Here is a 57,671-nt window from a genome sequence, read left to right as displayed (position 1 = left end):
TCTCGTAATTGATTCTCAAAATATCATGGATTCGTTGATATGCCACAATATATCGGCGGCGGTCTTCGTAGGCCTTGTTCCAGTTTCCGTCAAATTCATAACCGATTCTGAGGTAAAACTTTACTTTTGGATAACTTTTCAAAAAATCAGCCAACTCATTGATTTTTGCATCGTAAGCACCACTCACAAGACTCTGAAGGTTTGTGGCATCATTCATCCAAATGCCCAAAGCCATATCAAACGGAATGTTTTTGGCGTATCGTTTCAGACAAACATCATCTAATACGTTTTTTACACAATTATTGCCTGCACCTTTATTGGTTTGTGATTTAAGGCCGTCTAAGGTAAAAATATCAATATACTGAGTAAGACCAACGGGTAACGGAAAACTACGATAGGTAAGACACTCATCGTTTTTTTCGATATGAAAATAATCGTAAATCGCTTCCTCATCTTGCCCAATAAAAAGGCTTTGAGCCTTTAGATTGAGATGAAAAAATAAGGCAAAAGCAATAAATAATATTTTTTTCTTGTGGGACATTTTTGGGTTTGTTGGCAATTGTAATATTTGTAAGTATAAACCAGTGAGGTAGCATTTTGATAACCTCACTGGTTTGGAAATGTTTTACTATTTGATATAACGAAAATCTTGTCCAGCTTCTAAGCTCAATAAAATCTCGTAATACATATCAATACACGCCTGAATATCATCTTTGTGGCACATTTCAACTGTGGTGTGCATATATTTTTGTGGCAAAGAAATTAGGGCTGATGCTACACCTTCGGCCGAATAAGCAAAAGAATCGGTATCGGTACCCGTCGAGCGACTGGCAGCTGCACGTTGGAATGGAATATTTTTCTCGGTACAAACATCAATCATAAAATTCAATAGATTGTTTTGTACGGCTGGGCCATAAGTAAGCACAGGGCCACGTCCGCAAGCTAAATCTCCGTCAGTTTTTTTGTTGTACATCGGCGATTGAGTATCGTGAATCACATCGCAGCAGATAGCTACATCTGGTTTCAATCTGCGAGAAATCATTTCTGCTCCACGTAAACCAATTTCTTCTTGTACTGCATTGACTACATAAAGCGTGAAAGGCAACGAAATGTTATTTCCTTTGAGTTTACGAGCAACCTCTGCAATGATAAAGCCACCGATGCGGTTATCCAAAGCACGACCCACGTAAAATTTATTGTTTAGCTCCATCAAAGTATCTTCAAATGTAATCACACAACCTACATGGATTCCCATCTCTTCAACTTCGGCTTTTTTTGCAGCACCTACATCAATGAAGATATTTTTTAACGTTGGTTTTTCCTCGGTGGCAGCTTCACGCACGTGGATGGCTGGCCAGCCAAAAACACCTTTAACGATGCCTTTGCGGGTGTGAATATTAACTCGTTTCGAAGGAGCGATTTGGTGGTCAGAACCGCCATTGCGGCGTACATAGATGTAACCGTCTTCGGTAATGTAATTGACAAACCAAGAAATCTCATCAGAGTGAGCTTCGATAACTACTTTGTAAGGTTGACCTGGGTTTATAACACCAACGGCAGTTCCGTAAACATCAATGATTTGCTCGTCGATGTAAGGTTTTAGGTAGTCTAACCAAATTTGTTGACCTGACGACTCAAAGCCTGTCGGTGAGGCATTATTTAGATATTCGTAAAGAAATTCAATGTTTTTTTCTGCCATTTTTCGCTGTATTATGTTTTTCTCAATTTTAACTCAAAAGTAAGGCGATAACACGAAAAAACCTTGTTTTTTCTGAAAAACTGAACTTAATATTGGTCTAAAAACCAAAAAAGCATCGCTCAAAATGGCGATGCTTTTCTCGAATAATAAACCCTAACCCTAAACTATGAAAAAAACTCGGCGGCGAACCGCCTACTACTCTAATTTTATCTTTAACTGAGCTTTGTATGCTCATACGTTTTCTATTGACTGGTGGTCTATCGACCATTGACTTAATTTCAATTCATTCCAACTGCTGAAATATCAAGAATCTTAAACTCTGTACGGCGATTGGCTTGGTGTTGGTCTTCTTTACATTCGGCTTCATCATCACAATTATTGAGCAATTCAGTCTCGCCATAACCTTTGGCTACTACTCGTTTGGTATTGATTCCACGAGCGGCCAGATAATCCAATACGGCTCTGGCTCTGTTGGCCGATAACTTTAAATTGTAAGCATCGCTGGCACGGCTATCGGTATGCGAACGCACCTCGATTCTCATGTTTGGATACTTTTTTAGCATCGGCACAAGTTTTGTTTCCAACTCTTTGGCAGCATCTGGTCTGATGAAATACTGACCAAAATCGTAATAAATGTTTTCGAGTCTGAAAATATCGCCCTGACCAACCAAACCTAAGTTTTGTTCAACTGTTTTTGGACCTTTACGAGTTTGTTTCACTTTTCCCAAACTTTCGGTATTTTCAGCGTAGCGGTCTTTGGCGGCTGTTACCGAATATTCACCCTCTTTCTTAGGTTGGAATTCGTAGCGTCCATCGGCTCCCGTTACAATTTGTTCTTTCGAACCATCTTTGCCATTTTTAAGCGTTACGACTGCCCCTTGAATCGGACGTTGATTTACTTCCGAAACAATTGTTCCTTTGATAATCGGTGCTTTAGATTTCTCTAAATAAATCGTTATCGAAGTCTGATTTTTGAGCGAAGAAGCAAATGTTCCGTAAGAAACACCGTTCGACTCATAGCCTTCTTTCATGGCTTTGAATTCAAAATCAGTACCTGTTTCTAAGCAAACGGTCACTTTTCCGTCAGAACCCGTTACAAAAAGTTCTTTATTTTCGCCATTTTTCGACATTCTTACATCAACTGCCTCCAATGGTTTTTTGCTTCCTGCATCATAAACCAAGATATTCAACTGACGACATCCATGACGGAACGAATACAGATTATCATCGCCATAACCACGCTTGCGGTTTGAACTAAAATATCCGCTCGAACGATTGCCATTGGTAATCAAACCAAAATCATCTTTTTCAGAATTGATTGGTGTGCCGAGGTTTTTTATATCACTTACAGGAATTCCCTCCTTCATTTCCACATAAAATACATCTAAACCACCCAAGCCTTCATGACCATCTGATGAAAAGTATAGATTGCCGTTTTCGTCCATGAAAGGAAACATTTCATTTCCTTCGGTATTGATTTCACGACCTAAATTTACTGGTGAACCCCAATTTCCATCACGGTAATCGACTACATAAATATCTGTTCCACCAAAGCCACCTGGCATATCCGACACAAAATATAATTTGGTATCATCGGGCGATAGGGCAGGGTGTCCGCACGAATAATCATCGCTATTGAAAGGTAATTCTTTTACGCCTCCCCAATGTTTACCGTTTTCGGTAGCCATGTAGAGCTTTAATTTATTTACACCGTCCGAACTCGTGCGACTGCGACCTTTATTGTAATTATTTCTGGTGAAAATTAGTTTTTTGTAATCTTTGAAAAACGTAACTGGTCCTTCGTGATATTTACTATTAAGCGTTTTGCTGAATTGTTCGATTTTAGAAAGCGGCTTCTCTTTTTCTTCGGTTGCCATTGCTTCTAATTTTTCAGAAGCACTAAACGACGAACCCCCACCAACTCCACTGGCTTGTTTCATGGCCACGATATTATCTTTGCGAAGTTCGGCAGTATCGGGAAACATGAATAAATCAAGAAAAGGCGTTTGGTTTTGCATGAAAACCCGCTTAATTGCTCCACCTTCTTCTCTTGCCGAAACAAACACCAAACCATTCTTATAATACATCGGACTGAAATCTGATTGACGAGAGTTCAGTGCGTAGAGATAATCAATCTTATAAGTAGCCGAATCTTGGTAGAAATGACTATTGTCCATGTATGCTACCGTAAAACGACGTCCACGCATATCAGTAGTTTGCTCCTGACCGTAGCGGCTATACATTTTTTGAGATTCTTTATATTTGCCATTATTGGCCAAAGCTTGAGCAAAATACAAATAAATTTCGCTTTCAAGTTCTTTGCTGTATCGGTCAATTAATTCGGCATAAATACGCTCGGCATTGCGAGAATCTTGCACCTTTCGGTAGCTGTATCCGAGTTTCGTGAGAGCCTCTTTCATTTCGGGCGAACCTACTTTGGCTGTACGAAGATAATCTTCGTAATTACGAATGGCTTCGATGTAACTCATGTTCTCAAAACTGCGGTTTGCAGCTTTCAAACGGCCACTTTGAGCGTATGTTTGTTGAGCTATTAGGAAAATGAAAGCCAACAACCAGATATTGTATTTTTTCATGGGTGAAGCACTTTTAAAACTGTCAATTAAATGAGTATAATTCACTGCACGTATGGGTTTTGTATAAGTTTTCTCAAAACTCGTGCCAAATGATAAAGTGTGCCTCTAAAATGATTCAGTGGTGGTGTTTTATTGGGAAGTATAATTTGCTTTGAAATTAAAGAAGGCGGTTTGTAAGTAGTTGATATACAGGAGTATGTGTAAGTATTTTTTGTAGAGTAAGTTTGTGTTTAGAATAAAAAAGGTAAGTGTAGAGGCTAATAAATAGCTACATTATTTCAACCTTTAGTATCTTCTTTGTGGTATCTGTAAGTTTAAATCTATCATCAGCACGTTGGCCAGCTACCCATATAACGGCATCTTGCGAAGTAAGTAGAAATATGTTTTTTTTGAGATTGAGCGAAATCTTTTTATCAATCAAAAAGTCTGAAATTTTCTTTTTTCCTTTCATTCCGAGTGGAATAAACCAATCGCCTTCTTGCCATGTGCGGAATGTAATTGGGAACATTATTTTATCGAAATCAGCAAAAAGAATGGTATTGTTTCTTTCAAATTTTGAATCAATTTCTTCGATATTCAAGACTGTAAATCTTAATTTTTTATCTAAAAACTCGAAAGATTGTTCAGTATTTAATGAGTCATTATTTATCTGTAAACAAAGCCCCTCCTTATCGGGGAGGGGTTGTGGCGGCAGCCATTGCTGAGGGGCTGTAATCACCAACTCTTCTCTATCTTTCAAAAGTGTAAAATTTTCAGCATGAAATACTTTTCCTGAAAGCCCATCAAGTGAATTAAAAATCTCTTTCGATTGAAAATAATTAAAACCAAATTCTTTTAATAACTCTTCCAGATAATAATTGGCTGATTGCCAGTATCTTATATTCGCAATTTTCAAGAAAAAAACACCGTTTTCTTCACGCATGACCGTTGCCTTGAAATGACTGAGATTCTTACGAAAATCAGCTTCGAGCGATTGAAAGCGTTCGAGGTTTCGGGCAAAAGTTTCGTCAAGATTTGGATTGATTTTTTTCAATAAAGGCACAACCTGATTCCGAATCAAATTTCGCTGATAATCATTTGAGGCATTGCTGCTATCTTCTCGCCAAGATAATTTTTTTTTAGCTACATAAGCATCAATTTCTTGTCGAGAAGCAAATAACATCGGACGAATGATATGCCCTTTTTTTGCCGAAATTCCCTTCAAACCCGAAATTCCAGTGCCTTTTGTAAGATTAAGCAATACAGTTTCGATGCTATCGTTGAGATGATGAGCCGTTGCGATATAATCAAAGTTCAATTCTTTTCGTAAGCTTTCAAACCATTCATAGCGAAGCGTACGAGCCGCCATTTCAATCGAGATTTTGTTTTTCTTGGCGTAAGCTTTTGTATCGAAGGTTTTTGTGTGAAAAACTACGTTGTTTTCTTTGCAAAGATTTTCTACGAAAAGTTGGTCTTCGTCTGAGTCTCTTCCTCTTAGTTGGAAGTTGCAATGGGCAACGGCGAACAGGATGTTCGCCCCACAGAAGAGGTCAAGCATTGCTACCGAATCTTTGCCTCCACTGACCGTAAGCAAGACTTTTTCCGAAGGCTCGAATAATTTTTGCTCGTTAATATATGTTAAGAAGGCATGAAGCATGAAAGCAATTACGTAATTTTGTGAACAAAATTAGAAGTTTCAATCGAAGATGATTAAAAATATTATAAAAAAGTGCCATTTCAGCTTAACATCTACCAACTTTTACACGAAGTTGGGGCTTATTGTATTTGGACTTTTGATGATAGAGAGTGCTACTTACGCCCAAAAACCACTTAATCCGCCACCACCACCGCCTTCGGGTTCACGAATTAATTTGCTAAGTGCAGATAGTTTGGTGGGGGTCAATCAGTTGCCTTATTATACTCGACAGTTTTTGGGAAATGTATCTTTTCAGCATCGAGGGGCAATTTTGTATTGCCAAAGTGCCACGCAGAATGAAACGACAAATACGCTGGAGGCTTATGGTAAAATCAGAATCGTGCAGGGTGATACGCTCACCATTACGGGTGATACGCTTTATTATGATGGTAATACTCGTTTCGCTCGTGTGTTGGGAAAGAAAGTAGTTTTGACCGATAAAAAAGTAAGTCTAACGACTCGTGTGGTAGAATATGATATTCAGAAAAATCGTGCATATTACCCAGTTCGAGGCGTAATTGTGCAAGATTCAAGTGTTTTGAAAAGTGAAAAGGGTTTTTATAATACTCGAAGTAAGATTTTTAATTATAAAGAAAACGTCGAAATCACCAATCCGAAATACACCATCACGTCGGATAGTTTGCAGTATAATGCCCGAACAAAAATGGCACTTTTCAAAGCTCCGACGCTTATCAAAAGTAAGGATGGCGATATTGTAGCCAATGCTGGAAGTACCTACAATACTCAAACCCAACAGTCGAATTTTAAAGGCCGCTCGAAAATTGTTAATGAAGATTATACGCTCACGGGTGATACGCTGAGTTTCGACCAAAAGACCGAATCTGGTTTTGCGAGAGGGAACGTAGAATTAGTCTCTAAAAAAGACAAAGTTATTTTGAATGGAAAAGTTGGCGTGCGTGATGGCAAAACGGGCTTCACAAAAATCATGGGAAATGCCCTCATGCGTAATACTGCCGAGCGAGATACGCTCTATTTGAGTGCTGACACACTTTATGCTTACGAGCGAAAAGATAGTTTAGTAGCCAAAACCGATACCGTAAAGCAAGCCCAAAAAGAAGAGAAAAGCACCGCCGCCAAAATGGAAAAATTGTTGGCGTTTGGACACGTAAAAGTTTATCGCTCAGACATCCAAAGTCGCTGTGATTCACTGCTTTATGATTTAAAAGACTCGGTGATTCATTTTTTCTCGAAACCAATTATTTGGAGCGACAAAAATCAATCCGAAGCCGATACAATTCACGTATATATGAAAAATAACAAAGTCAGCCGAATGTACATGATTAACAATGGCTTTGTGATTGCAAAAGACACGGCACTAAATTTTAATCAGATTAAGGGTCGGAAGATTACCGCATCGTTCAATGCTCAGACACGTATAGATAATGTCGTGGTTGAAGGTAACGGCGAAAGTATTTATTACGCACTTGATGACAAAAATAAACTAATTGGAGTCAATCGAGTCGAGTGTAGTAAGATGAATATGAAGTTTAAGGAAAACCAAGTAAACCGAATTTCATTCTTAGGGCGTCCTGATGCCAAGCTCGTTCCTCCTGCCGAATTAACCAACGATGGCAACCGTTTAGATGGTTTTAATTGGCGAGAAGAGGAAAGACCAACTAAAGCTGAGATACTTGGCGTGAAATTTGTAGATAAAAAAGTAGATGTAAAACCTGTTTTAGAAGCCAAAAAGTAGTCGAACGAAAAAAAGTTTAGTTTTATTGCAACCTTTCGGCCTAAAAATGAGTCTTATACATAAAATAAAGTTTTGATTTTAATATCATTCTCGTATATTTGTAGTATCCCTAATAATATACGTGCTAAAATAAAAAAATTACAGTAGAGTTTCTATGGTTAAAAATTTACAAAAATATTTATCAGTACTGATTGGAGTTGTTATCTTATCCAACGCTGCCCTTGCTCAAGTTGAGAAAGGAAAGTCTCGTTTGGATATAGGTAAGAAGCCAACAACCACTGCTAAATCGGCTCTTCCAAAAACGGCGTTTGTGAGCAAACCAATGCCTTCGGAAGTAAGATTAAATAAGCCGTCAGTGGTAAATCAGTACTTCCGTGATGCCTTGTTGAACGGTTCGTCGAAACCGGTGATTACCAAAACTTCAAACTCTGAAATTCCTGCAACTAACGATAGAAGTATTGGTGGTAATGAAAATAACGACAAATTGTATGTAAGCGATAAATTGACGGTATCGAATATTTATCCAAATCCTGCTAACGATTATGCAACGGTTGATTATGTGATTACAGGCAGCGTAAACGAGGCAAGTATGTCGTTTTATAATTTGCTCGGACACGAAGTTGCGAATTATGAATTAGATAAATTTGACCGTAAGTTGAAAGTGCAAACAACAAACTGGGATTCAGGTATTTACTTGTATCAGTTAGTAGTAGATGGTAAAAAAGTAGTGACAAAAAAGCTTTTGGTTAGACATAACTGAGAACTTAAATAATATTCTAAAAATCGAGTAATTGCTTGTTTATCAAGTATATGCTCGATTTTTTGTTTTAAATGGGTTAATGTTTTATACAAAGTTATTGATGAAAACGAAAGTTTGTGAGTTGTGTAAAATGGAAGAAACCACGCTTTACCGAGTTCAAATAAAGAAAGGTAAAATATGGATTTTTGTCTGTGAATCATGTTGCAATAAGTCAAAAAACTTACCCGATTACCGTTATGGCGGTACGTGGAAAGGATACCGACATTAGTTTAAATTTGACCTTGGATAATTCTGTGATTTTATTTTCAGATAAAACAGCTAATATTTACAGCATCGTACACCTATAAACACAAAATAGAAAATGGCATTACCTAACATCTTTACAAAATCAGTTTCAGAAGAAATCATTGGGCGAATCAATGCACTTACACCAAGCACACAAGGCAAGTGGGGAAAAATGAGTGTGTCTCAGATGCTGGCTCATTGCAGTGTATCGTATGAGTTGATTTATGAGAATAGACACCCCAAACCGAATGCCTTTATGAAATTCATCTTAAAATTATTGGTGAAAAATAAAGTGGTAAGTGAGGAGCCATATCCACAAAATGGGCAAACTGCTCCACAATTTGTGGTGAAGGAAGATAAAGATTTTGAGATTGAAAAGAACCGTTTAATAAATTATATTAGAAAAACTCAAGAGTTAGGCGAAAACTATTTCGACGGTAAAGAATCGCATTCATTTGGAGCGTTGAACATTACCGAATGGAATAATATGTTTTATAAACACCTTAATCATCATCTGACTCAGTTTGGAGTTTAAACTAAAACGACATTTTTCTGAGAAAGCGTATTGATATGTTCAGTACGCTTTCTTGCTCAATTGTTAGTCAAACGTTGGCGTTCTCGGCGATAATTCATGGGAGTTGTGTGCATAATCTCTTTGAAAACTCTATTGAAAAATGATTGATTTCCATAGCCTGATTCGTAGGCGATGAGTTCGATACTTTTATCTGAAAAAGACAGAGCTTTGCAGGCTTGCGTAATGCGGTATTCGTTCAGCACTTGTTTGAAGGTCTTTTGGGTGTGTTTTTGAAAAAAACGACAAAATGAAGAATCGGTTAGATGCAGTAAATCGGCTAAGGTTTGGCTACTGATATTTTCAGAGTAATGATTGGTAATATATTCAAAAACTTTGTCTATTCGTTCGGCTTGCTGAGAATTGATATGTCCCGATACAACGCCTAATACTTCATAATTTGCTCTCGAAAGCTCGTCGAGAACTTCTATGAACGTCAACCATTGTTTCAACGAGTGGCTTTGTGGTAATGTCTGAAATTTATTCCTAAAAACATTTTCAGCGGTCGAAAGTGGCAACACAATGCCTTCTTGGGAGACTTTTATGAGTTGACCTACTTTTTCAAATTCTGGAAATTGCGTCAATAAAATATTCAATTGTTCGGGCGTAATTTGTAGAACATATTCTTCGTAATGCTCGCTTTCAAAGCCCAAATCAAAGCTTTTGTGCGGAATATTTGAATTAAGTAAAATCACTACGCCATCCTCGTAGGCATATTCTTTATTTCCGATATAAAGCTGACCTTTTCCGTGCGGCACACAAACCAATTCTATTTCGGGATGAAAGTGCCATGATTTCATCGAACAAGTTCGGGTTTGAATATTATGATACACCCGCAGCGATAAACCCTGTGAGGGCTGAACCACTTCTAAAAAAGGTTTTTTAGACTTCATTTGCTTATTGATACTAATATATGATAAAGATAAGACAAATTGGTGTTAGAAATGGAAAAAGCAAGTAAAATTTATTATTGATGCTTAGTTTAATTTTGTATCAAATATTTTATGCTTATGCCAAATAAAACCTTAATCATCAATCGAATAGCAGTTTCGACTTTCTTTTTTGTCAATGGATTTTTATATGCCAATTGGACTGCCCGTTTACCCGAATTACAGCGATTTTTCGGCCTAAACAATGCTCAGTTAGGTTCTGTATTGTTTTGTATTGCTCTTGGTTCAATAGCTTCGATGCCATTAGCAGGCTGGCTGGGTAGTAAATTCGGTTCTGATGCGATTGTAAAAGTGACCGCTCTATTGTTTTGTGTGGCTATTCCCTTAGTAGCAATTTCGCAGAATGAATGGATAATTCGCCTTTGTTTTTTCTTCCTCGGAGCAGCCTCTGGCTCGATGGATGTAACGATGAACGGACAAGCTGTTTTAGTAGAAAGGTTGTGGGGAAAAGTAATTTTTTCATCTTTTCATGCGGTTTTTAGTATTGGTATGGCCATCGGAGCGGCTGTGGGAGGGGTTTTCTCCAGTTATCAAGTGCCGCTGCAATCGCATTTATTTGTAATAAGCATTTCGGGCGTTTTACTTTCTATTTTGGCTTCTACAAAGTTGTTAAAAGATACTCCAACTGCTAACGAAACAGTAGTCTCTGAAAGCAAAACTGATAAATTTTTAGCCTTAAAAACAATTTTACCTTTCGGAATTATTGCTTTTTGTTGCATGACTGGCGAGGGCTCAATGGTGGATTGGTCAGCTATTTTTATGAATAAAGTTGTTGGGCAAAGCGAAGTTTTAAGTGCCTGGGCGTTTGGCACTTTTGGTATAGCCATGACTATCGGACGAATATTTGGCGATTACTTTACGCTTAAACTCGGCAAACAAAAACTGATGTTGATTGACGCTTTGCTGTCGATTGCGGGTTTAGGAATTGCCCTTGCTTTTGTCTCGGTTTGGAGTACTTTCTTGGGCTTCTTCTTAGTTGGTCTTGGGCTTTCTACAATTGTGCCAATTGTATTTTCTTCGGCAGGAAATCTTAAAAATATCAGTCCATCGGCAGGAATTTCGATGGCTACTTCGATTGGTTATAGTGGTTTTTTCATAGGGCCACCAACGATTGGCTATTTGGCTGAGGCTTTTGATTTGCGAGTAGGACTTGGTTTTGTCTTGTTTTTATTTGTGTTGATGGCTGGAATTATTACTTTTATTTCCTCAAATAAAGATAAATCGAACTAAAACCAAATGAATATTAAAGTAATTGCTTTCGATGCCGATGACACCCTGTGGGTAAATGAGCCTTATTTTTTAGAAGCTGAAAATAAATTCTGTGCTTTATTAGAAGATTATTTGCCCCACCACACAATCTCGCAGGAACTCTTTAAAACACAGATGGATAACCTGCCGCTTTATGGCTACGGAGTGAAAAATTTTACGCTTTGTATGGTCGAAACGGCTCTCCGAATCTCTGATAATACATTGAATGTGAGTATCTTAGAGAAAATCATAAAAAATGGTAAAGAAATGTTGCAGAAGCCAATCGAGCTGCTGGACGGAGTAGAGGAGACGCTACAAGCTTTATCTGAAAAATACCGACTTGTGGTGGCTACGAAAGGTGATTTACTCGACCAAGAACGGAAATTAAAGAAATCTGGAATTGAGCATTATTTTCATCATATCGAAATCATGAGCGAAAAGAAAACACCTGATTATGAGAAACTTATCAAGCATCTCGACATCAAGCCCGAAGAGTTTTTAATGATTGGAAATTCGATAAAATCTGATGTATTACCAGTTTTAGAAATCGGTGGATATGGTGTGCATGTGCCGTATCATACAACGTGGGCCTACGAAAAAGTTGACCATAATATTGATAGCCCAAATTTCAGAAAAGTTGATTCGATTAAGGAGATTTTGCCGTTTTTGTTGGGGTAGAATTTATATATTTCTCAGAAAATCATCAAACATCATTACCCTGCGAAAGCCTTTTTTCCTCAGACCAGTTGCGAGAGGTTTGTCTCTTGTGAGGAACGGTAAATCCAATTGAATCGACAAGGCTAAATAGGCTGTATCTTTTATATCAATGTCGTTGAGTAAAAGATTTGACTTTTCGAGAGATTCTGGACTTAGAATGTAGTTTGGCAAGACAGTGATTTTAGAGAAAACTAAGATTGACCATTTGAAAAACTCATCCTCATTCATTTTAGTACGAAGTAGAAGTTGAGATTTGTATTTCTCAACTTCTACTAAAACAAATTCAGGTAAATAAAAGTCGTAGAACTCTAAAATAGGCTTATAACTTGCATTGCCGCTTATAAGCATACTCATCAGAATATTGGCATCTATCACATAGTTTGTCATCAGAAAAGAAACTTACTTTTTTCTTGTTCCCAAGCCATGTTTCGTGATAGTTGCCATTGCTCGTCATTTATAAGGTCAGACTCTTCTAAATCTGCCAAAATATCTTTTGCAGAAGCCTTTAGTTGAAGTTTCCGTAAATGTTCTTTCAAATAATTTTCTATCTGATTATAACCAAGCGTTTGTACAAATGCTTCGTCAAGTTGTAGCTTAAATTCAACCATAATGATTTGATTATAAAGCTAATTTAAGAACATTTTATAAAAGAACCAAGTTTTGAACTAATCTCACAAATTCCCGCTTGCTTTTTTATATCTTACGCTTGCTACCAAGAAATTATAAATGCTACTTAGGTATTGATTTTCAGCGTTTTGCAGCGAATATTCAGAGTTTTTTAGGTCTGAAATTACAATTACGCCTTTCTCAAATCTGAATTTATCGGTATCTAAAATCTGTTGGGCGAGCGTGATGTTTTTCTTGGCTTCTTCCAAATTGAGTTTTGATTGTTGTAAAGTATTCCAAGTGCTTTTTGATTCGTAGTTGAAATCATTTCTCAAACGCTCCATATTTTGCTGATTGATTTTTTGACGAACCAAAAAATCTTGACTTGAAAGTTTGGCTTGTTTTCCATCGAAAATTGGAATATTAGCACGAATACCTACATAATTGGACGTAAACCAAGTTCCACTCGCAAACGGATTGAAAGTATCTGCAATCTGAAATGCCGAATAATTTCCGTAAGCTGAAACCGTTGGCAAATTTCTTGTTTTTTGTTTTTGTAGGTTCAGTTCGTTCAATCGAAGGTTAATTTCTTCAGCTTTTACTTCGGTGCGTTTGTCGGTGTTGGCTTGATTATCAACGATTTGAGAGTAATTTAGAATAGAAGTTAAGTCTTCGGCTGGCTCGGCTTTGTCGTTGGTATTCAACTGATATTGAAGCGTGACCAAACTTAATTCATAATCTTGTACATTTTTAGTTTGGGCGAGTTTCGCATTACTTACATCAAGCGAAAACTTATCTAAATCATTTTTTAGAATAGTTCCCTGCTCAAATTTTACCTGAGCGGCTTCCAAATAGGCATTGGCTCTTTGCAAAGCAATTTCCGATAAACGTAATTTTTCTTTATTAAAAACTGCCGAAAAATAAGCCTCCGTAATGCTTTGTTTGAGATTAATTTTTTGTTGCTCAAGCGTGTTTTTCTGAGCTTCGGTTTGGGTATCATTCACCAAACGGTCGATTTTTTTGTTGGCATCATACACTTTCTGCTCAGCTTGTAAAGCAAAAGTATTATTGAACGGACGCCCCAAACGCACAATCGTTTGTGATTCGCTCGAACCTGGCAAAGCAAAAGGTAAAACCGTAGTTTGGAGTTGGGTATTCCATCTTACATCGCCGTTGGCACTAACTTGCGGTAGCCATTTAGCTTTGATTTTATCGTTTTCGCTATTGGCAATTTGAATGTTCAGGGCTTGAGTTTTCAGCTCAATCCGATTTTCGATGCCTTTCTGAATCGCTTCATTGAGCGTGATTTTCTGAGCAAAAGATGAAAATCCCTGCATCAAGACTGTCAAATATGTGATAAATCTAACAATTACTTTTTTCATATCTTTTTGTATTTTCTCAAATCTAAAAACCTTATTTAGATGAATATTTTTTTTCTGCCTAAAACGGAAAAAAACAACTATAAAACTGTGAAGTTTTGGTGCTAAAAAACTTTTGCTTACGACCTAAAAACAGCAGCAGGTTCGAGTTTGGTGATTTTCCGCATGGCCAAAAGGCTTCCCAAAACAGCAATAAATAGCGTAATGATTACCAAGAAAGCAGTAAGTTCGGGCGTGATTTGAATATCAAGATTCTTTTTTGTTGCTTGCACAAAACCAAACAGTAAAAAATACGCCACCGCAAACCCCACAATCGAATAAATTGTTGCTTGCCAAAGAATCAAGTTTCTGATAACTCCGTTTGTTCCGCCGATAGCCTTGATTGTGCCGTAATCTTTGATGCGGTCGTTGACGGCCGAAAACATCGTTAGTCCAACGATTGCAAAACCAGTTATGATGGCAAAGACAACCAGAAGCCCAAAAGAGGCTACAATTCCACTATTGAGAGCAAAATATTTGAGACTTTCGTCGGTAAATGTTTTTCCATCACGGGCTTTTACACCTGGAATTTCTTTATTAATAGCTCGAATTACCTGCTCGACTGAAGCTCCGTTTTCCCATTCTACCAAAAAAGCCGATGCTTTTGTGGTCGGAATTTTACAGAGTTTTCTGGCACGGTCAACGGTCGTAAATCCGTAAGCTACGCCCAAGCCTTTTGCTCCTTTGGTTTGTCCGACTAACACCACACGATTACCATTGTATTCAAAATGGTCGCCAAGTTTGATGTTTTTTCCTTGAATCGGGTCATAAGAGTCGCCAATGACAGCCCCTTCTTGTTGGAGGTCTTGGAGATTGCCAAAGGCAAATTTCCACGGTCCACCCGCATACGATGGAGCTTGCGTACCAATCATGGTGATACTGGTTTTTGTGCCGTTGCTAAACTTTGCACTTCCACCACCCACAATCAACTGATTGACTTTTTTTACGCCATTGATACTCATGAGTTCTCGATAAATACGCATATCGAGTAGGGGTAAATCGCTGACTTGTTGGCTTTTATCGCTGACTACCCAAATGTAGTTTTGGTTAAATTTTGCCAACGAAATAGTGCTATTGAGCAGCGAAAAACAAATTCCGATTTGCTGTCCAATCAGAAAGACCGACAGGATGATACCAAACAAGATTCCAAACATTTTGGTCTTGTCGTACCACATAAATTTGAATGCTTCTTTTAACATATTCTGTGGGGCGATTCTCCCGAATCGCTCATTAATATTGTGGAAAATGAAAGGTCGGATAGTAAGAAATAATTATTTCAATAAAATCACACAATCAACTCGACTACCGATGAGTGGCATTTTGCCCGATTCCAAACGAATCGAAACATCACGCACACGGCGGTCTTCTTGCTCAGTTGATTGGTCTTTGAAAAGCGATTTTTGTTTCAAATAATCGGCGGCGTAGCTTACCGAACCGTTGGCAAGGGTATCGCCCGTTGTTTGCGAAATGATAAATGCTTTTTGTCCGAGTTGAATTTTTTCAGCATATAATTCATCCACTTCCGTTTTGGCAATTAATGAGCCAGTTGGAGCAAATTCGGCAATTTGGGTAGTATTTGTTACATAATCGCCCGTTTTTACGGCCACTTTTAGCACTTTTCCCGAAACCAAGGCATTTACTTTTTTCTGATTTACAGCGGTTCGGAAATAATTAATATCGGCCTGTAATTCACTGATTCTGCTTTTCGATTGCTCAATGTTGGCGGCTGCTGTTTCTACATCTTTCATCAATCTATCAACTGTTGCTTTGCTATCGTCAACTGCCTGTTTGGTTTGTGCATTTCCTTCAAACAAGCGGAGGTTTCGCTCGTAGGTGTCACGAGCATTTTTTAGACTAACTTTGGCTGCTTCCAGATTGGCTTGATTGACTGCAATGGCTGCTTTTTGCGTAGCTATTTTGCTTTCTGACTGAGCCAGTTGGGCATTTTCGAGGCTATTTTCAATCGTAATTAAACTTTGTCCTTTCTGTACGATTTGGTTTTCTTTGATTAAAACCGCCAAAACTTTCCCGCTTGTTCCTGCCGTAAAATTCAAGATACCATCTTCTGGCTCGATGCGAGCAACGCCCAAAATGCGGTTATTGGTAGTAGGAACTTTTGCGAGCGAATCGGCTTTGGCTTTTTCGGCTGCTTCTTTGTCTTCTTTGTTGCCGCAAGACGCCAACACTGCCATTGTAAGAATAGAAATGATGTAATTTTTCATGCTTTTAAATGCTATTTTCTGATTTTTGACGAATCTGATTTTAATACGTGTATGTAATAGTAAAAATTAAATTGATAGTATTTTCTTTTACCACAGAGTTACCCAGAGTTAAAAAAGCACAGAGTTTCTCAGAGTTTCTTTATTTTTTCTTTGTGTAACTCCGTGTTATACTTCGTGTATCTCTGTGGTAAAATATTGTCAATTAAATAGGTCTTTATAATTATGTTTTATTAATGAATTATTTGAAAATTTCTGTGGCGATTCCGTTTTTTACTTCAACTATACGGTCGGCGTACTCTTGTAGGCGTGGGTCGTGCGTTACGACTGCCACCGATTTGCCTTGTCGAGCCAAGTTTCTGAGTTCATTCATCACAACTGATAGCGAATCTTTGTCGAGCGAAGCAGTTGGTTCGTCGCAAAGAATCAATTTAGGGTTTGTCACCAAAGCCCTTGCGATGGCAATTCGTTGTTGTTGCCCGCCCGAAAGTTCTTTCGGTAGGTTTTTTCGGCGGTTGGTCATTCCTACAATTTCTAAGGCTTTTTCTACTTTTTTCTTAATTTCTCCGCCCGAAACTCCCTGTAATTTCAATGGAAAAGCCACGTTGTCTTCGGCATTGAGTGGAGCAAGTAGGTTGAAACTTTGAAACACAAAACCGATAGTATCAAGGCGAAGTTTGGCTAACTCATTGGTTTTGAGGTCGTTAATGTATTTTCCATCTACCCACAAATTGCCAAAAGAAGGGTAAATCACACAACCCAACAACGATAATAAGGTGGTTTTTCCCGAACCCGATGGCCCGATAATGAGCATCAATTCACCTTCGTTGAGTTTGAGCGAGGTGGGTTGAAGAGCAACAATCGTTTGGTCGCCTACTTTATATTGTTTCCCAACTTCTTTTAATTCCGCAATCATTTTGTTGATTTATTTTATGTTTCTGTAATAAAAACATTGATTATTATGCAAATATATTATGTTTTCAAAGTAATAAACAAGAAAAGATGGGAATTTATTTTGAAAACATATTTTGTTGTATAATTTTGTTTAGTATTTATTATGAAAACAAAGTAAGTTTAATTTTGTTTAGTAGTATATAAAAGATTTTGTGATGAGTAAGAAAATAGTAGAATTAGTAAACACGTGGCACAAGTACGAAACCGAAAATCCGGATATAAGTATCGCTGATTTTTGTGTCAAGTATTTGGCCGAGCATAATACGCAATCTTTGGAAGAATGGCATAGCGTGCCTGTCAATGGACAATTGGCCGGTTTGTTGGGTAGATTAGTGAAGTATTCAAATCTTTATTCAAAAAAAGCACTCAATCATTTTCCGTTGAATAATATCGAAGATTGGATATATCTGATTTCGTTGATGGATTTGAAGACTCCAAAAAAGAGTGAGTTGATTTATGAAATGTTGTCGGAGTTTCCGTCGGGAATTGATATTATTAAAAGATTAATTGCTGCCGATTTGGTAGAGGAGTTTCCTGATGAAAATGATAAACGCTCGAAAAGAGTAAAAATTACCGAAAAAGGATTGCAAGTATTGGCAGAAAGTATGCCTTATATGGATAAAGTTGGAAAAATGGCTTTTGATACGCTAACGCCCAGCGAAAAAACGATGATTGTAAATATCTTGAAAAGGCTGGATAGTTTTCATAACGAACATTTTAAGAATATACGCAATATTGAATTTGAACAGGCTTTTGAGGTGCTAACGAGCGGTGAATAAATCTCTAAAATTGCATTAACAATCATTAACAAAAAGCTGAGTAAACCCTTCGAGTAGGTTTTGCATCTAAGTATTAAATTCCAATAATTAAGGAAGTTTAATAACAAACAGTAAAACCAAAAACGAAAAGACTATGAGAAAGCTAATGATTGTGGCAATGTTGGTAGCAAGTGCTGCCGTGGCCAATGCACAAAGAGGATATGACCGCAATGATGATGCCTACGGACGACGTGGCAATGATAATGGACGCTACGATAGAAACGATAATTATGGTAGAGGTGGCTATGATAAAATTGATAGTTATCAACGTGAGGCTCGCCGTCAAATTGCTTGGGGAATTGAAAGTGGACGTATCACATCTCGTGAGTCAAAACGCTTATTGCGTGAGGTAGAGTCTATCGAATACAAAGAAAATCGTTATAAACGTGATGGTGTGCTTGACCCACGTGAACGCCGTGATTTGATAGAAGATTTGACAGTCTTGAACCGTTGGATAAATCGTGAAAAACGTGATGGCGACCGTGTAACTTACGAAGACTTCAGCCGAGGTAATCGTGACCATGGCGACGGCCGCCGTTATGACGACCGATATAATAGACGTTATTGATTATTCTTGACTAAGTTTAAGGAAGTCTTCGCTTCGAGCGAAGACTTCCTCTTTTTATACCACAATCTAAACTTCCTCAGTTTGCAACTGCTTTTCGTAAAGCTCACGATATGCTCCGCCTTTTTCGTAAAGTTCGTCGTGCGTGCCTTGTTCTACAACTTCTCCATTGTCCAAAACCAAGATTTTGTCTGCCAGTTTAGCCGACGAAACTCGGTGAGAGATAATCACCGAAGTACGGTTTTGCATAATGCGTTGGAGATTATTCAAGATAATATTTTCGGTATTTGTGTCAACAGCTGAAAGACAATCGTCGAGAATCAAAATCTTTGGTTCACGGGCAATCGCACGAGTAATGGAAAGTCTTTGTTTTTGTCCACCCGAAAGCGTAATGCCTCTTTCTCCGAGTTTTGTATCAAATTTTTCCGGAAAATCCATAATGTTTTGATACAAATCGGCATCTTTTGTAGCTTGAATTACTTGTTCGTCAGTGATGTTTGGCGAGCCAAATTTGGCGTTATTCATTATCGTATCCGAAAATAAAAATACTTCTTGCGGCACATACCCCATTTGGCTACGTAAATATTGTACGTTATATTCTTTTATCGAAATACCATCGAAAAGAATGTCTCCGCTCGTGGTATCATACATTCGTACAATCAGATTCGCAATTGTACTTTTTCCAGAACCCGTCGTTCCGAGAATAGCTACTGATTCTCCCGATTTTATATCCAAATTAAAGTTCTTGAGTGCTTGAATGCCCGAGTCAGGATATACAAAATCAATGTTTCTGAAACTGATATTTCCTTCGATTGGAGTAGTAAGATTTTTTGTAGAAATGATTTCGGATTTTACTTGCAAAAACTCATTGATACGTTTTTGAGAGGCGGCTGCACGCTGAATTTGGCTCGATGTCCAGCCTAAAGCAATGAGTGGCCAAGTGAGCATGAATACGTACATGATAAATTCCGTTACGTTTCCTGGCGTTAATCTTCCTGCAATGATTTCTTGTCCACCCACATACACGCACAGTACCGTACTTAAACCAATCAATAATGCCGTTGTTGGCGAAAACAGAGCATCGACACGAGTCAAAGCCAATGATTTTGACTTATAAACATCGCTTTCGGCTGTAAATCGTTTGGCCGAATCATCTTCACGAGCAAATGCTTTTAACACTCTGATTCCAGAAAATGCTTCTTGCACAAACGTTGAAAGTTTAGAAAGACTTTTCTGAATCTCTTCCGAACGCTTATTCATGGTGCTACTGACCATAAAAATACTGGCCGAAAGCACTGGCATTGGCAGCAAAACCCACCATGTAAGGCGAGTATTGACCGAAAACATATAGCTCAGAACCAACACAACCAGCACAAACATATTCATCAAATACATGAGTGATGGCCCGACGTACATCCTTACTTTACTGACATCTTCCGAGATACGAGCCATTAAATCGCCTGTGTTGTTTTGGCGGTAAAAACTCAAAGGAAGGCTTTGATAGTGAGCGTAAATTTCATTTTTCAAATCAAACTCAATATGGCGAGACATCACGATGATGGTCTGACGAACGGCAAATAGAAATATACCTTTCGAGATAGCCATCGCCAAAATCAACAAACCATAAATACCGATGCTGGTTGTGAAGACATCGTACATTGATTTTTGGGTCTGCGAATTATCGTAGAGAAAATAAATATCAATCGTTTCCTTCACCAAATCGAGTGCATGACGCACAATTTGGGCTGGAATAATGCCAAAAAGATTGGAAACGATGGTAAAAATGATACCAAGAATCAAGTACCATTTGTATTTCAGAAAGTATTTATTGAGGTAAGCGAGATGTTTCAAAAGAGTGCTGAGTTATAAGTGCTGAGTTCTGAGTTCGTTGACTCATAGTTTTTCAACAACGATTTTTTGAAAATTGTTGCAAAGAGAACCTTTTTACTCAAAATTTTATCTCGCCGCAATTATCATTCCTAAACCAATCACATAGCACAAAAGCATAATGTTGAGTATGGTTGAAGTGCCTTTTGGGGCGTTTTTAAATTCTTTCCAGATATAAATTCCCCAAATTGCGGCCACGATGGTTGCTCCTTGTCCTAATCCGTAAGAAATGGCGGGGCCAGCTTTTCCAGAAGCAATGATATTAAAAGACATTCCCTTGCACCAAATCATTCCGCCCAAAACTCCCATCAAGTGGTTTTTGAATGAACCATTGAAATAATCAGCATAACTAACAGGTTTTCCCTCGAATGGGCGTTTCATTAGTAAAGTATTGAACAAAAAATTACTCAATAAAACGCCAATCGCAAAGAAGAAAACGGCAGTATATGGACTTAATTTTCCTGCTTCGGGAGCATTGAAATCAGGAAACATAGAAGCGGCCACATATTTATAGAAATAACCCATCAGAATACCCGCCACGACTGATAAAACTAAACCTTTAGTCGAAACACTGCCTTGTCCGCTTTGCATTTTTCGGTAAGCATTGGCGTTTAGTAAAATCGCTAAAACAATTAAAGCCATTCCTCCAAAAAGCAAGGTTTTATCACCCACTGGATTGTCTAAGTAATTGACAATCACGCCAATAACCAAAGCCAAGCCAATACCGACTGGAAATGCTACCGACATTCCTGCAATCGTGATGGCTGCTACCAACAATATATTTGCAGCATTAAATACAACGCCACCAATAATGGCTGACTGAATGCTTTGATTATCAGCTTGCTTAATGTCAGCTAAGAAACTTCGGCCTCCATCGCCAATGCTTCCAAAAGTAAAGGCAAAGATGATAGACATCAATAGAATACCAAGCACATAGTCCCAATAAAAGGCTTCAAAACGCCAGTCTTTAGAGGTTAGTTTTTGAGTATTTGCCCACGAACCCCAGCAGAGCATCGTGACCAATGTAAAAATAACAGCGAGGGTATAATCTTGAATGATGAACATAGTTTTATTGAATTTAGGTTAGGGGAATTACATTAATGATGGCTTCACTTTTGGTGGCTTCGACTACGCTCAGCCACCAAAAGTAAAAACTATGTGGTGGCGGAGCGAAGCCGAGGCCAAGTTGCTGAAGCTGAATCGGTGGCTGAGCGGAGCGGCTGGCGTTCCAGTCGAAGCCACGAAATCATTTCTTCTTATAAGGTCCAAAAGTGCCGATGGTCATTTTTTGTTGTGGTTTGCTCGAATACCATATTAATTCTGATAAATAGCAAATCATTTCAGGGTCGGGGTTGAGTAATTTTAGTTTTACTTTATGAGGTGCATCGCTTAGTTCGTATTTCCAGCAAATTTCGTGGCGACGAGTAGTGAATTTTACAGGAAGTTTGGCTGTTTCATGCAATTTTCCATCTACATACACTTCAATTTGGGCAAATTTATCACTTTTTGAGTCCCATGAACTACCTTCTTTTGGTTTGGCTTCTCCTTTCACTACAAAGCCATTTCCTTCAAAATCTAACTCGATTTCGTTTTCTAAATTTTTACCAATCCATTTTTTATCAAGTGGGTAATGCCCTTTGAAACTCTCCTCAAATCTAACTGCTGTTGGTATTTGGCTTTTAATAGTAATCATATCGCCCGAAACTTTTCCACCGTTGCGTTCGATATTTTGTAGAGCGTGTTTTGTGCCAATTTCATATACATCATTGAGTGAAGTAGAAGTATATTTAAAATCCATGTCTTCTATTGCCTTTAAACCCAATTTCCAGTATTCAGGAATTGCTTTATAACCCAACATCGCCCCCAAAATTCCACCTGCTGATGATGGATTGCAGTCTGCATCTTGTCCACAACGAGTTGTGATTTCCATTGTTTGAGTAAAATCTCCTTTGCCGTAGAGTAAGCCCAACACAACATAAGCTGAGTTGATAGTCGCATCAATGTTGAAAGGAGCAAAAACACCGTCTGGACAGCCAATATCGTTTGTCCATTTTTGTTGAAGCTCAAACCAAGTTTTTTTCCAATTGTCAGGATACATTTTGTGCCATTTTATCACATCGGCAATACATTTATAATACTGTGATTCCTTCGGAATTGTCTTTAAGGCTTCGTTTACCACATAATTGATGTCATTTGAAGTCAAAGCCAACGAATACATTGCTCCGATATAAACGCCACCGTACCAGCCATCGCCGTAGTTCATGATATGTCCAATTTTATCCGAAATCTTCGAGGCTGTATTGGGCATTCCAGGCGACATTAGTCCAGCAAAATCTGCTTCTATCTGATAATCAATGCAATCGGCGTGTGGATTATTGAGCCAATGCCCCGAAGCAGGTGGCATGATGCCTTGCAAAATATTGTATCGAGCCGCTTGATTGGCGTGCCAAAGCATATAACCCGCATTCGCATAAGATTTTGCGTGCGATTCTACGGGAGCATCAAGTCCTTCACGCTCGAAAACCTCTACGAATGTCAAATCCATGTAGAGGTCGTCGTAAACTCCTGGGTTATTGGTCATTGTTTTTTGTAGTAAACCATCATACCAAGGAATTTTCTGATAATCGTTAATCATTGTGCCGTTGAATTTGAATTCAACTGGGGCTCCGAAAGTAACGCCGATGGTCTGACCTGCCCAACCACCCATGATTTTATCTTTGAGCTTTTCTTTGCTCATAGTTATCATTTTTTGAGCGTAAGTAAGTGTAGATAAAAGGCAGAAAATAATTAGTAAAAGTTTGTTTTTCATGTTAAGGTTGAGTTTTTGTATTTGAGGCATTTAAACTATTACGGACTTATTTATTATTTCTTTTTCTCAGCCTTACTTTTTGTCTTGACACAAAAAGTAACAAAAAAGTCAAGAAAATTTAAACTCGCTGTCGCTCGAACAGTAAATTTTCGGGCAGGGCTTCTTAAAAAAAGAAATGTTTTAAAAGTTAATGTACAAAAATAAATTGTTAAAATACTAAATTCATCACAAATTTTGAGGGTTTCAGAACATTCTTTTATTCTTCCTTTATTGAGAGATTAATTTTGGCCAAATAACTCGAAATATTTACTCACAAAACAATGACGAAGCGATTTCTATCAATATCTGTTTTCATAATCTATTGTGCAATCCTAATCAAGGTTATGGTCTTTAAGGATATGCCAACTATTAGAATAGGCCAACTCATGTTGAATTTTTCGGGAACAAACGCAGGTCATGGACCAAATTTTGTGCCTTTCAAGACCATTTTGCCTTATCTTTTGGGGCATAAAGGATTAATTATTGCGGGTGTTAATCTAATCGGAAACATCGCCTTACTTGTGCCAATTGGTTTTCTTGTGCCTTGCATTTACCAAAATTTGAAGTGGAAAAGCTTACTTCTTATTGCCATTATCGCTGGTTTTAGCATCGAAATACCACAGGTAGCATTAGGAGTAGGTATTTTTGATATTGACGATATATTACTAAATGCACTTGGTGTGATGATTGGCTATTGGGCTTTTTTGATTGTTGCTCGGTGGGTACGTTTAAAAAATTACAAAGCCATAATTGCTGCCACAACTCTTATTATTGTGCTTAGTGCTACTATTTTATACGCCATTTATCCGAAGGAACAGCCAGTAAATTTTAGAAAAAATGCTACAAATATGCGTACGGATAATAAAGATGTTATGATACAAGGTGATGACCCCTGTAACGGCACTGGTGGCACAGGACAGATAATAGAAGTTGGCAATAACTCAATAAATATCAGAAGAAATGATGGCGTTGTTCAGACTATTAAGTTTACCAATAATACTACAATTAAAAATTCAATGGGGCCTGTTTCTAAAGCTGATTTGAAGATAGGAAATAGAGTAACACTCGTGATTGACGAGACTGAAACGGCATCGCTTATTTTGGTTTGTAACTCAAGATAGTTTCGTTGCAGTTATGCTGTGCGAAGTACAAGTGTAAATTATATTTTAATCTTAGAAATCAACTCCTTAATTATCTCAGTATATTGTTTTTGATTATCAACATCAGTGTTAGGTTCCTTTTTATCATCTTTAACTACTTTATTTGAATTCAACAAAGTATTCGTAATTTCCTTTATGTTATCATCATTATTAGATAAAATTGAAAGCTTCAATAATATTATCTGCATTTCAATTTCGGTTCTTTTATCCTGTCGATTCTTTATATCACTAATACTATTTTTATAAAGTCTTAAAAAGAAAAATGCAATAACCTCTATTAAAACGATAATTGAAAGTTTTGGAAAATAATATTCGAAATAGCTAAAAATATTAATATTGTTTGAGAATGAATTTCTAACAACTTCTGAAGCTCTATAATCATAAATTAAAAAAACAATAGCGGCAATAGATATCAATGTACCCAAAAGAAGGTTTTGACGAGAAAAGTTAATTAGCCTTTCAATTTCTAAGTCATTTCGAGTATCAATATCAATAAAATGATTATAAACCAAATGAAATTTATCTGGAATGTTTTTATAACGATTCACTTGAATCTTGGCCATATCTTTGACAAAGTTGTTATCTATGTCATCAATATTGAGGTAATTTGTATTTATATGGTCATGTAAACTAGTTTCCAAGATATTTTTTTTATCATGCTCTTCTTCTGATATTTCGTTTGTTTTTGAAATATTTTCATTAGTAATTAAAAATATTGAAGCTAAAAAATGTTTGGAAGCATTAATAAAAAAAATAAGATATTGGGAAATGTTAGATGATAAAGTAGTAAGAAATAGGATTGATATTGCCTCAAAAAAAAGTGTTATGTAAAAATCATTCAAATTATTTTGGGCAAGCCTGTTATAATTGTCATATAAATTAGAAGCATAATAAACGGAAAACAAGAATATAAATATATTATCAGAAATTTTTAACACTTGACTTACTTTTGGTTCAATAGTAAGTCGAGTTTTAAGAAATGATATGACTATATTTTTACCAATATTTATTGCTACTACAAAATAGAAAAGATTTTCGAATCGCTGCATTTTAAATTTAATTGTTGAGTTTTTAACTATATGATATCTGAAATTAATGTTTTTTTTGATTTTTAACTAAAAAAATCTTTCACACCACCTCACTCCGCAAAGGAGCAGACGCTTGAGCACCCATACGAGTAACTGAAATGGCTGCTGCTTTACAGGCAAAATCAATGGCTTGCTCTAAATCATTTCCCTCAGAAAGTGCGACTGCCAAAGCACCGTTGAAGACATCGCCAGCAGCGGTGGTGTCAACAGCTTGAACGACAGGAGCGGCAATTAAACGATTAGTGGTTGAATTGTGCAAATATGCTCCTTTTGAACCAAGTGTAATAATGACATTTTTTATACCTTTTTCGTGGAATTTTAGAGCTGCTTGTTCGGCAGTTTTGAGGTCTGTAACTTTTATTCCTGTTAGTAATTCTGCTTCGGTTTCGTTGGGAGTGATGATGTCGAGATACTGGAAAACAGTTTCGTCGAGCTTTTGTGCTGGAGCAGGATTTAAAATAACTTTTGCTTCACTTTCATAGCATTTTTTGATGGCAAATTCTACGGTCGGAATCGGAATTTCGAGTTGAAGCAGAACCGTATCATTCGTCGAAATTTGTTCAATTGCTTTTGCTACTTCTGATATTTGTAAATTTCCATTTGCACCCGAAGCTACTGCAATGCTGTTTTCTCCTTTGGCATCAACCAAAATTAAAGCAACGCCCGAAGGATTTTCTACATCAGTAAAAACGAAATCAGTATTAATACCTTCTTTCTGAAACCCTTGAATGGCTTGTTTGCCGAAAATATCATCTCCAACTTTACTAACGAAAGTTACATCTGCCCCCAGTTTTGCCGCAGCTACGGCCTGATTTGCTCCTTTTCCACCTGCATTCATCAAAAATGTACCTCCAAGAATGGTTTCGCCTGCAGCTGGTAACTTCTCAGATTTTACAACCATATCGGTATTTGAACTCCCGATAACGAATATTTTTGGTTTCATCTTCCTAAATTCTGCTTTAAATAAATATCCATGATTCGCTTCAAAAACTCATCGGTGTTGATACTCACACCAATTTCTGCATTGGGTGTTTTGGTTTTATCAATGCGAGTATAGCCTTTATCGTCAACTTCAATAAAAACTTTTTCAGTTTTGAATAAATCGGGGTAAAGAGCCATTCCGATGGCTACGGCATCGAAAAGGGTAGGAGTAGCGGTATTCGACCAGAGAGTTTTGAGTCCACAAAGTGCATTGGTAAGTGGACTTTGGCGGTAAAGTAATCTTTCTTGCATCATTTTATCCCATTTCACAAAAGCGGTTATATCAAGCCCAGCATAAACGATGTTCGCTCCTGAATTGACAAATTTTTTGGAAGCTTCAATATCTACTTTAACATTCCATTCGGGGTTGATGGTTGGGCTACCGTTATACCCAATATAAAACGAACCAAACATAGCGATTACTTTCTTGGCCAATTTCAATACTTGTGGGTCTTTTTCGATAATATCTTTCATGTTGGTGACTGGCCCAACCGAAAAAAGAATCACTTCATTGGGATACTTGCGTAATTGTTCGATAATAAAATCTGCCCCTGATTGCTTAATCGGTTTGACCTTATTGAACCCTTTTGACCAATAATATTGCTCGGCGTACCAATTTGCACGTTCGTCTATGTTTGAAGTATTTCGACCCATAGCAACTGGAATCTGCTCCAAACCAGTTTCATAAAGTATTTTACAGGCCAATTCTGCACGGTCGTTGGTGCGTCCGTAGCAGGTTGTTATGCCCAAAATTTCAAATTTATCGGTGCTGGCCAACATTAAAGCTACTGCGTAGGCATCGTCAATGTCATCGCCTAAATCGCAATCAAGGATTACTTTTTGTTTTTGAGCTTGTACTGAAATAATTATCAAGCAAAGAATGCCAAGCAGAAGGAGTTTTTTCATGAGGTTTTGGTCAAAAATTATACTCAAATTAAATATAATTTTTTCATTGTTTAGTAATATTATTAACTCCATTTATGAATCCGATGAGAGATTACAAAAAACCTTTAATCTGAGATGAGCAAAGTTTCGTGTTTATCTCTATTTTTACCGCATAATTCATTCTAATCACTAAGAATATGTTCCCTTTTCTAAAAAGATTTGTTAACCTATTTGCTTTGCTAATACTGTGCAATGCTTTGTTTGCTCAAAATGCTCCGTTGGCAAGCGTTCCATACGTTGTCATGGTTTCATTCGATGGTTTTCGACACGATTATGTAGAAAAATACAATACGCCTAATATCAAAGAATTTATCAAGCAAGGTGCGGCTGCCGAAGTCATGCGTCCGTCGTTTCCAAGTAAGACTTTCCCGAACCATTATACGCTTGTTACGGGACTTTACCCCGGCAATCATGGATTGGTTGACAATACATTTTATGATAAAGGCCGAGATACCTTTTACTCAATTCGCCAACGTGCCAAAGTCGAAGACCCTTATTATTATGGTGGTTTGCCACTTTGGCAACTCGTGCAGCAAAATGGCATGAAATCGGCTTCGTATTTTTGGGTAGGCTCGGAAGCTCCGATTGGTGGGGTTTATCCAAGTTATTATCATCGTTTTGATGATACCGTACCGCACAAAAATCGTATCAACGCAGTTTTCGATTGGTTAAAATTGCCAGAAGCCGAGCGTCCACACTTGATGACGATTTACTTTTCGATGGTCGATACGCAAGGCCACGATTTTGGCCCTAACGGACAGAAGACCAAAGAGGCCGTTATGGAAGCTGATAGTTTGGTAGGGATGTTGGTTGATGGTTTGAAAAAAATAGATTTGCCCGTAAACGTAATCTTAGTGGCCGACCACGGAATGTACGAAATGCAAAACAAGCCTGAGTATTTTATTTATCAAGATGATATTCTGGCAGGCTTACCGAAAGACGATTTCATTTTTGTGAATAATAGTACGCACGCTAATATTTTCATGAAAAACAAAGCCAAAGAAGATTCAATATACAACGTAATTAAGGCAAGAGAATCGCACTTTAAAGTGTATAAAAAGGCCGAAATTCCTGTAAAACTACATTTTAATACCCACCCTCGCATTGGTGATTTATTTTTTGTGGTTGAGCCAGCATATAGTATTTATTCAAAAGAAGCATTGGCTAAAAAGCCCGAAACTCGTGCGGTTTGGGGCGTTCATGGATTCGACCCTTCTATAACACCCGAAATGGGAGCAATTTTCTACGCCAAAGGCCCAAATATCAAAGCGGGTGTAAAGATTCCTGCTTTTGATAACATTCATGTATATCCATTTGTGGCTGCAATTTTGGGTATCACTCCACCGAAAGTCGATGGTGATATTAAGGTTTTGGAAGGAATCTTGAAAAAATAAGCGTCAATCAATTTTATTTTCTCAGAAAAGGCTTAGGATATTAAAAATTCTAAGCCTTTTCTAATATTAAACTAAGATGGCTTTAATCTTGGGGTTGTACCTTTGTATCATCATAATAGGAGAAAGTCTTTAGGAAAAGTTCAGTTTTTAGTTTAGAGTAGGTGAAAAAGCAGTTGATTTTCGACTGCTTTTTTAATTACACATCATACCCAAAATCAAATGTTAGAAGTTATTATACCTTTATTATCATTAATTGCCTTAGAAGTTATTCTGGGAATTGATAATATAATTTTTATTTCAATTTTAGCAGATAAGTTGCCTGAGAACCAACGAAATAAACTACGTTATTGGGGAATTGGTCTGGCAATGGTGATGCGACTTCTGCTGTTAGGAATAATTTCGTGGATTCTTAAACTCGACCAAACACTTTTGTCAATTGTAGGAAAAGATATTTCTGGGAAAGGCCTAATTTTAATCGCTGGAGGACTTTTCTTGGTCTATAAAAGTACAAAAGAGATTTATCATAAAACCGAGATAAATGCTGATACCCCAGTCGAGCCTACCGCAAAAAGTAGTTTCGCTAAGTTGTTATCAGAAGTTATTATTTTAGATTTAGTATTCTCGATTGATTCTATCATTACAGCTGTGGGTATGGTTCAACAACTTTGGGTTATGTACACCGCAGTTGTTGTTACGGTGGGCATTATGCTGATAGCGTCGAGGCCAATTAGTGAATTTATTAGGCTTCATCCATCTTTTAAAATACTTGCTTTGTGTTTTCTGATGATGATTGGTGTATCTTTATTGGCCGAAGGGCTTCATTTTGAAATTCCGAAAGGTTATATTTATTTTTCGATGGCATTTGCCTTTTTGGTTGATATTATTCAGATGAAAACAGTTAAGAAAGCCTAACACAACGCACAAAGTCATGATAGAAAATAAGAAAATACTCATCGTCGAAGATGAAGCAAAAGTAGCAACTTTTATTAAGAAAGGATTGCAAACCCAAAATTTCGAGGCGGAAGTGGCCGAAACAGGGGGAGAGGCGAAACTGCTTTTTGAAGAAAACAGCTTCGACCTCATCATTTTAGATATTGGTTTACCCGATATGAGTGGTTTGGAGTTTTGTGAATATATACGTACAAAAAATACAAAAATCCCGATTCTGATGCTCACTGCATTGGGTACGGTGGCTGATAAACTATCGGGTTTTGAAGTAGGTACGGATGATTATATGGTAAAGCCATTTGATTTTATGGAGCTTTTGGTGAGAGTAAAAGCTTTGCTGAAAAGAACTGCCGAAATCGAACAGCCTTCCGAACGCCTTCAAGAAGCCGATTTGGAGCTTGATTTGAAAGAAAAAGTGGCCCGCCGAGATGGGCAAGTTATCGAACTTACGGCCAAAGAGTTTAGTTTACTCGAATACCTGATGATTAATAAAGGCCGAGTTGTATCAAAGGTTGATATTGCCGAAAAAGTTTGGGATATAAATTTCGATACGGGCACAAACTTTATCGAGGTTTATGTCAATTATTTGCGTAATAAAATAGATAAAGGTTTTTCTAATAAACTCATCCATACGATTGTTGGTATGGGCTATATGCTAAAAAATAAATGACGATTCGTACACGCATGGCGGTGCTTTTCTTGAGCATCTTTTCTATTTTATTGCTTATCTTTTCGGCCGTAATTTATTTTGAAAGCGAAAATTACCGACAAAAAGAATACAAAACCCGCCTGCGTCAGGAAGCCCTAACGGCTGCTACTATTATTTTTAATAAAAACGAAATCAGCCCCGACCTGCTCAAACTTCTCGATAAAAATAATGTAACAGCCCTCAATCAAGAAGAAATCATTATTTATGATGTAGATGATAAAGTGATTTACGAGAGTGGTTCCGATTCGCCTAATTTGAAAGCCGAAATTTTAGGTCAGATAAGAGAAGAAAGAGAACTTTTTTGGGAAGAAAACGGCCTCGAAATGTACGGAATCGTTATCCGAAATCGAAATAAAGATTATATAGTGCTTACTTCGTCAGTTGATAAATATGGCTTAGAAAAACAACGTAATTTGGCTTTGACTTTAGGCTTTTCGGCTTTTTTGTTGGTTTGTATTAGTGCCGTTACAGGATGGGTATTTGCTCGCCGAATGTTACTCCCGATTCAGCGAATGATTCAAAAAATTGATAAAATTCGTGCTTCTCAACTCAATCTCAGACTCGATGAAGGAAACAAAGCCGACGAACTGGAGCAACTTTCTATTCGCTTCAATCAGATGCTCGACCGACTCGAACACGCTTTTCAAACCCAACGCTCGTTTGTTTCGCACGCTTCGCATGAATTACGTACGCCCCTTACGGCTATCACGGGCCAAATCCAAGTATCGTTACTGGCCAACGATAATCCTGCCGATTTGAAACTCATGATTCAGTCGGTTTTAGATGATGTACAGCAACTCAATAAGCTTACTAACAATCTTTTAGACCTAACAAGTATTGATGCCGACGATACAAAATTCAAATATACACTTGTGAATATCTTGGAAGTAATTTGGCAAATTCGTACTGAATTACTCAAGAAAAATCCTGATTATAAAATACTTATCAGTTTAGACGATAATGCGGAATTAACGCCCGAAGTAAAAGGTAATGAAGGCTTACTTTACACGGCATTAATCAATTTGATTGAAAATGGAGCAAAATTTTCGCCCCAACATACGGTTGAGGTTAAGATTGAAATGGATGACGAAATTCTAAAACTCAGTTTTCATAATGAAGGCTCGATGATTCCCGAAAACGAATTATCGCAGATTTTCGAGCCTTTCAAACGAGGCTCAAATTCTCGTAATACCAAAGGACATGGCGTTGGGCTTTCGTTAACTCGCCGTATTGTGCAACTTCACAAAGGACAAATCAGCGTTGTTTCTTCCGAAAATGAAGGTACAATCTTCTCACTTTTATTACCCAAATAAATTCTAACACTTTTCTAATCTTAACTTAATTCTTCCCTAATATTGCTTGTCTACCTTTGCACTGTCATTCAAGAACGACATTTTTCATGAAGATAGTCGTTCGACATGAACAAGATATTATTCGAAAAAATAATTAAAAGTGAAGTTTTATGAAATGTACATTTGTCGATATGGCAAGTGATAATTTGAATCAAACTACGATAACTTTAAACAAGAAAAATTATATAAATATTCATTTCCACTAAGCACTCAACTTTAACCTTTCCCGAGCGAGCAGTGTTCGCTCGGGAAACTAAATCCGATACCTATGACAATGCTTGAATATAGCAAGATGATACTCGAAAAGGTGAGTTTTGAGCCTCGAATTTTCAAAAAAGAATTGCGAAAAGCGTTAAGACAATCGACTCAAGAAGAAATCAAGCATCTGATGAGTTGGTGTAGAGAGAAGTTTGGTAAAAGAACAACAAGTTTGAATGACAATAGCGTGGTGTTAGTAAATAAGTTAAATAAATAGTTTATTTTTTATTCAATTTAGTTGTAAATATAGGGGGACTTTGTCCCCTATATTTGTTTATTATCCTCCATTTGTGCAATGATTCTAAATAATCCGATGCTATACCCTATAATCGGAGAGACCCCGTAGCCCATAATCATTACAGGAAAATTACCAAAAATTGTAGCTATCAATAAAAAAGCATAGTAAGTTCCTAATGCTACTGCTAAAGTTTCTTTGTGGTAAAAAAAGAAAGGAAATAATAATAATACAAGCGATAAAACAGCAAGCAATTGATAGGTAAAACTTATTTTATTTGCCAGTTGCACTATTCCCTCTACATAATCTATCGGTAGAAGTTTATCAAGATTATACCAAGCCATCAATACAAATGTTATCGTAAATATTGTCATAATTATCTTATGGCTGGTACTTTTCAACTTTCTCCCAATAATCAATACTGCGGGTATCGAAAACGCCATGACAAGAGAAGCATCAGGTTGTAGAAAGAATATTATTGTTGTCAGGAGGCCAATGATTGAAGCATTTTTTACACTATCTAACTTATAAATTTGAATCAGTAATAATGGGCTTACTATCAAACCTGTATTTAGCCTCATACCTCCAATATTCACCCATCTATGCACATCGAGTACTGGTTTGCTCAGAAAAGTAGCAAGCAATAACAAAATCGCCCCAGCAATTAGCAAATATGTATTTACGGCACTAAAATTTTGTCTGAATCTTAGAAATAACAGCCCCAAAAATATAGAGACAAATACAAAAGCAATATTCAAAACCCATATATTTTGCGGAACTTGATGCCATTTCATGGTATAAACGCCTAAGAAAAGAGCTGGGAATATAACAAGTGTCAATAGCAGGGGCGTATGTTTAATCAACTTCATGGCTTTTGCTCAATGATTTTGTTTCTTAACTTTAAAAATGGTTTTTCAATGATTAGGTTCAGTATATATGCTGCCCAAAAACAAGTAAATATGCTGATAACAAGCATTAAATTGTGATTTATCGGATAATCAGCAAACGCTAAAAGTGTTAGGTGAATGATGCCTTTGTGAGTTAAATAGATTCCGTAAGAAAGGGTAGCTATAAGAGTTGTAAATTTTGAATGCCATTTGTATAGAAAACTCGTTGGACTAATTGCTCCCATTACCATAAAACCATAGCCCAAAGCAATCAACGGAAACCCAAATACCGAAGCATTAAAAGTTTGTTGGTCGATGCACAAAAAATAAGCTCCGATTAGTATAAGAATGCTTAGTGCGATTAATAAATTACCAAATTTCGATATTTTAAGCCAAAAATTTGGCAAGTAGCAATAAACGGCGGCAATAGCGATACCCACTAAAAGTCCATCTAAACGATTGTAGGTTGGGTAGTAAATATATTTATACCAATACATCCAACTAAACTCATCGGCCATTTTGGGTAAATATAATGAATCATAGCTATAAATTCGTACTGAAAAACCAAGTAAGAAAAATATTATCAACAGCCAATAAGCCCACTTGAATAATTGAGTTTTCTGTAGAAAAAACAATACAAAGGGCAATAATAAATAGAAATGCTCTTCTACACAAAGCGACCATGCGTGTGAAAAAGTACCATTATCTTTCAGATTTAAGTCGAAGTTTTGCGTAAATGTCAAGAATTTCCAAAGTGCTGGTAAAGCTTCTTTCTCTCGAAAAGCAGGTATTGAAAAATACAACCCAACGGTTACCAAAAACGCAGGAATAATTCTGAAGAATCGTTTGATAAAAAACTCTTTCAAAGAAACATTTTTGCCCTTTTTGATTTCAGAAAATAGCTGATAAGAAATCAGAAAACCACTCAAGACGAAGAATAAATCAACGCCCGTCCAGCCAAATTGTGCAAAATCTGGGAGCCATTCGGGCTGCCCTTTACTTATTATAAAATAGTGAAAAAGAAAAACATAAATAATAGCCAATGACCGAAGATGGTCGAGTCCATAAAATTTTTGTGGAATAGTAGAATTTAAATTATTGGTCATTTAAAATGCTGAGGTTACTGTTCATTTACGCTTGTTATGAGCTTTTATTTTAATGATTCACAACTTTATTTTCTTGCATATACTTGAAAGAATAGTGTCTTGATTTACAGTTAATTAGTATTGAAGATATTAATTGTAATATTCAATAATTGTTTGAAATGCAACTTGCATTTCAAACAATTAAGGTATAAAAATTATTTAGTTTTTTGCTTAATCCATTGTGTGAAATCTTCCATTACGAGTGGTGAAAAAGTTTGTTGAATTGTTGGATATTCGGCTGGACTTCCAGTCTTACACTCTTGAAATAAATGATTGAGTCCAGCGTATATCTTGGTTGTAACATCCTTATTACCTGCGTTTTTTGCTATCCTTTCTATGGCCGTTAAGTTTTCTTTAGCAGGAACTTGTAAATCCTTTTCACCATTAAGAGCAAGAATCGGACACTTCACTTTTGTCAAACTACTGGCAGGGTCATATTTTAAAAAATATTGCATCCATGGCCCTACTATACTTTTTACCTGTTCTGCCACAAAATCTTCATCGCTTATATTTTTAGGTTTTATTTCTGGATTTTCTTTAAGAACCTGACTCATATAAGTAGCCAAATCTTTCTTTAGTTGCTCATCATTGTTCGATTTTACGATTAGTTCAAAAGCCTTTTCATTAATTTTCTTCGACAATTCAATTTCTTTTTCACTTTCTCCATTGGCACGTGAAATAAGTTCTTGTTGCATCAATAAAAGTTTATCTCCTCTGATACCAGTTCCAGCCAGAAGTACAATAAATGCTACATTTTTATTATTTGCCGCCACTATCGGAGCAATCAGGCCTCCTTCACTATGCCCCATTAAACCAATTTGCTTAATCTCTTTGCGTGTTTTCAGATAAGCCACCGCACTTTCTACATCGCTTGCATTGTCGGCTGATGTAGCAGTTTTGAAAACACCTTTCGACTGCCCAACACCACGGTCATCAAATCTTAAAACTGCAATGCCATTGCGAGTAAGGTAATCCGAAATGACTAAAAACGGTTTGTGGCCAAGAAGCTCTTCATCTCGGTTCTGTGGCCCACTCCCCGAAATCAAGATAACCGCTGGAAAAACACCCTCTTTTTGAGGCAATGTAAGTGTACCCGCCAATGAAATCTGAGCCTTTGGATTTTCGAAAGTAACATCTTCTGAGTAGTAAGGATATGGCTTTTGTGGTTCTTGTGGGCGTTTTACCGCTTCAACACTCACGCCACCTCTGTTCAGTTCCAATGGGATTTCTTTACCATTTTGCTTAAAAATACCTATAAATTTTTCGTTTTGCCATTCGCCCATATATTCAATTTTCGCCACGGGTATTTCAAAACTTAATTTCGAATTTTCGAAAGTTGTTTTAGAAATAGCTATACCTTTTGCTCCTTGGTCGGGGCTGTCGAGAGTGGATTTATATCCTTCTTCGGTTTTCGAGATATTTACTACCACTCTCAGCTGTGTACCGCCTACTTTCAGTACCCCATTCCACGGACCTGTAATATCTTGTGCATAGCTTATAATAACAATAAGCGTGTTTGTTAGAAGAGTAAATAATAGCTTTTTCATGATTTTTTATTTTTAACGAGTTTTAAAAGAAATACGATAAGGAAATAAAACCCTACACCGAGCAATATAACCACAGGAATAAATGCACTCCCAAGCACTTCTTGTATTCCCGATTTAGGGTCTGTCATACCAAAAAAGAAAGTCTTTTCACCCACAAAAAGCCCTGTTTCTTCTGGGTATAGTATTTCCATAACTATAAGAATCGGGAAACACACCAACAAGAGAGTTAGCACAAATAATACGATATACACCAAGCCATTGCGTAGATTCAAAAAGAGTGCTTCGATAAGGTGCTTTAGGTTGAAGGTCTTTACTGCTTGGTCGATTTTTTTTGCAGCAACTACTTCTTTTAGTGTGATTTCGGGCGACCCTAACCGCTCTAAAATATTCAGCAGAGTTGAAGTTTCATCTTCGTTTTGGTGGTTTTGAATATACTCGAAGATATAACTGTTTATCTCCATCAAACAATCTTCTTGGTCTTCGTTTGATAAAATCCGAATCACCCTTTTACTTCGATTGATATAATCGGTATAGATTCGTTGGGCGTTTGTATTTTTAAATTCGATTAGTTTCATTGTTGTTGTATTTTTTCAATAATCTCTACAATACTTTTTTGCATTTCGGCCAAATTGCTTTTTCCTACTTCCGTAATGAAGTAATATTTTCTCGGAATCCCCGATTGCTGCTCTACCCACTTATGTATGAGTAGGTCTTCTTTCATTAATCGAATCAGCAATGGGTAAATCGTACTTTCGGTTACTTCAATTCCCAGAGAATCTTTGAGGGTCTGAATCAACTCATAGCCATAGCACTCTTTCTGATTGAGTGCCTGCAACACAAAAAAAGGTAGTAGCCCTTTTTTCAGTTGCGTATCCCAGTTTTTTAAGAATTCATTTTTCATGTAACAAAGGTATTGTAAATTTTTATATACTTTGTTATACGATGTATTAAAAAATAAAAAATACTGCCATATTTTTGATGACAGTATTGAAATTGAGGATGAACGGCTGAATAAATTACACAAAAATCAAGTTTAAAACACCATTTTTAAGGTTTCTACATCATATAAAGCCTTTTGTAGTTTCTTTGAATAACTATTGAGCATGATTGAAACGCTTATTTTTTGTTCTGGAAAATAATAGGCTATGCAATTAAAACTAAATACATTGCCACCATGTCCAATTCCTTTTTTGCCATCTATGTCGAGTTTGAAAAGTCCCAGCCCATAGTCTTTTATATAATTTAGGTCTTCTGGAACTTCTACATAAAAGCCAATTGGTAGCTCCATTTCGGCTACCGATTTTGCAGAAAGTAGTTTACCCGTTTTTAGTGCTTCCATCAAAATTGCCAAATCGTACGAATTCGAAATCAGTCCTCCATCGAGCATATCTTGGCCGCCCACGGCGTTATTATCAATTTCGGTTTGGTCAACCATCATCCCATTATTAAAACTATCATAGTAGCCATTCGACAACGAACTTGGTAAAGTTGTGCTGGCATAGGTATTTTTTAGTCCTAATGGACGAATAACTTTCTCGGTAACTACTTCATACGAACTTTTTTTAGTGATGTTTTCAATAATCAGCGATAATAGTAAATAATTAGAATTGGCATAGCTCCACTCTTTTCCTACTTCAAACTGAGCTTTTTTTCCATAAATCGACTTGATATTTTCGGCTGCTGATTTGTGTTTTAATGAAAAGTTTTTGATAGCTAAAATTCCACTAATTCCTAAATATTCATGAACTCCCGAAGTGTGTTGCAACAAGTTTCTGATAGTAGCTTTATCGAGATTTTCTACATTTTTAGTAACCTCTTCGGGTAAATATTTACTGGCTAAATCATTGATATTCAGCTTTCCTTCTTCTTGAAGTTTCAATATTGTAGCCGAAGTAAAGGTTTTTGAAATACTACCCATACGAAGTGTGTGGCAAGGGCTAAGATTAATATTATTTGCTAAATCGGCTTTGCCTGCTGCCGAACTCCAAAGTCCTTCAGGGGATTTGACTGTAATGCTTACGCCTACTGCTCCTGCTTGCATAAATTTGTCGATAATTTTCTGATACTGAGCAGCTTTGGGATGATTGGTGTTTGCTAAGCTACAAGTATTTTGAGCCGTTGATTGTGGTAATTCTTGCTCGCACGAAACCAATAAAAAAAGAGTTGCGATACCTAATAATTGAATGATTTTCATATCTGTAATAGCTTTTGTTAGTTAATCTTGATTTTGAGACCTGTACCTAAAAATGTATTAATACTAAATGGAATGAATATATCGCCCGATGGTGCAGCTACCATTACTTTGTAGTCGGTTGTGAGGCTGTACTTGTCTGAAATTGGATATTCTAAACCCAAACCTAACTTGGTATTGAGTTGAGCCTTTCCCCAGTGGGTAGTTGGTTGATATTGGCCATCTTTCAATTCATATTTTTTTCCAGCAAGTATGGCGTGCTTGTAGCCAAGTGCAGTTGTGAGATTTAACTGTAGTCCAAAACCAAATTTATAACCAATGCGATAGGAAGCATCGAGCATAATTGCGTGTTCGACTTTTCGATGATAATAGTAGTAAGCATCAACGCCAAATGCTCTTTGCCAATGATTCCCCGACCTTACTCGCAGGTCAGTACCAATATTGAAAGTGGGGTGAACAGGAAGTCTGCTGATTTTGGCAGATGGCAAACTACTTGTTTCGTTCAGAAAGCCAAGTCTTAAATTTTGAGGTTGAATTTGTGCCTGTATCTGTGCGATGCTTAGTAGGGTAATGGCCAGTATCATTAGGCCGATTCGGTTTGCTTTTGTCATAATTTTAAAAGTTTAATTGAGCATCAAAATTCACTCAATTAAACTTCAAAAACGCCCTTTCTTGTAAGATGCTACTTATTTTACGAGAGATTGATAGGTATTTTCTCTTCTCGATTTTTATTGACCCAATAGGCCACAAGTAAGTTTGGAATCCATGCAGTCCAAGCAATAATCGAGTATGATAAAATATAATTATCGGTAAATAAATAAGAAAACGGCACTGATAACCTAAGAGAAACGGCTGACAAACAGGTAGCGTAGCTATATGTCATGAAGTTTTGATGCTGAATGATTTGCTTTCTTCGGATTAATAAAAATCCCATAAGAGTTGTATAAAAATAAATACACGAAACCGTGATGAATCCAACGGCAGGAATCAAGCCTCCAGTCGCATAAAATCCGATATAAAACCCTGATAATGAACAAGCTAATGCAGAAGCCAAGTAAATCTTGCCAATGATACGATGCAAGCGAGAGTATTTTTTTAGAAGTATTGAGCTAAATTGAAGCCAACCGATAAGAATAGCAATGCCACCCGAAATGATGTGCATATATAAGAAAAACCACCAAGTTGTGCTGCGTAATGCTTCTTGGCTTTTGAGTTCTAAATAACCTTTACTAACGCCTGAGGTGAGATAAGTGATAGGAATAAAGCCCACTAAAAGAGCTAAAATGACGATGATAATCCAAATAACTTTTTTCATGATTTTATGTATTTTAAATTGAGTCATAAATTTGACTCAACAAAAAATATAAATCGACCTAACTTGTAAGGCGAAACCTTATTAGTTTAAAGCACTTGTTTTACGTACTCAGATGGGGATAAATCGGTTGATTTTTTGAAAAAACGATTAAAGGCTGATTTGGAGTTAAAACCACACTCAAACGCCAAAGCCAATAGTGTAAATTTTTGATTTTGAGGTAAAACTACTAATCTTTTAAATTCTTCGACTCGAAGGTTATTTATATAATCATAGAAATTTACACCCTCTATTTCGTTGATGATTTGAGAAAGATAATTTGGGTGAATATACAAACGAGCAGCTAAATCGGACAGTGTGAGTTCGGGTTCAGTGAATAGTTTTTCGGTAGCCATCATACTTTTAAGTCGTAGGTGTAAATCCTTCGTCATTACTTCGTTGAGTCCCGACTTAGCATATTTCTTTTTTTCTACATTCGATTCATTGATAATACTAACTAACTCCGTAATTGCCTCTTGCTCAATGTTTTCGGGTAATTGATTGGTGAATATGCCAACTTGTTTGATGCCAAAATATCCAATGAAAACCACGAATATGCTGGCTGCCGAAAAAATTAAAGTATCATCATGAAAACCTATTATCAGTACCCACATTAATGACATCGCATAAAACAAAAAACGTAACCAATTTAAGTTGATTTTTTCTTGATTCGAAAATTGATTCAATATGCTTTTTTTGTGTAGGCCTAATAAGCGATTGGTGATGATTACGTATAAAATCCCCGAAACGTTGAGCAAAAAACTTGTACAATCCATAACTGCTTCGTAGCCTTTCCCTTCATTTTGAAAAACAATCACTTTTTCTGCATTAGACAGTAAATAGAAAGGCACATGCAGTACAATAATAAAAACAGGAAGTATAAAATGTAGAAGCCATTTTTTAGAAGTAAAATTATGTGGTTGGGTTAGGGCCTCTACGTACAAGTATAAAAATACGCCATGAAAAAACGGAATGGGAATATTTAAGCCCAATAAAAATGGATATTTGAATATATTATTGGTGATAAAGCCATAGTATGAAGCAAGGTGCAATCCTATGACTATCATCCAAATACCCAAAATCACATCAGCTATGTTTCTGCCTGTTTTGGTAAGAATAATAAGTGCAAGAAAAAACGCTATACAGATTCCTATTAAGTAAATCATAGATGCAAAATATGTTTTACATCTATGACAACTCAGATGGGTTTATCCCTATTAGTTTCTGATTTATTTTGTTTGTAGAAAAACTACTACGGCTTATTGTAAGTGCTTCGGCAAAGGAATACTCGCACTAAATTCGTCGGCAATTGGAGAGAGTTTTTTGCTCGGAATCGGTATGATTCCCGACCAAATAGGCAGGCTTTTATCTTCCTCATCATCGTTGGGCATTCCTGTACGTAAGCGTGCCGATGCCTCCGATATATCAAAAACCAAAAGCATAGTTTTGTTCACTTCACTTGGCTTCATTGGGCGTAGATAATCCCAACTATTCGGTACGAGTTTTTCGGTTAATTCTTTGAAAAACAATGCTTTGGTTTCAAAATCATCAATTCTTTCGGCATTTGAAAAAATAATGACCGAACGATAATTGACCGAATGATGAAATGCTGATTTGGCCACAACAAGAGCATCTGTAAGCATTACCGAAATACAAACGGGTATGCCCGATTCGATTCCACGTAAGAAATGGCTACCAACCGAACCATGTATATACAATTTGTTTTCTTTACGGACAAAGGCCGTTGGGATAGAAAAAGGTTGATTATCAATCGAATAGCTAATGGTGCAAAACATTGCTTCGTCTAAAATCGAGTAAATCAATTCTTCGTCGTATTGTGTACGTTTCGGCATTCTGCTCGTAGTCGTACGTGGGGTTTGCTGTATCATAATTTTGCGTAGGTTTATTTACTTTTATCTAATGCCATTTTTAGTGCTAAACTCGTAAGAATACTTGCCATAAACCACTTCTGAATTTTCATCCAAATTGGATTTCTTGCAAACCAAATGGCGGTTTTGGCGGCTGTTAGAACAATAATCAAATTCACCGAAAAACTTACCATCATTTGAGTAATACCCAATTCGATACTTTGCCAAAAAACAGAGCCGTACTCAATTTTTATAAATTGTGGAAAGAACGAAACGTAGAAAATAGCAATTTTAGGGTTCAAAATACTTGTGAAAAATCCCATACTAAACAACTTCAATGGTTGGTCAGTTGGTAGGTCGGTTCTGGCCTCAAAAATATTCTGACTATTGGGCTTGATGGCTTGAAATGCTAAATAAATAAGATAGCATACACCAACGGTTTTAAGACCTAAATACACAATTGGTACAGCAAATAGAATGGCAGTGATTCCTACTGAAACCAAGAGGATATGAAATAAAAAACCAGTAACAATTCCAAAAAGAGATATAATTCCAGCTTTTTTACCTTGAGTAATTGAGCGAGAAATTAAATAAATCATATTTGGCCCTGGAGTAATAACCAATCCGAAAGCAGCTAAAATAAAGATTAAGAGGTCTTGTAGAGGTATCATAATTCAAGTCTAAAATGGTGGTAAACAATCTTCATTCCTTTATTCAGATAAAGTCGGTGAGCGTCATATCTTTGATGCCCCGAATCGAGGTGTACTGCTTTCAAACCTTCTTCTTTTGCTTTTTCAACGACATAATCAAACAATGCTCCTGCATAGCCTTTGCCACGAGCTTCGGGTAGTGTTGTGAGGTCGTCGATATAAATATAGCGGCCATCAAAAAGCGTTGTTAGGTAGCGAAATCCGCAGGCCGAAACTGCTTTATCGTTTTCTTCGATAAAAAGCAAACTATAATTTTCCTCTTTCATTTTTGGCAATAATTCCAAGAACAATTCGGGTGTGAGGTGCGGACGCAGTGCCTGCATCACATCGAAACATTTTAAGAAATCTTCTTTGGTTTGAGCGATTTGGATTTGCATATCATTAAAGTTTATTTTTTCCTAAATTCACAAATAATACACCCGATAAGATCAGGCTAAGTGCTAAAATTTGAACCAGTGAAATGTGTTCATTCCCCAAACTCCATCCCAACAAAGTAGCCACCATCGGGTTGACATAAGAATAAGTGCTGACAATGGCGGGTGGCTTGATTTTTATAAGCCAAACAAAAGCCAAAAATGTGAGCGTATTGCTAAAAATTGCTAAGTAAATGACTGATAACCAGCCATCAAGTCGAGTTTGTTGAATATTAAAACTACCCATTTCACCATTGAATATACTGATTAATAAACAGCATATTCCAGCAGCCAATAACTGTACAGATGTATTGGCATATACTGATGTCGAACTGGGTTTATTTCGGAGATATAATGAACCTAAAACCCAAAAAAAACTTCCCGAGATTATCACTAAAATACTCAATAACTGCATGTAGCTACTGCTGCTCATTTGAGTGTTGGTTTTAAAAATCATGAGCGTCGTTACGCCAATCAGCCCTAAGACTAAGCCAATGATTATGTGGACGTTAGAAAAGTAATACCGCCATTGTTTTCTATCTAAAACCACAAACCAGAAAGGGGTTGTGATGATAGTGGAAGTAAGGCTCGATGACAAGTATTGTTGAGCCCAAACCACCGACATAATTCCACCAATGAAAACAACACAACCCAAAAGTGCTTGTTTTAATAATTCCTTCGATTTCGGGAATTGGTCTTTTACCCAATAAGCATACACCATTAAGGCTCCTCCTCCAATAAAAAAACGAAGCGTTGAGAGTAAAAAAGGAGGGAATGAATGCAAAGAAATTTTTACAAATAGATATGTTGAACCCCAAACCAAATAAATGGCTGCAAATGCAAGGATAATTTTGAGTCTGAATGAAAACATATCTTAGGTTTTTCTTTTTCTGAAGCAAAATTACTTTACTTTTGGACTATCATTGTAGTCCAAAAATGAAATACTTAGTAGTCCAGTTATGTTGCCATTAAATACACTTATAATTGTCAAGAAAGATTCCAAGACCCCCATTTACCAGCAAATCATCGAAAGATTTATCTATTTGATACAGACTGGTACTCTCAAAAAAGGGCAAAAGATAATGAGTTCGAGAAAATTGAGCGAATTGCTTGATTTGCATCGAAAAACCATCACGATTGCCTACGAAGAACTGATTTTACAAGGTTGGCTCGAAACCAAACAGGGGAGTGCAACATTCGTAGCCAATAACCTACCCGAGATAAAATCAGAGAAACTCATTGATAATCCTGTTTTTTTGCCCAAAACAGCGGGTTTTAACTTTGATTCAAAGTCATTTTTGCATAGAGAAGTAGTTAAAGCATCAGATAAATTGCATTTAGATGATGGTTTTCCCGACCCTCGTTTAGCTCCTTTGGTTGATTTGGCAAGGGCTTACAGGAGTAATTTGGTTCATGGAAACTCTTACGTAAAACTTGGCTACGGCGACACCAAAGGAGCGTATTGGTTAAGACAAGAATTGGCCAAATACCTGAACGAAAGTAGAGGCTTGAAGATTACGCCCGATAATGTGTTGATTGTACGAGGAACGATGATGGGAATGTATTTGCTCACAACGGCATTCGTAAAGACGGGCGATTATGTGGTACTTGGCGAAATGACATGGTCAAGTGCTAAGATAAATTTTCTACACGCAGGGGCAAATATCCTAACGATTCCGACCGACGAAAATGGAATTATGGTTGATGTTCTGGAAGAATTATGTAAAAAACACCCAATTCGGTTAATTTACATCACTTCGCACCATGATTACCCAACAACCGTCACCCTCAAAGCTGACCGACGAATAAAACTCTTAAAGATGGCCGAAAAATATCGGTTTATCATATTTGAAGATGATTATGACTATGATTTTCATTATCAAAGCAAACCACTTTTACCTTTGGCCAGTGCCGACGAAGTGGGAGTGGTGCTATATTCGGGGTCGTTTACTAAAAGTATTTCACCAGCCTTTCGAGTTGGTTATTTGGTTGCTCCCGAAGAGGTGATTGAGCATTTATCTTACTACCGCCGCATCATCGACCGCCAAGGCGATACAATGCTCGAAAATGCCATTGCCGAACTCCTGCACGAAGGCGTGATTCAGAAGCACCTCCGAAAATCGCTACGTGGATACCGAGAACGTCGAGATTTTTTCTGTGAATTATTAACTCAAAAACTTAAAAATGAAGTCAGTTTCCAGATTCCAGAAGGAGGAATGTCAGTCTGGACAAAGTTTGATAAAAGCATAGATTTGGTAAAAACTGCTGAAAATGCCCTCAGAAATGGCCTTTATTTCTCTAATGGTTTACAACATAATTTGCCCGACTACAACATCAATTCTACTCGTTTGGGTTTTGCTTCTTCTACGGTTGAAGAATTGGAGAAATGTGTGGAGATTTTAGAGAAAAGTATAACCAAAGTTTAGCCTTTTTCATAGATTTGTATTGCACGAAATAGCCACTTTAGACCAAAATAGCCATGAATGAAAACTCTTATGATGCCATTGCTGAGCAGTATAAAAACTCAAAGCAGTTAGGTTTTAGAAAATGTATAGAAGAATATACGCTACTGAAATTAATAGGCGATGTAAGTAATAAGAAAATCTTAGACCTCGCTTGTGGAGAAGGTATCTACACCCGAAAAATTAAAGCATTGGGAGCTGCGAAAATACTTGGTGTAGATTTATCTTCGGAAATGATTAAACTCGCTGAGGCCGAAGAACTTAAAAATTTAATTGGTTGCGAATATTTAGTAAATGATGCCTTAGCACTCGGCAAAGTAGATGATTTTGATATTGTGATGTGCATGTATTTATTCAATTATGCCCAGACCAAAGAAGAATTATTGCAGATGTGTAAAACTGTTTTTTTGAATTTAAAATCGGGAGGCAAACTCGTTGGTTTTAATGATAACCCAATGAATAAGCTTGAAAACTACGCTACTTATAAAGAGTATGGTTTCATAAAAGCAAGCACCGAAACAAGAAACGAAGGTGATTTTGTGCGATATGTAATATTTAATCCCGATGGAACTGAATTTAGTTTCAATAATTTTTATTTGAGTCCACAAACCTATGAAGCGTGTTTCAAAGAAGTTGGTTTTAAAAATTTTAGATGGGAAGGGCCGTTTTTGGATGCAAAAGTAAGCGATACTGAATATTGGGATACTTTTTTTATCGACCCGCCATTGATAGGTTTTTCGGCTGAGAAATGAAACGAAGGAAGTCTTCGCTTTAAGCGAAGACTTCCTTAAAAACTTGTCTTACCAAACAACATCAACTCTTTTGCTTCTTCGCCAAATTTTATCATTTCCTCAAACTGCATTCCTATTTTTTTGATTAAACCAATAGATTTCTCGTTTTCTGGATTTACAATCGCTACTATACGCTTGATTTTCAGTACATTAAAAGCATAATCGAGTGTTGCAGAAGCTATTTCATACCCAAAACCTTTGCTGATAAGATTAGAAAAAAAAGCAAAGCCAATATCAATGTCTGGTAAGGTGTCACGTTTTATCAAACCACACATTCCGATAGCTTTTTCTGATTCTTTATCTATAACAGCATAAAACCCAAAACCATTTTCTGCATAGCTTTTCATACTGCCATTTAGCAAATATTTTTCAGCATCTTCAATCGAATGAACATTTCTATCACCGATAAATTGTAGCCAAGTTGGGGTATTGAGTAATTCGAGTATAAAAGCCGCATCATCAAGTGTAAATTGGCGTAGAATGAGTCTTTCGGTTTCGAGGATTTGCATAATTTTAGTCTAAGAAATCAGCAGGAACATATTTTCTAACACAATCAAGCGAACGCAGAAGCATCGTAAAATCAGATTTTCTTGATAAAAGGTTTTTAATTTTGCGGCTTGTTCTTATTTCTTCCTGTAAATTACCTTTCGCATCAAGCCACGCCATAATTGCTTCTTTTACATCTTCTGCTTTTTTTGCAATCAATAGTCTAACTTCTGCTGTCTTTTGCTTAGAATCAAAATCCCCTCCATTATGCACTTTATCAAGTAAATAAGCCGTATTTTTAGCTTTTATATTTGAATTGTCAAGAGGGTCAAAAAAAGCTACACCTCCCAAACCCAGTGTATAAACAATTTCTCTCTCTACATCATCATTCGGGTCGCATGGGTCTAAATAACCATCAGCGGGGTCTTTCTTAGGCTTTAGTAAATTAGCATCATGTGAACAAGGATATAAATTATCCCAATCGTATTTCAATTCTGGAAACTGTCCAAACGCTTTCGATTTAAAATGTTCAATATCCATTGCCCACGAATTGGCATACTTTTGTTCAGTTAGATAGCATTTTGAATAAAAATCACGGTCAAAAGCCTCCAAAACATCTGAGTTTCTATACGCACCTGCGTCTGGTTTGGCCGCCTTTTTTCTTGTTTCTTCATCGAGTAGATTATAATCAGCAAGTTGTTCTAAATATCCTCGTATTTCAGTTCTATCTAATGAAGTTGGGCGTTGGCCTCTCGTAACATTAATCATACTGGCAAAAGTGTTTTTAGATTATTCCGATAATTTAGCTTCTAATTCAAAACGCATCGTTGGCGAAATATACTTTTCATTTTCGTTTAAAAGTTCTTTTAGTTTTGCATTTCTTTGAGGTATATTTCCTCGATATTCTTTAATGATAGCATTAAACTTATCAAAAATACCATCAGCTACATTAGAAAACTCATTATCTAAGCCAAAATGAGAAACCATTAATTCTGAGAAACTCTTGCCAACGGCTTCATCTGACATGACTTCTTTACTCGTTAAATCAAAAACTGTTACATTTTTTATACTCGAAATTACGGCAGGGGAGTGGGTTGCTACAATAAACTGAACGTTCGGAAAGAGTTTGGTCAGAATCGGTAAAACTTGGTATTGCAAAGAAAGATGCAAATGAGTTTCGGGTTCATCAATCAATACAATTCCACAGGGGTCATAAGTGAAATTTCCTACGGATTTTCTGATTAAATCTAAACGAGTAAATAAATCCATTAAGATGCTCAAAAATGCAGAAAAACCATCGGGGAGTATATCAAAAGTAAGTTGCCTTCCATCGTTTAGTTGAATAAAAAATTCGTAAGAGTCTTCTACAAAAATTAGCTTCAAGTTTTTGTCTTCAAAAATTTCACCAAAAATGCTTTCTATTCCTTCAAAAAAAGTATTGGTTTTTTCAATTTCTTCTTTATTGTTCCTCAATTGGGCAAAAGCTTGATTTACTTTCCTATTGACTAAAAACTGTTTAAAGTTTTTGATAAAATACTCAGAAGATGTTTTATTTTGAGTCAACTGTCTCTCAAACTCATCTTGTTTAGTTGGACTTAAAACATTGTTTACCTTACTATTTCTAATAGGTGATAAGTAAGAGTAAATAAATCGTTTTCTATTATTAAAATAAACATTATCTTGAATAGAAAAAGTTATGAGTAACCTTCCAAAGGTTTTCAATATATTTTTTAGGTCGTTTGCCTGTGATTGGTTTGAAGTTGGATTAGAATTTTCTAATCTTTTAATTTCTTTTTTTAATTTATTAATACTATCATTCAATTCAATATTTTCATTGTTATGGAATAAGCTTGTTATGTGTAAATCTAAATTTTTTAAAATCGTACTCTTCCCTGAACCATTTTTTCCAGTTAGAATCAAATGGCTAAATGGTTGATGTTTTACTAAATCAATATCAAAGTTTTGATATGTATAACAATCATTTACATGTATAGATGTAATGTATGGAAATTCCGCTGGTGTAATCATAATACTCGTATTTTTTTACAAAAATAGGCTATTTCCTATAATTTTTTAAATTTATACCCCTTTAGGGGTTAGGGGCATAAAACCTCAACTCAACCCTACGGTTGCGTTGTCGGGCATCTTCGGTGTCGCTGTCGGCTTGTTTGCCTCCGTTGCCTTTGAGCTTTATTCGCTTGTCGTTAATGCCTTTATTAAACAAAAAACTCGAAATTACTTTTGCCCTAAATTCTGATAAATACTGATTTTGTCGGGCATCGCCCACGTTATCTGCATAGCCCGTAATCTCAATATTTACATCAGGCGAATCAATTAGTTGTTTGCTTATTTCTTCTAAAATTTGTTTCGATTCTGGCTTCAGAGCATAGCTACTCTGGTCGAAAAATAGTGTTTTGCTTTCTAAACTAAATGCTTTTTTCTCGGCGGTGTAGGCTTGTTTTTCAACCGTAACCACTTTTGTTTGTGGCAATATTTGCGTAGGCCGCTCGCTTAAACTTACCTGCTTTTGCTGTTTTGGGTCGAGAACCATTAATACTTGATTGATACCTTCAACTGCCAAAAACTCTCTAACGACCTCTTTATCAGTATTTGAATTGATTGAGATTTTATAACTGCCGCCCGTTTTGAGTTGCCCCAAATACATCTCATTTGTTTTTGATAATACTATTTGTTTTTGCGTGCCGTTGGCTACCTCAAAGACATTTACATTCTGTAGGTTGGCTTCGTTTTTGATGATGAGGTTCAGAAACGAAATTTTCTTGATGAGTTTGGCGGTGTTTTCGTGTACTGTTTCGTCAAAAGTTTCAATATCAATTTCACTCAAAAATTTTTGGTAGCCCTCAGCAATTACCTCAACCATCAAATGCTCTCTTTCTGTAAAATTGTGGTCGAAAACCGTTGCTTCTCGAGATGTTGTTTTATTAATTACATTGTTTTTATAGCTTCCCGTGAGACGAAATTGGGCTGGTATGGCTTTATTTTCTATTGCATCAACGGCCTGAAAAACTTGTTTGTTTTTCGGAATTCCATTGTCTTTTTCGTCTTCTTTTTCTTTTTTCTGTTCAGAAAACTCCAGCAGAAGTTGGTTGATTTTAGATTTGCCATTAAAGACCAACGGAATCTCGACAAAAGCAGTCGATTCGCTCAAGTTATCCAGATTCAACAATACATTTGAAACAATATATCCATCTGTTTTTGCTTGAAAAACGCATTGTTTCGGAAAAGTCTTTAACTCAAAACTGCCATCTCCTTTAGCATTAGATTCTTGCGTATTTAATTGACTATCAGTATAAATGATTTTTATTTGAGCCGCCAACGGCATCTTGCTTTTATGGTCTCTGATTTTGCCTTTTAGTGTAACAGATTGGTTTTCTTGACATACCGCCGATGTGCCGAACATCGTCAGTAATATCAAAATAATTGAGCAACTTTTCATTGGTTAGGTTAGTGTATTTTAAACTTTTATGGTGTTTTTTTAGTGATTAAGGTTTCAAAAATGCCCCAAAGATAGTACCCAAACTTTGCAAAGCCTCAACCACCACCGACTCATTTTCAATTGGTATTTTTAAGTAAATTTTGCCTGTTTCATCTCTGTAAATTAGATGTTCGATTAAGGCCTTATTTTCTTCTGGATTTTTTAAGGTTTGAGCCAATTGTGTGAAAAACTGAACGCCTGTTTTGACAAGTAACTCATTCGGGTTAGTGTTCTCTCCAACCAATTCACTGGTCGAAAGGCTTTCTTCTTTTACATCATCATCTCCCAAAAATGTGGTGGCATTTTGCGGTAAATCTATCAATGCCCTATCGAGTAGATTGGCCGAATCTTGTTCTTCGGCTTCGTGTTCTTCTTCCGAGTCGATGATTGTATTTTCGTCTTGCGGAGCATCGGTAAGGTTTTCAACCGAACTCATAAACTGCTTAAATTTATCTTCGCCTAAGAAAATAGTATCTTCTCCACCATCAAGCACACCTTCGGCCATGGCTCCTTTAAACTTCAATACATCAAGCATTTTGTGTTCAATCGTACCCGTCGAAACAAGGTTAATGATTGATACATTGCGTTCTTGGCCAAGTCGATAAATGCGGGCAATGCGTTGCTCCAAAATTGCAGGATTCCACGGAATATCTAAGTTAATCAACAAGGAAGCTGATTGAAGATTCAAACCCACTCCACCCGCATCGGTCGATAAGAAAACTCGACTGTTGGGGTCGTTCTTGAAATTATCGAGCAAATCTTTTCGCTTCGTACTCTCGATACCACCGTGCAGATTTTCAAACTTAATTCCTCGTTCGGTGAGTTCCTGAGCCACGAGCCTCGTCATGCGTTCCCATTGGCTGAAAATGACCACTTTTTCGTCCGAATTTTCGAGAAACTCGTCCAAAATATTCATTACCTCCTCAATCTTAGTATCGTGTCGAGTCTTTTGGTCGAGTATGTAAGTACTATCACAGACCATTCGCATTTGGCTCAGCGATAAAATCAAGCGTCGGCGGTCAGTTTCATTCAAGAAGCCATATTTACGCCATTTACTCACCAATTTGGCCACATTATCGCCCAGCCCATTATGAATATCCATTTGTTCTTGTGTCATTGGCACAAACAAATTCTTATCCATCCGCTTCGGTAATTGCGATAAAACCTCCTTCTTGGTGCGTCGGATTAAAATATCAGAAAGGAGTTTCGATATTTCGTGTAGGTTTTTATAACCCACTACTTTGCCCGATTCGTCGCTAATCTGATACTGGTTTAAGAAACGATAAACTGGACCCAGACGGAAAACATCAATGAGTTGAATGATTGAATATAGCTCTTCGAGTTTGTTTTCGAGTGGTGTACCCGTAAGTATGATGGCATATGGCGTGATGAGTTTTTTGATTTGTTGCGAAACCTTAGTTTTCCAGTTTTTGATACGCTGTGCTTCGTCCAGAATCACCATGTCGGCCTCCATTTTATTCAATAAATCGAGGTCTTGGGTCATGGTATGGTAGCTCACAATGACGTAGAAAGCATCAACGTACTGGTATTGGGCCGTTCGTTTGATAAGCGAACCTTCAATGACATGCACCGAATTATCGGTAAATCGCTCAATCTCTGATTTCCATTGGTATTTCAAAGAAGTAGGACAAACAATCAACACTCGGTTGATGCCCAGTTCTTTTTTATAGAGTTCGGCCGTGGTGATTGCTTGCAGTGTTTTTCCAAGACCCATTTCGTCGGCAATGAGGCTACGGCCTCCAATTGCAGCAAACAAAACGCCTTTTTTCTGATACGGAAAAAGCTCAGCTTTGACCAAACCTTCAAAATTTAAGTCTTCGCTACCTTTAGGAATCAGATTCATGAAAAACTCACGGCGACGAATCTTATCTCGCTCGCCAATTACAAAATCGAGGGCATCGGAGTAGCACCTAAAGCTTTTGCTGATTTTCTTGGCTTCTTCCAGAAAAACCTCAAATACTGCAAAGGATTCGGGTTTTAGGATATTATTTTCATCGAAATAGGCCTTGGCAAGTTGAGTATAGGCTTCTTTGTTTTCTGAACCGATGCGGATTTTTATCTGACGCCCATTGAGATAATCTAAATAAACCGAACTATAATGTGGCTGAAATCCGCCTTCTTTGAATGCTTTCTTTGAACCATGCAGACTGCTCAAATGATGGAGAGTAGCACTGATGTGTTTGCAGACTCCCAAACGGTTGGTTTTAAAATCAAGACATTCGCAAAAATTTTGTGTGTCGTCGGTGCTTCTGATGGCAACTTTATATGAGTTGTTGGTGGCCTTATTGATTACTTGAAAGTCCGAAAAAAACTTTTCTTGCCCGATGTTTGTCACCAAAAACTCATTGTCTTGTCCGAATTGTTTGCGTAGTGCAATTTGCCATTGGTCGAGGGTTAAGTTATCGGGCTTTCTGTAATAAGGTATTTTCTTGGGCGTTTCTACCTTTTTTTTCTTGGCAGATTTGCTTTTTGAAACTTTATGAGTTGCCATCGGAAGGTTTTTTGGGAGTATTTAAAATCTGCCCGAATTTACGAAAATTTCGTGATTAGCAAAGTTTTAGAATAGTTTGAAAGCCTTATTTTACATAAACTTATTCTATCTCCTAATATTTCGCTACCTTTATCGAAAACCCAAAAAACCTTGTAAATCGGCAAGATTTACAAGGTTTTCTTTTTGGGAAAATGCCAACACAAGAACAGCAGTTTGAGCAACTCATCGAAGGAATCGTGGCCAAAGGCTATGCCATTTGTGATGATTTTTTAGAGCCTGATGAAGTCAAAAATCTTTTAGAAACTTTTGCTCAACGCTACCAAGCAGGAAAATTTAAAGAAGCCAGCATTGGCAAACAAAGCGAAGTTCACAAAGCGGCCTTAGTGCGAGGCGATGAAATTTTATGGCTCGAAACCAATTCCACTGATGCTGCCGAGCGAATGTTGCTCGATAAAAACCAAGCTTTTGTCGATTATCTCAATCAGACCTGCTATTTGGGTATTGTAGATACCGAAATTCATTTTGCCAAATATGATGTTGGAAAATTCTATCGCCGTCACAGAGATACTTTTCAAGCTCAGAAGGGGAGAATTTTGTCGGTGATTTATTACCTAAACCTTAACTGGATTCCAGAAAACGGTGGAAATTTGATTATATACACTCAGGAAAATGGCGTTGAAAAAAGTACGGTCATTGCTCCATTGGCTGGACGTTTGGTTTGTTTTGAAAGCGAAAAACTCGACCACGAAGTAAGCGAAGCCTTTACCGAACGTTTTAGCGTAACGGGCTGGTTGCTGAATAGGGGGTGAAACAGATGTGCTGCACTTAATCCTATATATTAAACCAATAAGTAAGTTTCATCACTAAAGCACGACTTTTGCTATTTAACAAACCTAAATTGTAAGGTTTTTCGAGCATTTCGGGGTCGGTTGCGAAATAATTATCGGTGTAAACGATGAAGAAATCGCTGGCTGGTTTGAAACGCCACTGAAAACGTGAGTTAATATTGACATTATTGGCTTGGTTGTTATACTGCACAAAGGTTGTCCAGAATACATTTTTATTAAATGTTATTTCAGCACGTGGACTCACCAACCACAAAACCGCAGAACTGTATGGTTTAGGTAGTTTGATTCGATTATGGGTAATATCAACCGAAAGCAATGCGTGAGGGATAAAACGATAATTGGCGGTACTGCCCAGAGATAAAAAGTGTCCATTATAATATTCGCCTGCCCTGCCACTTAAATTGAAGAAAAATGGTTTATTAGTATTTGATTGAAAGCTAAAACGAGTTTGTTGATAAGAAAAACCTTGATTTTTGGTGAGTGCTTTTCCACCAGTATTGGTAGGGTCGAAATCACTGAACAAATAGGTGTACATAAACCGATACGGGAATATCGTAAGGTTGGCATTATTGGTGAACTGAAGTACAAAAAACATCGGGGTAAAATCATAATCAATGGTTTTAAAATCAGATTTTCGGGTGAAATAATCCCAATCTATTCCTACACCAAAGTTGTTTAATACTCGATTGATTTTAGGACTTTTCGGATAAAACGTATAGCCAAAATTTGATTCATTTCTAAGGAAGTTTTGACGAGGAACATAGCCCACTGGAGCGAAGTAGTTTTCGCCCACATACGTACTTCCCGAACTAATAAACCATGTCGGAGAGTCTTTCAAAAAAATAATGCCCGCCGAATTTTGCCCTTTTGAACTCGTCGGTGTAAATGATTGATGATAGAAAAACTTATTTCGCCAATAACCATTTCTCGATGCCATATTGTAATCTAAACCCACAATTCGATGAAATTTTAATGAATCAACGGCCTGTTGGGTTTCTAATTTACCAATGGCATTTTCTTTATTTACAACCATTAATGATATATTCGACCTCGTGAATAACTTCCGTTGAATAGCTCCAACGGTGTAGTTTGCCCCTGCCAGACCAATTTTATCATCGAATTTAGTGCCTTTTGTTTGCATCGACATCAAACCAATACGCCAATTATTAGTCAATTTACCGCTGAGTCTTGCTCCGCCCAAAATCTTTACTTGTTGACTATTGCCAGTTACTGGATTTTTGGTAATTCCGATTCTTCGGGAAAAGAATGGTGTAATATTATCTGTTCCAAATGAGCCAAAAAGGTCATTGTTTTCAAGAAAAAACTGTCTTCTTTCAGGGAAAAGAATTTCAAAACGACTCAAATTGGTTACTTGTCTATCGACCTCAACCTGCGAAAAGTCGGGATTGACCGTAATATCTAAATTTAGCGATGGCGTAACCGCAATTTTTGTATCAAAACCAATATTGGCTTTTCTTTCTAAAGGCTGTTCGTTGATAAAATCTTGCCCCACAGAAGCAATGCTGTAAGGAATTATCGAGACATTCGGGCCTGGTTTGGGTGGAGCATCATCCCAAATTAAAGTTCCCGAAAAAGCCAAATCTGTACCTTTTCCGCTACGTGGCAGTTGAGCCCACGACGAACGCTCATTCAAGAGAAGATTATTGCGAAAGAAATTTACATTCCAAGTATTTTGTCCATCTTCCGCCAATTTATATCTGATTGTTTTAAACGGAATGGCACACTCAACCACCCAACGGTCATCGTAATTTTTTACGGCCGTGTACCATTTATTATCCCAATCATTTGAAACCACATTTCCGTTTGAAATCAAAGCTTCACGTTGTACGCCGTAAGGGTTCACTGCAAAATGAAAACCATTCTGTTTATCTCTGAAAGTATCAATATTGAAGACAACTAAATCTGTTCCTCCACCAGCTGGGAAATCTCGTTTTAGAGAAAGAACTGCGTATTTTCGAGGTTGCTCAACCACAAAACTATAATACATAAATTCGTCATCGAAGGCCACTCTTGCCGTCGTTTGTTGAATTGCAGTTGAGGTATCATAAGGAAATTGCTGACGAAATGGTGGCGTTTTTTCGGCCATTCCCCACGTTTTTTCGTCTAATATTCCATCAATTTTTATCTTTTCAGAAGTTCGTTTGATATGAATATTATATTTCTGTTCATTGACCGTTTGAGCAGATAACTGGAAGCAAAAAATAATAGGAATTAGAAGTAAGAAGTAAAGTTTTATTTTCATTTAGTTTAGGTGATGTAAGAACTAATAAAAGTAGCTGTTTTTGAAAGAATTGGCGTTTTTTTGAGAAGAAAAAACTAATTACATAGACCAAAAATACAATTTGGGAGATTTGTTAAGTGTTCAGCTTTATTGATGAATATTTTTTTTAGCCTAAATTTTATACAATTCTTAATACTTTTTAGAAAATTAATTTAATTTGCATTTCAAAAGTGTAAATTTGACACATAAAATTGATGGAATTACAACAAAATTAAAATCTATGAGAAAAACCCTAACATTAATAACCTCTTTTTTGCTTGTAATAAATGCTTTTGCACAGAAAACAACAAAAGTAGAAGTAGATGCTACAAAGCCCTTGGTCACGATTCAGCCAACGATGTATGGTATTTTCTTTGAAGATATAAACTTTGCTGCTGATGGTGGTTTATATGCCGAATTAATCAAAAACCGTTCGTTTGAGTTTGAATATCCGTGGATGGCTTGGAAACACCTCCCCGAAGCCGAAACTCGTTTTAGTATTCAAAATGAATTGACGATTTATAATAACTCAAAAGGAAATCCCAATAATCCAAGAGTTGTGAGGGTAGATAAACGTGATGAAAAGAAAGAGTTGGGTCTGCAAAATGAAGGTTTTGATGGTATTGGTATAAAAAAGGGTGAAAAGTACGATTTTTCTGCCTTGGCTCGACTCAATAAAGGAAGTATTAGTCTTTTGGTAGAAATCATCAATAGTAAAAATCAAGTTATCGGAAGTACGACGGTAAATTTACTTGGTTCTAATTGGCAGAGAATTGAGGGGGTAATCACTGCCACCGAAACTGACCCTAATTGCAAAGTAAATGTGTTTTTCAAAGGGGCTGGGCAGTTAGATATTGATATGATTTCGCTCTTCCCTCAAGATACTTGGAAAGGTCGCAAAGGTGGACTTCGTAAAGATTTGGTGCAATTGTTGGCCGATTTGAAACCTGGTTTTGTGCGTTTTCCTGGTGGCTGTATAGTTGAAGGACGTACATTGGCCGAACGCTATCAATGGAAAAAAACAGTGGGTAAGATTGAGAACCGTCAACAAATTGTCAATCGTTGGAACATGGAGTTTAAGCATCGCCCAACTCCTGATTATTACCAAACCTTTGGTTTAGGTTTCTACGAATACTTCTTGATGTGTGATGACATCGGTGCAACGCCACTACCAATTTTATCGTGTGGATTGGCTTGTCAGTTCAATTCTTCGGAAATGCAACCTTTAGAAGACCTCGACCCATTTGTGCAAGATGCTCTCGACCTAATTGAGTTTGCTAATGGTGGTACTGATACGAAATGGGGTGCGTTGCGTGCCGAAATGGGGCATCCTGCACCTTTTAACCTACAAATGCTCGGTGTGGGAAATGAACAATGGGGAGAAGAATATTTTGAACGTTATAGCATTATCTCAAAAGCGGTTCATGCCAAATATCCGAATATTAAATTAGTTTCTGGAACTGGACCTTCATCTGATGGTGAATTATTTGAGCAAGCCGAAAAGACTTTACCCAAGCTTAATGCCCAAATTGTAGATGAACATTATTATAAAGAACCAAAATGGTTTAGAGATAATGCTACACGCTATGATAATTATGACCGAAATCGTTATAAAATTTTTGCAGGCGAATATGCTGCTCAAAGTAATGGTGTGGCTACGCCAGATAACAAAAACAACTGGGAATGTGCATTATCGGAAGCGGCATTTATGACTGGTTTAGAACGCAACGCCGATGTGGTTTATATGACTTCGTATGCCCCACTTTTTGCTCATGTCAATCGTTGGCAATGGACGCCTGATTTGATTTGGTTCGATAACCTTACTTCATTCGGAACGGCAAATTATTATGTTCAAAAATTATATGCCAATAATGCAGGAACGAAAACTATTTCGATAAAAAGTAATGGAGAAAATCTGACTGGTAAAAACGGGCTTTATGGAGCATCTTCGATTGATGAAAAAACAAATGAAGTTATCATTAAACTGATAAATACTTCAAGCGAAACGCATACGATTGATTTGAATATCAATGGTTTAGCGGCAAAAGCAAATGTTAAAGTGATTTCAATGCTTGAAAAAGACAT

The 57,671-nt window shown here is 37.0% G+C and carries 55 protein-coding genes (2 of these 55 cut by a window edge); 18 read left to right on the top strand and 37 right to left on the bottom strand.

Annotated elements, in window-relative coordinates; all coding sequences use genetic code 11:
• From IEX65_RS20195 to tilS, 4 genes are all read right to left on the bottom strand, one after another.
• Nucleotides 1–541, bottom strand: partial view of a glycoside hydrolase family 26 protein gene (locus IEX65_RS20195; protein ID WP_188768749.1) — the 5' portion only. It extends 608 nt beyond the left edge of the window; 541 of the gene's 1,149 nt are visible here — the first part of the coding sequence; its start codon is at nucleotides 539–541; its stop codon lies off the left edge, out of view.
• Nucleotides 542–628: 87 nt separating this feature from the next.
• Complete coding sequence (locus tag IEX65_RS20190) at nucleotides 629–1,699, bottom strand: M42 family metallopeptidase (RefSeq protein WP_188768747.1); 1,071 nt, start codon at nucleotides 1,697–1,699, stop codon at nucleotides 629–631.
• 278 nt (nucleotides 1,700–1,977) lie between these two features.
• Nucleotides 1,978–4,293, bottom strand: coding sequence for an OmpA family protein (locus tag IEX65_RS20185; protein WP_188768746.1), 2,316 nt, complete (start codon nucleotides 4,291–4,293; stop codon nucleotides 1,978–1,980).
• 268 nt (nucleotides 4,294–4,561) lie between these two features.
• Nucleotides 4,562–5,929 carry a tRNA lysidine(34) synthetase TilS gene (gene tilS / locus IEX65_RS20180; protein WP_188768745.1) on the bottom strand — a complete coding sequence of 456 codons (1,368 nt, stop codon included), beginning with the start codon at nucleotides 5,927–5,929 and terminating at the stop codon, nucleotides 4,562–4,564.
• Nucleotides 5,930–6,041: 112 nt separating this feature from the next.
• On the opposite strand from tilS, the gene IEX65_RS20175 reads away from it, so the two are divergent.
• The 4 genes from IEX65_RS20175 (at nucleotide 6,042) to IEX65_RS20160 (ending at nucleotide 9,262) form a co-directional block, all read left to right on the top strand.
• Entirely contained in the window at nucleotides 6,042–7,682 is a 1,641-nt protein-coding gene (locus IEX65_RS20175; protein WP_188768741.1) for an OstA-like protein, read from the top strand.
• A 154-nt stretch (nucleotides 7,683–7,836) separates the two neighbouring features.
• Nucleotides 7,837–8,442, top strand: a complete 606-nt coding sequence (locus IEX65_RS20170) for a T9SS type A sorting domain-containing protein (protein ID WP_188768739.1) — start codon at nucleotides 7,837–7,839, stop codon at nucleotides 8,440–8,442.
• A 100-nt stretch (nucleotides 8,443–8,542) separates the two neighbouring features.
• Entirely contained in the window at nucleotides 8,543–8,710 is a 168-nt protein-coding gene (locus IEX65_RS20165; protein ID WP_188768738.1) for a DUF8622 domain-containing protein, read from the top strand.
• 93 nt (nucleotides 8,711–8,803) lie between these two features.
• A complete protein-coding gene (locus IEX65_RS20160; protein ID WP_188768736.1) occupies nucleotides 8,804–9,262 on the top strand; it encodes a DUF1569 domain-containing protein in 459 nt (152 codons plus the stop codon).
• 56 nt (nucleotides 9,263–9,318) lie between these two features.
• Here IEX65_RS20160 and IEX65_RS20155 read toward each other — a convergent pair whose 3' ends face one another.
• Nucleotides 9,319–10,191, bottom strand: a complete 873-nt coding sequence (locus tag IEX65_RS20155; RefSeq protein WP_188768734.1) for an AraC family transcriptional regulator — start codon at nucleotides 10,189–10,191, stop codon at nucleotides 9,319–9,321.
• Between the two features lie 117 nt (nucleotides 10,192–10,308).
• Between IEX65_RS20155 and IEX65_RS20150 the strand changes: the two genes are divergently transcribed.
• Together IEX65_RS20150 and IEX65_RS20145 are read left to right on the top strand one after the other, a co-directional pair.
• Nucleotides 10,309–11,478 carry an MFS transporter gene (locus tag IEX65_RS20150; RefSeq protein ID WP_188768732.1) on the top strand — a complete coding sequence of 390 codons (1,170 nt, stop codon included), beginning with the start codon at nucleotides 10,309–10,311 and terminating at the stop codon, nucleotides 11,476–11,478.
• Nucleotides 11,479–11,484: 6 nt separating this feature from the next.
• On the top strand, nucleotides 11,485–12,174 hold the full coding sequence (locus tag IEX65_RS20145) for an HAD family hydrolase (RefSeq protein ID WP_188768730.1): 690 nt from the start codon (nucleotides 11,485–11,487) through the stop codon (nucleotides 12,172–12,174).
• A 3-nt stretch (nucleotides 12,175–12,177) separates the two neighbouring features.
• Here the strand turns inward: IEX65_RS20145 and IEX65_RS20140 are convergent, their stop codons facing one another.
• From IEX65_RS20140 to IEX65_RS20115, 6 genes are all read right to left on the bottom strand, one after another.
• On the bottom strand, nucleotides 12,178–12,600 hold the full coding sequence (locus IEX65_RS20140) for a PIN domain-containing protein (RefSeq protein WP_188768728.1): 423 nt from the start codon (nucleotides 12,598–12,600) through the stop codon (nucleotides 12,178–12,180).
• Nucleotides 12,600–12,821, bottom strand: a complete 222-nt coding sequence (locus IEX65_RS20135) for a hypothetical protein (protein ID WP_188768726.1) — start codon at nucleotides 12,819–12,821, stop codon at nucleotides 12,600–12,602. The genes IEX65_RS20140 and IEX65_RS20135 overlap by 1 nt, the downstream gene beginning before the upstream one ends.
• A 63-nt stretch (nucleotides 12,822–12,884) precedes the next feature.
• Nucleotides 12,885–14,201: a TolC family protein gene (locus tag IEX65_RS20130; protein ID WP_188768724.1), complete on the bottom strand. Its 1,317-nt coding sequence runs from the start codon at nucleotides 14,199–14,201 to the stop codon at nucleotides 12,885–12,887.
• Between the two features lie 116 nt (nucleotides 14,202–14,317).
• Nucleotides 14,318–15,436 (bottom strand): ABC transporter permease, encoded by a 1,119-nt coding sequence (locus IEX65_RS20125; protein WP_188768722.1) that lies wholly within the window; start codon nucleotides 15,434–15,436, stop codon nucleotides 14,318–14,320.
• Nucleotides 15,437–15,508: 72 nt separating this feature from the next.
• Nucleotides 15,509–16,459, bottom strand: a complete 951-nt coding sequence (locus IEX65_RS20120) for an HlyD family secretion protein (RefSeq protein ID WP_188768720.1) — start codon at nucleotides 16,457–16,459, stop codon at nucleotides 15,509–15,511.
• A gap of 238 nt (nucleotides 16,460–16,697) precedes the next feature.
• Nucleotides 16,698–17,372, bottom strand: coding sequence for an ABC transporter ATP-binding protein (locus tag IEX65_RS20115; RefSeq protein WP_188768718.1), 675 nt, complete (start codon nucleotides 17,370–17,372; stop codon nucleotides 16,698–16,700).
• A gap of 193 nt (nucleotides 17,373–17,565) precedes the next feature.
• On the opposite strand from IEX65_RS20115, the gene IEX65_RS20110 reads away from it, so the two are divergent.
• Nucleotides 17,566–18,189: a MarR family winged helix-turn-helix transcriptional regulator gene (locus tag IEX65_RS20110; RefSeq protein ID WP_188768716.1), complete on the top strand. Its 624-nt coding sequence runs from the start codon at nucleotides 17,566–17,568 to the stop codon at nucleotides 18,187–18,189.
• Between the two features lie 133 nt (nucleotides 18,190–18,322).
• Nucleotides 18,323–18,796 carry a hypothetical protein gene (locus IEX65_RS20105; RefSeq protein WP_188768715.1) on the top strand — a complete coding sequence of 158 codons (474 nt, stop codon included), beginning with the start codon at nucleotides 18,323–18,325 and terminating at the stop codon, nucleotides 18,794–18,796.
• A gap of 66 nt (nucleotides 18,797–18,862) precedes the next feature.
• On the opposite strand, the gene IEX65_RS20100 is transcribed toward IEX65_RS20105, so the two are convergent.
• From IEX65_RS20100 to IEX65_RS20090, 4 genes are all read right to left on the bottom strand, one after another.
• Nucleotides 18,863–20,644 (bottom strand): ABC transporter ATP-binding protein, encoded by a 1,782-nt coding sequence (locus IEX65_RS20100; protein ID WP_188768713.1) that lies wholly within the window; start codon nucleotides 20,642–20,644, stop codon nucleotides 18,863–18,865.
• 105 nt (nucleotides 20,645–20,749) lie between these two features.
• The gene (locus IEX65_RS20095; protein ID WP_188768711.1) at nucleotides 20,750–21,745 is read right to left on the bottom strand and encodes a GRP family sugar transporter; all 996 of its coding nucleotides are present in this window, start codon (nucleotides 21,743–21,745) and stop codon (nucleotides 20,750–20,752) included.
• A gap of 69 nt (nucleotides 21,746–21,814) precedes the next feature.
• Complete coding sequence (locus IEX65_RS28140; RefSeq protein ID WP_262891870.1) at nucleotides 21,815–21,949, bottom strand: hypothetical protein; 135 nt, start codon at nucleotides 21,947–21,949, stop codon at nucleotides 21,815–21,817.
• Nucleotides 21,927–23,489, bottom strand: coding sequence for an ADP-ribosylglycohydrolase family protein (locus tag IEX65_RS20090; RefSeq protein ID WP_188768709.1), 1,563 nt, complete (start codon nucleotides 23,487–23,489; stop codon nucleotides 21,927–21,929). Before IEX65_RS20090 ends, IEX65_RS28140 begins: the two co-directional genes overlap by 23 nt.
• 320 nt (nucleotides 23,490–23,809) lie before the next feature.
• On the opposite strand from IEX65_RS20090, the gene IEX65_RS20085 reads away from it, so the two are divergent.
• Complete coding sequence (locus IEX65_RS20085; RefSeq protein ID WP_188768707.1) at nucleotides 23,810–24,649, top strand: VanZ family protein; 840 nt, start codon at nucleotides 23,810–23,812, stop codon at nucleotides 24,647–24,649.
• Between the two features lie 38 nt (nucleotides 24,650–24,687).
• Here IEX65_RS20085 and IEX65_RS20080 read toward each other — a convergent pair whose 3' ends face one another.
• From IEX65_RS20080 to IEX65_RS20070, 3 genes are all read right to left on the bottom strand, one after another.
• Nucleotides 24,688–25,737 (bottom strand): hypothetical protein, encoded by a 1,050-nt coding sequence (locus tag IEX65_RS20080; RefSeq protein WP_188768705.1) that lies wholly within the window; start codon nucleotides 25,735–25,737, stop codon nucleotides 24,688–24,690.
• 79 nt (nucleotides 25,738–25,816) lie between these two features.
• Nucleotides 25,817–26,719: a ribokinase gene (rbsK, locus tag IEX65_RS20075; protein ID WP_188768702.1), complete on the bottom strand. Its 903-nt coding sequence runs from the start codon at nucleotides 26,717–26,719 to the stop codon at nucleotides 25,817–25,819.
• Nucleotides 26,716–27,663, bottom strand: coding sequence for a nucleoside hydrolase (locus IEX65_RS20070; RefSeq protein WP_188768701.1), 948 nt, complete (start codon nucleotides 27,661–27,663; stop codon nucleotides 26,716–26,718). Before IEX65_RS20070 ends, rbsK begins: the two co-directional genes overlap by 4 nt.
• A 176-nt stretch (nucleotides 27,664–27,839) precedes the next feature.
• Between IEX65_RS20070 and IEX65_RS20065 the strand changes: the two genes are divergently transcribed.
• The 5 genes from IEX65_RS20065 (at nucleotide 27,840) to IEX65_RS20045 (ending at nucleotide 32,580) form a co-directional block, all read left to right on the top strand.
• Entirely contained in the window at nucleotides 27,840–29,096 is a 1,257-nt protein-coding gene (locus IEX65_RS20065) for an alkaline phosphatase family protein (RefSeq protein WP_188768699.1), read from the top strand.
• 219 nt (nucleotides 29,097–29,315) lie between these two features.
• The gene (locus IEX65_RS20060) at nucleotides 29,316–30,008 is read left to right on the top strand and encodes a TerC family protein (protein ID WP_188768697.1); all 693 of its coding nucleotides are present in this window, start codon (nucleotides 29,316–29,318) and stop codon (nucleotides 30,006–30,008) included.
• 16 nt (nucleotides 30,009–30,024) lie between these two features.
• Nucleotides 30,025–30,714, top strand: a complete 690-nt coding sequence (locus IEX65_RS20055; protein ID WP_188768695.1) for a response regulator transcription factor — start codon at nucleotides 30,025–30,027, stop codon at nucleotides 30,712–30,714.
• Nucleotides 30,711–32,066, top strand: coding sequence for a HAMP domain-containing sensor histidine kinase (locus IEX65_RS20050; RefSeq protein WP_188768693.1), 1,356 nt, complete (start codon nucleotides 30,711–30,713; stop codon nucleotides 32,064–32,066). Before IEX65_RS20055 ends, IEX65_RS20050 begins: the two co-directional genes overlap by 4 nt.
• A gap of 307 nt (nucleotides 32,067–32,373) precedes the next feature.
• Nucleotides 32,374–32,580 (top strand): hypothetical protein, encoded by a 207-nt coding sequence (locus tag IEX65_RS20045; protein ID WP_308424968.1) that lies wholly within the window; start codon nucleotides 32,374–32,376, stop codon nucleotides 32,578–32,580.
• Nucleotides 32,581–32,627: 47 nt separating this feature from the next.
• Here the strand turns inward: IEX65_RS20045 and IEX65_RS20040 are convergent, their stop codons facing one another.
• From IEX65_RS20040 to IEX65_RS19980, 13 genes are all read right to left on the bottom strand, one after another.
• Nucleotides 32,628–33,467, bottom strand: coding sequence for a hypothetical protein (locus IEX65_RS20040; RefSeq protein WP_188768692.1), 840 nt, complete (start codon nucleotides 33,465–33,467; stop codon nucleotides 32,628–32,630).
• Complete coding sequence (locus IEX65_RS20035) at nucleotides 33,464–34,591, bottom strand: acyltransferase family protein (RefSeq protein ID WP_188768690.1); 1,128 nt, start codon at nucleotides 34,589–34,591, stop codon at nucleotides 33,464–33,466. Before IEX65_RS20035 ends, IEX65_RS20040 begins: the two co-directional genes overlap by 4 nt.
• 194 nt (nucleotides 34,592–34,785) lie before the next feature.
• Nucleotides 34,786–36,177 (bottom strand): alpha/beta hydrolase family protein, encoded by a 1,392-nt coding sequence (locus tag IEX65_RS20030; protein WP_188768687.1) that lies wholly within the window; start codon nucleotides 36,175–36,177, stop codon nucleotides 34,786–34,788.
• Nucleotides 36,174–36,752, bottom strand: a complete 579-nt coding sequence (locus tag IEX65_RS20025; RefSeq protein WP_188768685.1) for a DUF1700 domain-containing protein — start codon at nucleotides 36,750–36,752, stop codon at nucleotides 36,174–36,176. The genes IEX65_RS20030 and IEX65_RS20025 overlap by 4 nt, the downstream gene beginning before the upstream one ends.
• Nucleotides 36,749–37,078, bottom strand: a complete 330-nt coding sequence (locus tag IEX65_RS20020; protein WP_188768683.1) for a PadR family transcriptional regulator — start codon at nucleotides 37,076–37,078, stop codon at nucleotides 36,749–36,751. The genes IEX65_RS20025 and IEX65_RS20020 overlap by 4 nt, the downstream gene beginning before the upstream one ends.
• Nucleotides 37,079–37,210: 132 nt before the next feature.
• The gene (locus IEX65_RS20015) at nucleotides 37,211–38,371 is read right to left on the bottom strand and encodes a serine hydrolase domain-containing protein (protein WP_188768681.1); all 1,161 of its coding nucleotides are present in this window, start codon (nucleotides 38,369–38,371) and stop codon (nucleotides 37,211–37,213) included.
• 17 nt (nucleotides 38,372–38,388) lie between these two features.
• Complete coding sequence (locus IEX65_RS20010; RefSeq protein ID WP_188768678.1) at nucleotides 38,389–38,979, bottom strand: hypothetical protein; 591 nt, start codon at nucleotides 38,977–38,979, stop codon at nucleotides 38,389–38,391.
• A gap of 80 nt (nucleotides 38,980–39,059) precedes the next feature.
• On the bottom strand, nucleotides 39,060–39,683 hold the full coding sequence (locus tag IEX65_RS20005; protein ID WP_188768676.1) for a DUF2306 domain-containing protein: 624 nt from the start codon (nucleotides 39,681–39,683) through the stop codon (nucleotides 39,060–39,062).
• Between the two features lie 86 nt (nucleotides 39,684–39,769).
• On the bottom strand, nucleotides 39,770–40,885 hold the full coding sequence (locus IEX65_RS20000; RefSeq protein WP_188768674.1) for a helix-turn-helix domain-containing protein: 1,116 nt from the start codon (nucleotides 40,883–40,885) through the stop codon (nucleotides 39,770–39,772).
• A gap of 93 nt (nucleotides 40,886–40,978) precedes the next feature.
• Nucleotides 40,979–41,608, bottom strand: a complete 630-nt coding sequence (locus IEX65_RS19995; RefSeq protein WP_188768672.1) for a pyridoxamine 5'-phosphate oxidase family protein — start codon at nucleotides 41,606–41,608, stop codon at nucleotides 40,979–40,981.
• 14 nt (nucleotides 41,609–41,622) lie between these two features.
• Entirely contained in the window at nucleotides 41,623–42,258 is a 636-nt protein-coding gene (locus IEX65_RS19990; protein ID WP_188768670.1) for a LysE family translocator, read from the bottom strand.
• Nucleotides 42,255–42,674, bottom strand: a complete 420-nt coding sequence (locus IEX65_RS19985) for a GNAT family N-acetyltransferase (RefSeq protein WP_188768668.1) — start codon at nucleotides 42,672–42,674, stop codon at nucleotides 42,255–42,257. The genes IEX65_RS19990 and IEX65_RS19985 overlap by 4 nt, the downstream gene beginning before the upstream one ends.
• A 4-nt stretch (nucleotides 42,675–42,678) precedes the next feature.
• Nucleotides 42,679–43,581, bottom strand: a complete 903-nt coding sequence (locus IEX65_RS19980; RefSeq protein ID WP_188768666.1) for an EamA family transporter — start codon at nucleotides 43,579–43,581, stop codon at nucleotides 42,679–42,681.
• 88 nt (nucleotides 43,582–43,669) lie between these two features.
• Here IEX65_RS19980 and IEX65_RS19975 point away from each other — a divergent pair, with 88 nt between their 5' ends.
• Both IEX65_RS19975 and IEX65_RS19970 read left to right on the top strand, forming a co-directional pair.
• Nucleotides 43,670–45,136, top strand: coding sequence for an aminotransferase-like domain-containing protein (locus tag IEX65_RS19975; protein ID WP_188768665.1), 1,467 nt, complete (start codon nucleotides 43,670–43,672; stop codon nucleotides 45,134–45,136).
• A gap of 53 nt (nucleotides 45,137–45,189) precedes the next feature.
• Nucleotides 45,190–45,924 carry a class I SAM-dependent methyltransferase gene (locus IEX65_RS19970; RefSeq protein ID WP_188768663.1) on the top strand — a complete coding sequence of 245 codons (735 nt, stop codon included), beginning with the start codon at nucleotides 45,190–45,192 and terminating at the stop codon, nucleotides 45,922–45,924.
• A 35-nt stretch (nucleotides 45,925–45,959) separates the two neighbouring features.
• Here IEX65_RS19970 and IEX65_RS19965 read toward each other — a convergent pair whose 3' ends face one another.
• From IEX65_RS19965 to IEX65_RS19945, 5 genes are all read right to left on the bottom strand, one after another.
• On the bottom strand, nucleotides 45,960–46,472 hold the full coding sequence (locus IEX65_RS19965) for a GNAT family N-acetyltransferase (RefSeq protein ID WP_188768661.1): 513 nt from the start codon (nucleotides 46,470–46,472) through the stop codon (nucleotides 45,960–45,962).
• Nucleotides 46,473–46,476: 4 nt separating this feature from the next.
• On the bottom strand, nucleotides 46,477–47,217 hold the full coding sequence (locus tag IEX65_RS19960; protein ID WP_188768660.1) for a hypothetical protein: 741 nt from the start codon (nucleotides 47,215–47,217) through the stop codon (nucleotides 46,477–46,479).
• Nucleotides 47,218–47,238: 21 nt separating this feature from the next.
• On the bottom strand, nucleotides 47,239–48,477 hold the full coding sequence (locus IEX65_RS19955) for an AAA family ATPase (RefSeq protein WP_188768659.1): 1,239 nt from the start codon (nucleotides 48,475–48,477) through the stop codon (nucleotides 47,239–47,241).
• 61 nt (nucleotides 48,478–48,538) lie between these two features.
• On the bottom strand, nucleotides 48,539–49,906 hold the full coding sequence (locus IEX65_RS19950) for an OmpA family protein (RefSeq protein ID WP_188768658.1): 1,368 nt from the start codon (nucleotides 49,904–49,906) through the stop codon (nucleotides 48,539–48,541).
• Between the two features lie 46 nt (nucleotides 49,907–49,952).
• A complete protein-coding gene (locus IEX65_RS19945; protein ID WP_188768657.1) occupies nucleotides 49,953–52,457 on the bottom strand; it encodes a DEAD/DEAH box helicase in 2,505 nt (834 codons plus the stop codon).
• Nucleotides 52,458–52,648: 191 nt separating this feature from the next.
• Here IEX65_RS19945 and IEX65_RS19940 point away from each other — a divergent pair, with 191 nt between their 5' ends.
• Nucleotides 52,649–53,266 carry a 2OG-Fe(II) oxygenase gene (locus tag IEX65_RS19940; protein ID WP_188768656.1) on the top strand — a complete coding sequence of 206 codons (618 nt, stop codon included), beginning with the start codon at nucleotides 52,649–52,651 and terminating at the stop codon, nucleotides 53,264–53,266.
• Nucleotides 53,267–53,288: 22 nt separating this feature from the next.
• On the opposite strand, the gene IEX65_RS19935 is transcribed toward IEX65_RS19940, so the two are convergent.
• The gene (locus IEX65_RS19935; protein WP_188768654.1) at nucleotides 53,289–55,568 is read right to left on the bottom strand and encodes a carbohydrate binding family 9 domain-containing protein; all 2,280 of its coding nucleotides are present in this window, start codon (nucleotides 55,566–55,568) and stop codon (nucleotides 53,289–53,291) included.
• Nucleotides 55,569–55,827: 259 nt separating this feature from the next.
• Here IEX65_RS19935 and IEX65_RS19930 point away from each other — a divergent pair, with 259 nt between their 5' ends.
• Nucleotides 55,828–57,671: the 5' portion of an alpha-L-arabinofuranosidase family protein gene (locus IEX65_RS19930; protein WP_188768652.1), read on the top strand. Its footprint extends 130 nt past the window's final position; only the first 1,844 of its 1,974 coding nucleotides appear in the window; its start codon is at nucleotides 55,828–55,830; the stop codon falls past the right edge of the window.

This window comes from Emticicia aquatilis, assembly GCF_014644295.1.
Lineage (GTDB): Bacteria > Bacteroidota > Bacteroidia > Cytophagales > Spirosomataceae > Emticicia > Emticicia aquatilis.
Note: the sequence above shows the minus strand (reverse complement) of the source record. Positions and strands in the feature narration are given on the sequence as shown.

Bases quoted from the DNA above. Each gene is read 5' to 3' on its own strand.
- IEX65_RS19965 (WP_188768661.1), bottom strand. From the start codon at position 46,472: ATGCAAATCCTCGAAACCGAAAGACTCATTCTACGCCAATTTACACTT.
- IEX65_RS20045 (WP_308424968.1), top strand. From the start codon at position 32,374: ATGACAATGCTTGAATATAGCAAGATGATACTCGAAAAGGTGAGTTTT.
- IEX65_RS19945 (WP_188768657.1), bottom strand. From the start codon at position 52,457: ATGGCAACTCATAAAGTTTCAAAAAGCAAATCTGCCAAGAAAAAAAAG.
- IEX65_RS20050 (WP_188768693.1), top strand. From the start codon at position 30,711: ATGACGATTCGTACACGCATGGCGGTGCTTTTCTTGAGCATCTTTTCT.
- IEX65_RS20145 (WP_188768730.1), top strand. From the start codon at position 11,485: ATGAATATTAAAGTAATTGCTTTCGATGCCGATGACACCCTGTGGGTA.
- IEX65_RS20130 (WP_188768724.1), bottom strand. From the start codon at position 14,201: ATGAAAAAAGTAATTGTTAGATTTATCACATATTTGACAGTCTTGATG.
- IEX65_RS20030 (WP_188768687.1), bottom strand. From the start codon at position 36,177: ATGAAAAAGCTATTATTTACTCTTCTAACAAACACGCTTATTGTTATT.
- IEX65_RS20085 (WP_188768707.1), top strand. From the start codon at position 23,810: ATGACGAAGCGATTTCTATCAATATCTGTTTTCATAATCTATTGTGCA.
- IEX65_RS19980 (WP_188768666.1), bottom strand. From the start codon at position 43,581: ATGTTTTCATTCAGACTCAAAATTATCCTTGCATTTGCAGCCATTTAT.
- IEX65_RS20055 (WP_188768695.1), top strand. From the start codon at position 30,025: ATGATAGAAAATAAGAAAATACTCATCGTCGAAGATGAAGCAAAAGTA.
- IEX65_RS20095 (WP_188768711.1), bottom strand. From the start codon at position 21,745: ATGTTCATCATTCAAGATTATACCCTCGCTGTTATTTTTACATTGGTC.
- IEX65_RS19970 (WP_188768663.1), top strand. From the start codon at position 45,190: ATGAATGAAAACTCTTATGATGCCATTGCTGAGCAGTATAAAAACTCA.
- IEX65_RS20090 (WP_188768709.1), bottom strand. From the start codon at position 23,489: ATGAAAAACAAACTTTTACTAATTATTTTCTGCCTTTTATCTACACTT.
- IEX65_RS19990 (WP_188768670.1), bottom strand. From the start codon at position 42,258: ATGATACCTCTACAAGACCTCTTAATCTTTATTTTAGCTGCTTTCGGA.
- IEX65_RS20120 (WP_188768720.1), bottom strand. From the start codon at position 16,459: ATGAAAAATTACATCATTTCTATTCTTACAATGGCAGTGTTGGCGTCT.
- IEX65_RS19955 (WP_188768659.1), bottom strand. From the start codon at position 48,477: ATGATTACACCAGCGGAATTTCCATACATTACATCTATACATGTAAAT.
- IEX65_RS20065 (WP_188768699.1), top strand. From the start codon at position 27,840: ATGTTCCCTTTTCTAAAAAGATTTGTTAACCTATTTGCTTTGCTAATA.
- IEX65_RS20135 (WP_188768726.1), bottom strand. From the start codon at position 12,821: ATGGTTGAATTTAAGCTACAACTTGACGAAGCATTTGTACAAACGCTT.
- IEX65_RS20015 (WP_188768681.1), bottom strand. From the start codon at position 38,371: ATGAAAATCATTCAATTATTAGGTATCGCAACTCTTTTTTTATTGGTT.
- IEX65_RS20125 (WP_188768722.1), bottom strand. From the start codon at position 15,436: ATGTTAAAAGAAGCATTCAAATTTATGTGGTACGACAAGACCAAAATG.
- IEX65_RS20000 (WP_188768674.1), bottom strand. From the start codon at position 40,885: ATGATTTACTTAATAGGAATCTGTATAGCGTTTTTTCTTGCACTTATT.
- IEX65_RS20105 (WP_188768715.1), top strand. From the start codon at position 18,323: ATGAGAAAGCTAATGATTGTGGCAATGTTGGTAGCAAGTGCTGCCGTG.
- IEX65_RS19985 (WP_188768668.1), bottom strand. From the start codon at position 42,674: ATGCAAATCCAAATCGCTCAAACCAAAGAAGATTTCTTAAAATGTTTC.
- IEX65_RS20025 (WP_188768685.1), bottom strand. From the start codon at position 36,752: ATGAAACTAATCGAATTTAAAAATACAAACGCCCAACGAATCTATACC.
- IEX65_RS20005 (WP_188768676.1), bottom strand. From the start codon at position 39,683: ATGAAAAAAGTTATTTGGATTATCATCGTCATTTTAGCTCTTTTAGTG.
- IEX65_RS20150 (WP_188768732.1), top strand. From the start codon at position 10,309: ATGCCAAATAAAACCTTAATCATCAATCGAATAGCAGTTTCGACTTTC.
- IEX65_RS20010 (WP_188768678.1), bottom strand. From the start codon at position 38,979: ATGACAAAAGCAAACCGAATCGGCCTAATGATACTGGCCATTACCCTA.
- IEX65_RS19935 (WP_188768654.1), bottom strand. From the start codon at position 55,568: ATGAAAATAAAACTTTACTTCTTACTTCTAATTCCTATTATTTTTTGC.
- IEX65_RS20020 (WP_188768683.1), bottom strand. From the start codon at position 37,078: ATGAAAAATGAATTCTTAAAAAACTGGGATACGCAACTGAAAAAAGGG.
- IEX65_RS20140 (WP_188768728.1), bottom strand. From the start codon at position 12,600: ATGACAAACTATGTGATAGATGCCAATATTCTGATGAGTATGCTTATA.
- IEX65_RS20115 (WP_188768718.1), bottom strand. From the start codon at position 17,372: ATGATTGCGGAATTAAAAGAAGTTGGGAAACAATATAAAGTAGGCGAC.
- IEX65_RS20040 (WP_188768692.1), bottom strand. From the start codon at position 33,467: ATGAAGTTGATTAAACATACGCCCCTGCTATTGACACTTGTTATATTC.
- IEX65_RS20060 (WP_188768697.1), top strand. From the start codon at position 29,316: ATGTTAGAAGTTATTATACCTTTATTATCATTAATTGCCTTAGAAGTT.
- IEX65_RS19950 (WP_188768658.1), bottom strand. From the start codon at position 49,906: ATGAAAAGTTGCTCAATTATTTTGATATTACTGACGATGTTCGGCACA.
- IEX65_RS20155 (WP_188768734.1), bottom strand. From the start codon at position 10,191: ATGAAGTCTAAAAAACCTTTTTTAGAAGTGGTTCAGCCCTCACAGGGT.
- IEX65_RS20170 (WP_188768739.1), top strand. From the start codon at position 7,837: ATGGTTAAAAATTTACAAAAATATTTATCAGTACTGATTGGAGTTGTT.
- IEX65_RS20035 (WP_188768690.1), bottom strand. From the start codon at position 34,591: ATGACCAATAATTTAAATTCTACTATTCCACAAAAATTTTATGGACTC.
- IEX65_RS20185 (WP_188768746.1), bottom strand. From the start codon at position 4,293: ATGAAAAAATACAATATCTGGTTGTTGGCTTTCATTTTCCTAATAGCT.
- IEX65_RS19995 (WP_188768672.1), bottom strand. From the start codon at position 41,608: ATGATACAGCAAACCCCACGTACGACTACGAGCAGAATGCCGAAACGT.
- IEX65_RS20080 (WP_188768705.1), bottom strand. From the start codon at position 25,737: ATGCAGCGATTCGAAAATCTTTTCTATTTTGTAGTAGCAATAAATATT.
- IEX65_RS19975 (WP_188768665.1), top strand. From the start codon at position 43,670: ATGTTGCCATTAAATACACTTATAATTGTCAAGAAAGATTCCAAGACC.
- tilS (WP_188768745.1), bottom strand. From the start codon at position 5,929: ATGCTTCATGCCTTCTTAACATATATTAACGAGCAAAAATTATTCGAG.
- IEX65_RS20190 (WP_188768747.1), bottom strand. From the start codon at position 1,699: ATGGCAGAAAAAAACATTGAATTTCTTTACGAATATCTAAATAATGCC.
- IEX65_RS20160 (WP_188768736.1), top strand. From the start codon at position 8,804: ATGGCATTACCTAACATCTTTACAAAATCAGTTTCAGAAGAAATCATT.
- IEX65_RS20070 (WP_188768701.1), bottom strand. From the start codon at position 27,663: ATGAAAAAACTCCTTCTGCTTGGCATTCTTTGCTTGATAATTATTTCA.
- IEX65_RS19940 (WP_188768656.1), top strand. From the start codon at position 52,649: ATGCCAACACAAGAACAGCAGTTTGAGCAACTCATCGAAGGAATCGTG.
- rbsK (WP_188768702.1), bottom strand. From the start codon at position 26,719: ATGAAACCAAAAATATTCGTTATCGGGAGTTCAAATACCGATATGGTT.
- IEX65_RS19960 (WP_188768660.1), bottom strand. From the start codon at position 47,217: ATGATTAATGTTACGAGAGGCCAACGCCCAACTTCATTAGATAGAACT.
- IEX65_RS20165 (WP_188768738.1), top strand. From the start codon at position 8,543: ATGAAAACGAAAGTTTGTGAGTTGTGTAAAATGGAAGAAACCACGCTT.
- IEX65_RS20110 (WP_188768716.1), top strand. From the start codon at position 17,566: ATGAGTAAGAAAATAGTAGAATTAGTAAACACGTGGCACAAGTACGAA.